This is a genomic window from Pseudomonas sp. GW822-FHT04C11 (assembly GCF_058800905.1).
In genome coordinates this window covers 114,873-164,423 of the sequence record NZ_JBXAMS010000017.1, presented here as the reverse complement: position 1 = coordinate 164,423, position 49,551 = coordinate 114,873, and the positions used below count along the sequence as shown (strand labels likewise).

Here is a 49,551-nt window from a genome sequence, read left to right as displayed (position 1 = left end):
TTTGAAATACAAAACGCCCGATGCGGTGCATCGGGCGTTGAAGTGAAACAGGTGTAAACCTATTTCAGGACTAGACACTGATTTTAGGGCTGCTTCGCAACCCAATGGGAGCAAGCTCCCTCGCCACAGGTCCAGCCTTGCCTCAGTGACGCTCCAGGGCGTTCACCAAGTCATGGAATGCTTCGCGGTTGGAGTCGTTCAGGCCCATGAGGATCTTGTGCGCTTCCAGCACCTTGATCCGCACCACTTCTTCGGACTGATCCTGGTCAGGCAGGTCAGTCAGGCATTCCGGGCATGGAATCGGCCGGTCAACGATGTTGAACACCTGCTCGAAGCCCATGGACTCCAGCAGCCGCGTGATGTCTTCGTGGGTGGTGACGACGGTCGGCAGCAGGCCGACCTTTTGCCGCGACATGATCGACAGCTTGGCCAGCAGGCCCAGGGTGGTGCTGTCGATACTGCGGGTTTCGGTCAGATCGATCACGATCGCGTTGAAATTCAACGCGCTGAAGATCCGCTCAATAGTCGCATCCAACGCCGAACACAGGGTCAGGCGAACTTCACCGACGAACTTCAGGACGAAGGTGCCGTCCTGCTCGGCGAACTGGATTCTACCGGTACTCATTAAAGATTCCTGCTCAACACCAACAGGGCGATATCATCCGGCATCTCCCCTAGCGTGGCCAATCCAAAAACCTGCCGCAAGCCATCCAGGCTGCCGCCCGCCGTTCTTACCCGTTCAGGTAAGGCAGCCTCTTTCTCTTTGAGTGTAGGTTCTGGCAAAAGGTCCAGAATGCCATCGGACATCAGCGTCAGGCTGAACGTCGGTGGCAGCTCGATAACGTGGTCTTCGTAGGTGGCTTCATTGAACAAGCCCACCGGCAGGCCGCGCCCTTCGAGATAACTCACACTGTCTGGCGTGTACAACACTGGCAACGGCAGGTGTCCGCCGATGCTATAGGTCAACAAACCCGTCTCCTCGTCGATGACTCCACCGACCATCGTGACATGTTTGCCCAGCTTACAGCTGATCAGCCCTCGGTTGATATGACCAAGGACCTCTGAAGGGGTGAATTCCGGCAAGGTGCCGTTGCGCTTGGATTCGAACAGCAAGCGCGTGGTCATGAATTTCAGCAGCACGGTCACGAATGCCGATGAAGCGCCATGGCCTGAAACGTCCGCCAGGTAGAAGGCTACCCGGCGCTCGTCGACCCGAAAGTAGTCAACGAAGTCGCCCGACAGGTACAGAGACGGGATGATCTGGTGCGCGAACTTGAACTCGTCGATCGCCCAGGGACTGACCGGCAACATGTTCATCTGCACCTGGCGCCCGGCGTTCTGGTCTTCCTGCAACAGGTTCAGGCTGGCTTCGAGCTCGCGGTTGGCGGTTTCGAGTTTTACCCGATAGCGCTGGTTTTCCAGCAGCAGGCGCGCACGATCCAGAGCCCGGCGCACGGAGTGCTCGAGTACGGCCAGATCTTCCAGCGGCTTGATCAGGTAGTCCGCGGCGCCCAGGCGCAAGGCCTCGACGGCGTCGTTCATCACACCGGCACCCGACACCACGATCACCGGCGTTTGCGGCGAAAGGTCGGTGACCTGACGAATGAGTTCAAGCCCGCCCATCTGCGGCATGCGCAGATCGCAGATCACCAGATCGGGTTGGTTTTTCTTGAAGACCTGAAGCCCCTGCTGGCCATTGCTGGCCTGAAGGACGCTGAACCCACTGTCTTCCAAATAGGCCGCGAGACTCGCGCGTACTACTTCGTCGTCATCGATTATCAGCAGCGTGGCACTGGTTTTTTGCATGTGGGCAAACGGCGCCAGAATTAGGTTGGCGTAGCTGGCAGGGCATTCGGCCCGGCACACACTACTGGATTCGCTTTCTAGCCTCTCTGTCGCACCGCTTTCGAGCATTTGCCCTACAAGCGTGTTCATCAGAGGTGCCCTTCTAAGGCGCAGACGGTACTCCCATCCGCGAGGCGTTTCAAGCTCACGCCGATGGTCATCAGGCGTCTTTACATCGCAAATCACCGGGAGTTATAAGAACAGCCAAAACCGCAACACAAAGGAAGGATCGAGCCCATGAGCCAAAGCGATCGTGACTACAGTGAAAAGCGCGACTACATCCGCATGCGGGTCGATGCGGATGTCACATTGATTCACGCTGGCGATTTGATTCCAGCCGTCTGTATCGACCTTTCCAGCAGCGGTATGCAGGTTCAGGCTGCCCGTTCGTTCCAGGTGGGCGACACGCTGAACGTACGCATCGATTCCGAGCATGCCGCGCTCAAGGGCCTGGAAGCCGAGACCGAAGTGGTCTGGGTGGCTCAACAGGACGCTGGCGGTCAGAAACTTGGGCTTACAATCCTGAAAATGAATTGAGCACGAACTCAAACAAAGAAGGCGGCCAAATGGCCGCCTTCTTGTTGTTGCGTGGGTGACGATTTAAAAATCGTCTTCCACCTTGCCGTCTTTGACCTTGAATTCGCGGTTCTGCAGGTAAGCGTTGCGAATGAAGATGTATTTGTCGCCGGTGATCAGCTTCTCGCTCGACAACAGGCTGGCACGGGTGTCGATCACGCTCATGCCAAGCGCCATATTGCGCGCCGGAATGTCGTTCATGTAGCGGTAGGGTTTGGCGTAGGTATCGACGTATATGGACGGTGCATCACGCACCGTGCTCGGGCCGAAGAACGGCAGCATCACGTAAGGACCGCTAGGCACGCCCCAGTGGCCAAGGGTCTGGCCAAAGTCTTCGTCATTACGTTGCAGGCCCATTTTGGTGCCCACATCGAAGAACCCGGCCAGGCCGATGGTGGTGTTCATCAGCACGCGAGCCGTATCGACGCCAGCGGCGCGTGGCTTGGCCTGCAGGATGTCGTTGGCCAGGTTGCCGACGTCACCGATGTTGCGGAACATGTTGTGAATGCCGTCCGAGAGAAACGTCGGCGTAATGAACTGATAGCCCTGAGCAATCGGCTTCAAAGCGTAGGTGTCCAGTACATCGTTGAACTTGTAGATCGGACGGTTAATGCTTTCCCAAGGGTCATCTTCCGACGCCGCCTGGGCAGCGAACGGAACCAGCAACACACTGGCACACATACATAGTCGAGCTAGACGATTGCTCCAGCGCATAGCAAAAAACTCCTTGGACCGTACTGGCGCGGGCCTCAATACCCGGGCGATAAGCGCGCTAGTATAAGGTGGATAAGTATTTTTAGGCAGTCACCCGTGAACCGGTCTTGGTGTGGCCGCTTCATCCCGATGTCACTCAACTGTCACGGGGCATCCCTAATCTCCGAGATTATTTCAGGGACGTAGAAATGCCCCACGCCCAATCCCTCCCCCAGAGCATTCCCAACCCGACCGCCGTGCTCTTCGGTCTCAGCGGCTGTCTGGTGGATTTCGGCGCCCGCAGCCGTCAGAACAACAACGACACCGCTGAACGAGCGCACCTGACACCGGGCGCCCTGGAAGCGCTGAACCGTCTGCAACTTCAAGGCATTCCGTGTGCCTGGCTCGACGAGTTGCCGCACGCGCAAAGTCTCGCGCTGGCCACTTCTCTGCCGGACTGGATCACCGCCAGCCCGCACACGCTGAACGTGGGGCAATGGCCGTCCCCCGATGCGTGCTGGCAAGCCTTGATGGCGCTGAACATCGATCGCCTGGACGGTTGCGTGCTGGTCAGCGGCGAACCGCGCTTGCTGCAATCAGGTCTCAACGCCGGGCTCTGGACCATCGGCCTGGCGTCCTGCGGCTCGCTTTGCGGGATGACACCCAGTGAGTGGCAAGCCTTGAGTCAGCAGGAACGCGAGCTCAAGCGCGGCAAGGCGACCGTGCAACTGTTCGGCCTTGGCGTACACTCGGTGATCGATCACCTGGGTGAACTCGACACCTGCCTGTCAGACATCGGCCTGCGCCGACACAAGGGTGAAAAGCCCTGATCGGCCGTTCTTGATCAAGATCATGCACTTCGCTCGCCAGTGGATTAATCTAAAGGCCAGATGCAGACCTTTGGCCCATCGCTGCGGTCTATGCCAGTGCCTATCGATAAAAGGAAGAACGCCATGCCTGCCCGCGAACTGCAAGAACAGCTCAACGCCCTGCGCGAGCAACTGGAGCAGAACCCACCGCTCACGCTGGAAGAACGTGAACACCTGCAAGAACTGATGCAGAAGATTGAGGCGCAGATCAAACTCGAAACCGCGACGCAGGACAGCAGCCTGGCGGACGGCGTCAACCTTGCCGTGGAGCGTTTTGAAGTGGACCACCCGGCGCTGGCCACCGTGTTGCGCAACATCGTGCAGACCCTGGGCAACATCGGAATCTGACCCTGCGAATGCAAAAAAGCCCCGCTAGCGATAGCGGGGCTTTTTCATTTGTGCGGACAAAACACCGAACTTAAAACTACTCACATTCCTTGTAGCAGCTGGCGAAGCCTGCGTTCGGCTGCGCAGCGGCCGTAAATCCAGCGTACTCGGTAGTTCTGAAAGATTACGGTGTTCAATTTCACGACTGCTTCGCAGCCGAACGCAGGCTTCGCCAGCTGCTACAGTCCGTGTCGAAGCCAAATATTGTTACTGACGCACCAACCGCAGGTTCGGCAGTTGCACTTCTTCAGTGCTGCGATACGGGTTGATATCCAGCCCGCCGCGACGCACGTAACGCGCATACACGGTCAGTTTTTCCGGTTTCAGCAAGCGTTGCAGGTCGAGGAAGATCCGTTCTACGCACTGCTCGTGGAAGTCCGAGTGCTGACGGAAACTCACCAGATAAGCCAGCAGACTGGCGTGATCCAGCGCCGCGCCACGGTACTCGACCGCGACACTGCCCCAGTCCGGCTGGCTGGTGACCGGGCAATTGGATTTGAGCAGATGGCTGTGCACGCTTTCTTCAACGATGCGCGAATCGTCGCAACGCAGCAGTTCCGGGCGCGGATGCTCGTAGTTGCTGACGCTGATATCCAGATCATCGATGCACACGCCAGGCAGCGCTACAACGCCTTCAGCCTCGACCTCGTTCAAGCTGCGAATACGCACGCCCACCGGCTTGCCCGCGGCGGCCGAAAGGTCATTCACCAGCGTGGCTTCAAGGCTTTGGGTATCGGCGAACGGTGTCTGGTTCAGCGAGTTCAGGTACAACTTGAACGACTTCGACTCGATGATGTTCGGCGAGTCCGCCGGGATACTGAATTCGCCAATGGCCACCACCGGCTTGCCCGATGGCAGCAGCCAGGACAGTTCAAAGCAGTTCCAGAAATCCACGCCCTTGTACGGCAGGGTTTGCGCCGTCAGGCCCAGCTCGGCCCATTTCGCGGTGCGCGGGATCGGGAACAGCAAGGACGGCGTGTACGTGGCGATGTATTCGCTGGATTTGCCCAGCGGCGAATGTTCGGCTGCGGGATGCATGGCGGAAACCTGACTAAAGAATCAGCGGATTCTACCAGCCTTTGCTCCCGCCTTTGAGTGCTTACTGACTGACAGTCAATTTGCCGACCATACCTGCCTGATAGTGGCCGGGAATATTGCAGGCGAACTCCAGATTGCTGGCTTTCTTGAAGGTCCAGGTCAATTCGGTGGTTTTGCCCGGTTCAATCAGCACGCTGTTCGGATCATCGTGCTTCATGCTTGCGCCGTGATCCATGTCTGGCATCGAGTTGTGATCCATGCCCGCCATCGAGCCGTGGTCCATGGAAGCGCTTTTCATCATGGTCGGGGTGAGCATGCCGCCCTGTTGCATTTTCAGCATTTCCTGTTGATGCGCAGCATGCATCGCCGCATCGCCCAGGTTGAACTCGTGCAGTAACTGGCCTTTATTGATCAGTACAAAGCGCACCGTCTCACCGGCTTTGATGTCCAGCGTCTTGGGCGTGAACGACATATCGCTCATGACGATTTCGACGCTGCGCGTAGCCTTCGCCGCCGGGGCCGGCGTGCCGAAGTTGTAGGTCTGTGCCGGCGACGCCCACACCGGAAAGCTCAACGCCAACAAGCAGCCGGCAAGTACCAATCGATGACGCAAAAACATGATCACACTCCAACAAGAGAAGGTTCAGCCGATGGGAAACTCTACTACTGCGCCACTGCCAGCCAGCTGACGGCCAGATTACAACTTTGTAAGGTTGCACTGCATCGCCGCCCGCCACGGTATAACGCACCTGTTCCATTGACCTCGAGCTACCCATGAAATTGCTGATCGTCGAAGACCAACCGAAAACCGGCCACTACTTGCGCCAAGGCCTGACCGAGGCCGGCTTCAACGTCGAACTGATGGCCGACGGCAACACCGGCCTGCACCTCGCGCTGACCGGAGATTACGCCTTGCTGATTCTCGACGTGATGCTCCCCGGCCGTGACGGCTGGCAGATTCTGCAAGCGGTACGTAACGCCGGCCTGGACATCCCGGTGCTGTTTCTCACCGCCCGCGATGCCGTGGAAGATCGGGTTCATGGCCTGGAACTGGGCGCCGACGATTATCTGGTCAAGCCTTTCGCCTTTTCCGAACTGCTGGCCCGCGTGCGTAGCCTGTTACGTCGTGGCAGCGCGGCACCGCAAGAAACCAGTCTGCAACTGGCCGACTTGCGGCTGGACCTGATTCGCCGCCGGGTCGAGCGCAGCGGCCAGCGCGTCGACCTGACTGCCAAGGAATTCGCCCTGCTGGAACTGCTCTTGCGCCGCCAGGGCGAAGTGCTGCCCAAATCGCTGATCGCTTCGCAGGTCTGGGACATGAATTTCGACAGTGACACTAATGTCATTGAAGTGGCGATCCGCCGCCTGCGCCTGAAGATCGACGACGACTTCCCGAACAAGTTGATTCATACCGTACGCGGCATGGGCTACGTGCTTGAAGAGCGTCCCGCCTGATGCGCCGCCTGTCCCTGAGCGGCCGTCTGGCCTTGCTGTTTGCCGCCTGTACGGCGGTGGTTTCATTGTTCGCTGGTGTGCTGTTCAGCCGCGCCAGCGAGACGCACTTCATTGAACTCGACCAGCAATTGCTCGACGGCAAGCTGATCGCCCTGCGCAGCGTCTTGGCCGGCGCCGACGACCCGCGGTTGTTCGCCGAACGAAAAGCCGGACTGCAGGATGAAATGAGTCATCAGCCGGACCTGGCATTGCGGGTGCGCGGCGCCGATGGTCACGTGTGGTTCGACAGTGCCGCAAACCTCCCCGACGACTTGCCAACCCGCTCCGGTCTTCACAGCTTGCACAGCGCCGACACGGCGTATCGGGTCTACAGCGCCGCGCTGGAGCCGGGCAAGACCGATTCCGCGCAGCTGATTCTGATGCTCGACATCACTCACCATCAGCACTTTTTGCAGCGCATGCAGCATTTGATCTGGCTGACCGTCGGCCTGTCGGCGCTGGCCACCGCGCTGCTCGGCGCGTGGGCGGCGCGCAGTGGTTTGCGGCCGTTGCGGCGCATGAGTGAAGTGGCCGCCGGGGTGTCCGCCAGCTCGCTGACCCAGCGCCTGCCCGAAGATCAAATGCCCGCCGAGCTCGCCAATCTGGCTCACACGTTTAACGCCATGCTCGGCCGTCTCGACGACTCGTTCCAGCGTCTGTCAGCCTTCTCCGCCGACATCGCCCACGAACTGCGCACGCCGTTGTCGAACCTGCTGACCCACACTCAGGTCACCCTCACCCGCCCGCGCGACCTGGAAGATTACCGCGAGGCGCTGCACAGCAACCTCGAAGAACTGCAATGGATGGCGCAGCTGGTCAACGACATGCTGTATCTGGCCAAGGCCGATCACGGCTTGCTGACGCCAAAACGCGAACCGCTGCAACTGGCCGAGGAAGTGGATCTGTTGCTGGAGTTTTACGCACCATTGGCCGAAGACGCACGAGTCAAGCTGACCCGTCTCGGCGACGCCAGCCTCAATGGCGACCGCAGCATGTTGCGCCGCGCCCTCTCCAATCTGCTGGACAACGCGCTGCGCTTCACCCCGCCAAACGGTGAGGTTCAAGTGCGGATTGTCGATGAACCAAAGGGCTTGAGCCTGAGTGTTGAAAACAGCGGAGAGGGGATTTCTGAAGAACTGTTGCCGCGATTGTTTGACCGGTTCTACCGCGCAGACCCGGCGCGCCATGAAGGCAGTAGCGAGCATGCAGGGTTGGGGCTGGCGATCACTCAGTCGATCATCCGCGCTCATGGCGGGACGATTCGTTGCGAATCAGGCCAGGGGTGGACACGGTTTTTGATGCAGTTGCCGAAGGGGGTTTGAGGCCAGCCGGAACCTGATCGTTCCCACGCGGGGGAACGATCAGGTGCGGTGTCTGGACTTACGAATAGCGCAACGCAGTCGCCGGTTCGATCTTCGCGGCGCGCCAGGCCGGGTATACCGTGGCCAGGAAGCTCATGATGAAGCCCGCCGAGCAGATCAGCAGCACGTCACCGCCCTGCAGTTCCGATGGCAAGTTGCTGACGAAGTACACGTCGGAGCTGAAGATATGCTGGCCAGTCACGCGCTCCAGCCAACCGACCATCTCACTCACGTTCAACGCCGCGATCACCCCGAGGACGCCGCCAATCAGCGTGCCGACGACACCGATCACCGTGCCCTGAACCATGAAGATCGCCATGATCTGCCGAGGTGTGGCGCCGATGGTCCGCAGGATCGCGATGTCCGCGCCTTTGTCGTTCACCACCATGATCAAGGTGGCGATGATGTTGAATGCAGCGACCGCCACGATCATCAGCAGCAACAGGCCGATCATGGTTTTTTCCATCTTCATGGCGCTGAACAGGCTGCCTTGAGTGTGGGTCCAGTCATCGGCCTTGAAGTCGACTCCCAGCCCGCCTGCAATGTCTGACGAGACCTTGGGGGCGGCGTACAGGTCTTTCACCGCCAGGCGCACGCTTTGCACCTGATTCGGTTGCCAATGCTGCATTTGCGCTGCATCGGCAACGTGGATCAGCGCCATCGAGCCGTCGAGTTCGGCACCGACCTTGAACACGCCAACCACGTTCAGCCGCTGCATGCGCGGGGTGATACCACCCGGTGCGGTGCTGACTTCCGGCACGATCAGGGTGATTTTGTCGCCGACGTTCAAGCGGAAGCGGCGTGCAGTGATTTCACCGACCACCACCCCGAACTCGCCCGGCTTCAAGTCGTCCAGACGTCCCTGCACGATGTGCTGGGCGACGATGGAGACTTTGCCTTCCTGTGCCGGATCAACGCCGCTGATCTGGATCGGCTGCATCGAGCCCTTGTACGACAGCATGCCTTCCATCTCGGTGAACGGCACGGCGGCCGTCACTTCAGGGTTTTTCATGGCTGCGGCCGCGACAGGCTGCCAATCATCGATCGGCTTGACGCCAACGATGGTCGCGTGGGGGACCATGCCGAGGATGCGCGAGCTCATTTCGCGCTGGAAGCCGTTCATCACCGACAACACCACGATCATCGCCAGCACGCCCAGGGCGAGGCCGATCATCGAGGTCATCGAGATAAACGAAACAAAGCGATTGCGGCGCTTGGCGCGGGTATAGCGCGTGCCGATAAAGATCGATAACGGTCTGAACATTCGCTGGGGCACCGTATAAAAATAAAAGACCCGACACGCTTTTCAGTCGTGCCGGGTTTCGGCCAATCAGATGGGAGTGAGGCGACCTTCCTGCAGGTGCAGGACGCGATCCATCTGGCGAGCCAGGTTCATGTCGTGAGTCACCACCAGGAACGCGGTGCGCATCGACGTGCTGAGTTCCAGCATCAAGTCCTGAATGCCCTGGGCGGTATGGGAGTCGAGGTTACCGGTTGGCTCATCGAGCATCACCAGCCCTGGCTTGTTCACCAACGCGCGGGCGATGGCCACGCGCTGACGCTCGCCACCAGACAGTTCGGCCGGTTTGTGCTCCAGACGATGGCCCAGCCCTACCCGCTCCAGCAAGGCCGTGGCGCGCTGACGGGCTTCCGGGATCGCGGTGCGGCCGATCAACAGCGGCATGCAGACGTTTTCCAGCGCGGTGAACTCGGGCAGCAAGTGGTGAAACTGGTAAACGAAGCCCAGCGAGCGGTTACGCAACAGGCCGCGGGCCTTTTCGTTGAGCGCCGACAGCTCTTCACCAGCCAGCCAGACACTGCCTTTGGTCGGCGTATCAAGGCCGCCAAGCAGGTTGAGCAAGGTACTTTTACCGGAACCGGAGGTGCCGACAATCGCCACGCGCTCACCCGGATGCAGCTCCAGCTGCAAACCGGACAACACCACCACCGATTCCGGGCCTTCCTCGTAGGCTTTACCCAGGTCGCGGCAACTCAAGACTGCTTTCGTACTCATACCCAAATCACTCATAACGTAGCGCCTCCGCAGGCTGGGTGCGCGCAGCACGCCAGGCTGGATAAAGGGTGGCGAGGAAACTCAGGACCAACGCCGCGCCGCAGACCATCAACACGTCTTCAGCCATCAGTTGCGACGGCAGGTAGTCGATGAAGTACACGTCGGCGTTAAGGAATTTGTGCCCGATCAGGCCTTCGAGGGCGGAAATCGCGGCGCTGACATTCAGTGCGGCGAACATGCCGACCACGGCGCCGATTGCCGTGCCGACCACACCGATCACCGTGCCCTGAACCATGAAGATCGCCATGATCTGGCCCGGCGTAGAACCAAGGGTCCGCAGGATCGCGATATCGCCCTTCTTGTCGTTCACCACCATCACCAGCGTCGAAATGATGTTGAACGCGGCCACCGCAACGATCAGCAGCAACAGCAGGCCGATCATGGCTTTTTCCATGCGGATCGCCTGATACAGGTTGCCGTGGGTGCGGGTCCAGTCACGGGCGTAGTAATGGTCTCCATCCAGGTTTTGCGCAATGTTCCAAGCGGTGCGAGGTGCCTGGAACAAATCGTCGAACTTCAGTCGCAAGCCCTGGACCTGATCCGGCTTCCAGCGATGCAGGCGTGCCAGGTCATCCAGATTGGTCAGCCCCAGGTAGCCGTCCAGCTCACCGGCGCCGACATGGAAAATGCCGACCACGGTGAAGCGCTTCATCCGCGGGAACATCCCGGCCGGGGTCACGGTGACTTCCGGGGCGACGAAGGTCAGCTTGTCGCCAAGACCCACGCCGAGCTTGGTCGCGGCCTTGTCACCGATCACGATGCCGAAGCTGCCCGGCGACAGGTCGTCGAGTTTGCCCTGCGTCATGAAGTTGTCGATGATCGAGACTTTGCGCTCCTGATCCGGGTCGACGGCATTGAGCAGGACTTTCTGCACCTGGCCGTTGTTGGTCAGCAAACCCTGCATCTGGGTGAACGGCGCAACCGCCACCACCTGCGGGTTCTGCTGGACCTTGGCGGCCAGGCTTTGCCAGTCGCTGATGGGCTCACCGGACTCGATGGTCGCGTGGGGCACCATGCCCAGCACGCGGGTGCGCATCTCATGATCGAAGCCGTTCATCACCGACAGCACCACGATCATCACGACCACGCCGAGGGCGAGTCCGATCATCGAAGTCAGGGAAATGAACGACACAAAATGATTGCGACGTTTTGCACGGGTATAACGCGTGCCGATAAATACGAAGAGAGGTCTGAACATGTCGGGGCTTGTTCGGAGGGAAAAGGAACGTCCTTGTGGCGGGGGTCGATAACCAGCTTTACACTCAGACCACCGCCGCTACCATGGGTTCGCCATGTCGACATTAGATGAAGAAGATCGCCGCGAATACTACCGTATCGAGGACACGATCGCACTGGAAATTCGGCCCCTGTCTGCCCTCGAAGCGGCAGGTCAGGAAGTGTTGCAGGATGCTTCCCCGCTGTTCAACCTGCTCAGCGAACTGCACCTGAGCGAATTCGAGTCGCAGCACTTGCTGCGCCAGATCAGTGAGCGGGATCGAAACACCGCCAACTATCTGAAGGTCATGAACAAGCGCATCGACCTGCTGAGCCAGGTCGTGGCACACACCGTGCTCGGCAAGTTCGGTGAGCCGCAGCACGTGGTGCTGTCGGAAGGCGGCATCGAGTTCGAGCACCACCTCGCCTACCCGACCGGCAGCCATCTGGCGATCAAGCTGTTGTTGATGCCGCAAGCACTGGGCCTGCTGTTGCGGGCCAAGGTTACTCACTGTGAACCGGAAAGCTTCGGCACCTTCGAGATTGGCACCGAATTCGAAGCCCTGACCGATGCGCAACGACAGCTGCTGGCCCGCTATATCTTGCAGAAACAGGCGCATGAGCGACGCCTGGCACGCGAGCAAAACGAATCAGGCAATTAATTAAGGAAGACCCGTGACCCTAATCTACGGCCACCGCGGCGCCAAAGGCGAAGCACCGGAAAACACCCTGAGCAGTTTCCAGGAATGCCTCAAGCACGGCGTACGCCGTTGCGAACTGGACCTGCACCTGTCCATGGACGGCGAGTTGATGGTCATCCACGACCCGACGCTCAAGCGCACCACCGAGCGTCGCGGCAAGGTGGTCGAGCATACGGCGGCAGAACTGGTGACCTACGATGCGCGCAAGGGTGGTCCGGGCTGGATCAAGCCATGCCCGATTCCACGGCTGGAAGAGCTGTTCGAAAAGTGCGATTTCGAGCACTGGCAGTTAGAGGTCAAGAGCGCGTCGCGTATGCGCGCGGCGACGACGGTGTTGGCGATCCGCGAAATGGCGCAACGCTTTGGCTTGCTGGACAAGGTCACCATCACCTCGAGTTCGCGCGAAGTGCTGAAGGCCGCAGTCGATCTGGTGCCGGATGTGTCGCGTGGACTGGTCGCCGAATACGCCTGGCTCGATCCGCTGAAGGTCGCGCAAAGTTATGGCTGTGAGATTCTGGCGCTGAACTGGACCCTGTGTACGCCGGAACGCCTGCAGAAGGCGCAGCGACAAGGTCTGCATGTGTCGGTATGGACAGTCAACGAACCTGCGCTGATGCGCAGGCTCGCTGATTTCGGCGTTGACAGCCTGATTACAGACTTTCCCGGTTTGGCCAGCGCCACGCTCGAGAATTGCTGAAATCGGTCTCCCCGGCCGGCTCAGGCCACCGGCCGGAGCCGCTCAAAAAAGCCGGTTGAGGCCGTCGTAGGCCGCTACCCGATAGGCTTCGGCCATGGTCGGGTAGTTGAACGTGGTGTTGACGAAGTACTTCAACGTGTTCTGTTCACCCGGCTGGTTCATGATCGCCTGACCGATGTGGACGATCTCCGATGCCTGGTAACCGAAGCAATGCACGCCGAGCACTTCCAGTGTCTCGCGGTGGAACAGGATCTTCAGCATGCCTTGCGGCTCGCCGGCAATCTGCGCACGCGCCATGCCCTTGAAGAACGCCTTGCCGACTTCGTACGGCACTTTGGCCTGGGTCAGCTCTTGCTCGTTCTTGCCGATCGAGCTGATCTCCGGAATGGTGTAGATCCCGGTCGGTACGTCGTTGACGAAACGCCAGCTGTTGTTATCAACGATGCTGCCAGCGGCCGAACGACCCTGGTCATGGGCGGCACTGGCCAGGCTCGGCCAGCCAATCACGTCGCCTGCGCCGTAGATGTTCTGGATGCAGGTGCGATAGTTCTGGTCAACTTCGATCTGGCCACGGCTGTTGACCTTCACGCCGATGTTTTCCAGACCCAACGCATCGGTATTACCGGTACGGCCGTTGCACCAGAGCAAGGCGTCGGCCTTGATCTTCTTGCCGGACTTGAGGTGCAGGATCACCCCGTTGTCCACGCCTTCAACGCGATCGTAATCTTCGTTATGACGCACGGTGATGTTGTTGTTGCTGAAGTGGTAGCTCAGCGCCTGGGAGATTTCCGAGTCGAGGAAACTCAGCAGCTGACCGCGGTTATCCACCAACTCGACCAGCACGCCCAGACCACTGAAGATCGAGGCGTATTCGCAACCAATCACGCCGGCGCCGTAAACGATGAGTTTACGCGGGGTGTGGCCGAGGCTGAGGATAGTGTCGCTATCGTAGATACGCGGGTGGTGAAAATCGATATCGGCCGGGCGATACGGACGCGAGCCGGTAGCGATGATGATGTGCTTGGCCACCAGTTTTTCGACCACGCCGTTGGCGCAGACCACTTCGATGGTTTGCTCGTCAGCGAAGCTGCCGGTGCCGAAGAACAGGTCGACCCGATTGCGCGCGTAGTAACCGGTGCGCGAGGCGACTTGTTTGGCAATGACTTTTTCGGCGCTTTTCAGTACGTCCGGAAACGAGAACCAGCGCGGCTCACCAATGGCCCGGAACATCGGGTTGGTGTTGAACTGCATGATCTGCCGGACCGAGTGACGCAAGGCCTTGGACGGGATAGTGCCAAGGTGGGTGCAGTTGCCGCCGACCTGGCGACGACTATCGACCATCGCCACTTTGCGCCCTGCTTTGGCGGCGTTCATTGCCGCGCCTTCTCCCGCCGGGCCGGAACCCAACACCACCACGTCGTAGTTGTAGACAGCCATGCGTACTCCTCAGAACAGGCCGCGGCGCCCCGTTGGCACCTGCGGCTAAATCATGCCGGTCTTGCGGCATGAAGGAACAATTTGGGGTCAGTCGAGAACCCGGACACAGTCTATAGAAGCGTCAACGCCGCGCACATTAACCCTTGGTCGCGTCGTAGGCTAGTTTTGCCTGCACTACAACGCCAACCGTGAGTGTCCATCACACCGTATTTACTTGGCTTTTTCGGCACTCAGGCGGTCAAAAGCCTGACTGGTTCGCGTGACAAAGCCTGTATCGGTTCGAATCACAAAAAATGCACCGATATCATGTTTTTCGGCGTAGTCCCAGCCGCGCTCGGGGCCAAGAATCAGCAACAGCGTCGATAAGCCATCGGCCATCAGCGTCGAAGGATTAATCACCGTGACGGACGCCAGGGTATGAGTGATCGGCGCGCCGGTTCGGGCATCGAACGTGTGGGAATAGCGCCGGCCATCCTGCATGAAGTAATTGCGGTAGTCGCCTGAGGTCGAAACACCGTTGCCGTCCAGCGCGATCACCCGCTCGACAACCTGCTGGTCATCGCGCGGTTCCTCCAGTGCAATCTTCCAGGGCGACCCGTCGAGTTTCTTGCCAACGGCCTTGAGTTCGCCAGTGGCATCGGCGATGAAGCTGTCGATACCCAGTTCCTGCAACTTCGCAGCGATCCTGTCGACGGCGTACCCGGCGCCAATGCTGCCGAAGTCCACCTCGACCGGCGCATCCTTGCATAGCTGATCGCCTTCAATCCGCAGATGCGTATAACCGACGCGTTGTCGGGCCAAAGCCAAGGCTTCGGCGCTTGGGACTTTTTCATCGCGCGATTGTGGGCCGAACCCCCAAAGGTTCAGCAGCGGCTCCACCGTCAGGTCGTAGGAACCGTCGCTCGTCTCTGACAGTTGCTCGCCCACCTTGACCAACTGCAAGACCGGCGCCGGCATTGGCTGACAGCTATTGGCCGGTAAACCATTGAATCGCTCGACGTCGGAATCACTGCGGTAGGTCGACAGCTGCCGGTCGATCTCGGCCAGAATCGACTCGACCTGTTTCTGCACCTCGACCGGCCCGGGAGTCCCCGGATGGCGGATGTATTTGACCGAATACGTGCTGCCCATGGTCGGGCCGCCAAAGCTTTCCAGGGTGTCGCTGTTACCGCAGCCTGACAAGGCGCCAACAAGCACCAAGAAAACACCCGATCGCCAGTTCAACAACGCGCACTCCTCCCCAAAGAGTTCCCCCCGACAGAACGCCAAGGCCCGCCATTATGCGATAGAACTGTGGGAGAGGGCTGGCTCATGGCTATAACGTTTAAGCAGCACGCTAACTATTGGTTGCCTACCGTTCCTCTTACACATATCGTTACAAAACTGTTCGAGGCACCGGCACAGACCAGACCCGTCAGTAAGGATGTTTCAAGACCAGGGATTTCTAATAAGACAGCCAAAGTGAGTAAGATCAAATGGCCTCGACTACGGGCAAGGGCAAAGCGATATTTCGCGTTGTCAGCGGCAACTTCCTAGAGATGTTCGACTTCATGGTCTACGGCTTCTATGCCACGGCCATCGCCAAAACCTTCTTCCCTGCCGACAGTGCTTTCGCTTCCCTGATGTTGTCACTGGCCACCTTCGGTGCCGGCTTCCTCATGCGCCCACTCGGTGCAATTTTTCTCGGCGCCTACATCGACCGTCACGGCCGTCGCAAAGGTTTGATCATCACCCTCGCGCTGATGGCTGCCGGCACCGTGCTGATTGCCTGTGTGCCGGGTTATGCGACCCTTGGTGTCGCTGCACCGCTGATCGTGCTGTTCGGCCGTTTGCTGCAAGGCTTCTCGGCCGGCGTGGAACTGGGCGGTGTGTCGGTTTACCTGGCAGAAATCTCGACACCTGGCCGTAAGGGCTTTTTCGTCAGTTGGCAGTCCGCCAGCCAACAAGCAGCGGTGGTGTTTGCCGGTTTGCTGGGTGTGGGCCTCAACCACTGGCTGAGCCCCGAGCAAATGGGTGATTGGGGATGGCGCGTGCCGTTCCTGGTCGGCTGCATGATCGTTCCGGCGATTTTCATCATTCGTCGTTCGCTGGAAGAAACCCCTGAATTCCAGGCGCGTAAACATCGCCCAAGTCTGAGAGACATCGTCCGCTCGATCAGTCAGAACTTCGGCATCGTGCTGGCCGGCATGGCGCTGGTGGTGATGACCACCGTGTCGTTCTACCTGATCACCGCCTACACCCCGACGTTCGGTAAAGCCGAGCTGCACCTGTCGGACTTCGACGCGTTGCTGGTCACCGTGTGCATCGGCCTGTCGAACTTCTTCTGGCTGCCGGTGATGGGTGCGCTGTCCGACAAGATCGGCCGTAAACCGCTGCTGCTGGCGGCGACCATTCTGGCGATCCTGACGGCTTACCCGGCGCTGTCCTGGCTGGTCGCCAACCCGAGCTTCAGCCATCTGCTGATCGTCGAGTTGTGGTTGTCGTTCCTCTATGGCTCGTACAACGGCGCCATGGTGGTGGCCCTGACCGAAATCATGCCGATTGAAGTCCGCACCACCGGTTTCTCCCTGGCTTACAGCCTGGCGACTGCAACCTTTGGCGGCTTCACCCCGGCGGCCTGTACTTACCTGATCCACGTGCTGGACAACAAGGCAGCACCGGGTATCTGGTTGAGCGGCGCAGCGGTACTTGGCTTGATCGCAACGCTGGTGCTGTTCCGTGGCAACCGGCATGAACTGCGCACCGCGCAGGCTGCTGTGGTCGGCGGCACCCGCTAAATCGCATCGCTGGCAAGCCATGCTCCTACAGGATTTCGGTCAGATTCTGAATCTGTGACCGACACAAAACCTGTAGGAGCAAGGCTTGCCCGCGAAGAGTCGCGCCAGAACACCACAGATTATCGGTTCGCCATTTTCACCGACTGACTCCAGCCCCCGCCCAGCGCCTTATACAAGTCCACCTGATTGATCTCCCGCGCCAGCTCCATTTGCGTCAACTTCTGCTGCGCGTCGAATAACGAACGCTGCGCGTCCATCGTCGAAAAGTAGCTGTCCATCCCCGCCTCGAAACGCAATCGAGATTGTCGGTAGGCTGCTTGATAATCCGCCACCAGACGCTTCTGATAGTCGACCTGGGTAAGCATCTCCTGGCGGGCGTTGAGGGCATTGGCGGCTTCGCGGAAAGCGTTCTGCACCGTGGCTTCATACGCCGCCGTCTGCCCATTGAACCGCGCATGGCTGGCGTCTACCTGCGCCTTTCGCGCACCGCCGTCGATCAGGGTCAACGACCCCGCCAGAGCCACCGACCAGAACTCGGCCGGCGCACTCAACAATCGCGAAAAGTCACCGGTCAGGCCGCCTACTGCCGAGGTCAGCGAAAAGGTCGGGAAATAAGCGCTGCGGGCTGCGCCGATGTCCGCATTGGTAGCTCGCAACAAGGCTTCGGCGGCCATGATGTCGGGCCGCCGCGCAACCAGTGACGACGGCAACCCGGCGGGCACATCGGCGGTTGCCAACTGCTCACCCAGCACGCCAGTGGGCAACAACCCAACCGGCACCGGCTGCCCGACCAACACCTGCAGCGCATTCATGTTCTGCGCCACCTGCATGCGGTACGTGTTGATCTGAACCGCCGCCGTGTTGGTTTGCGCATCCGCCTGGTGAACATCGATTTGAGCACTGGAGCCCAGGTTGTAGCTCTTGCGCAACAACTCACCGTAGTGGTCCTGGGACTTGTAGGTGTTTTGTGCGAGGTCGAGCAGATTCTGATTGGCCTTGAGGCTAAGCCAGGTGCTGGCCACTTCACCGATCAACGCCAGGCGAGCCGTCTGATAGTCCGCCTCGGTCGCCTCGAAGCGTGCGCCTGCGGCGTTTCGCTGACTGCGGATGCGCCCGAACAGGTCCAACTCGTAAGACGTGAAGCCACCGCTGGCCTGAAAGGTGTTGGACGTGCTGCCTGAACTGACGCCGCCTCCCTGCGTCCTGACCTGTGACGGAAACTTGCTGCGGCCGGCGTAGGTGTTGAGTCCGATGGAGGGAAACAGCCCGGACTCGGCACCGGCGTACCCTGCCCTCGCCTCCTCGACGCCCGCCTCGAACTGACGCAGGCTGCGATTGTTCTTCAAGGCCAGGTCGATCAGCTGGCGCAGTCGGTCATCGAGCACGAAGCCGTGCCAATCCTTGTCGAACGCCTGCTTGGCGCTGCAACAGTCACTGGCCGAACTGGCTGGCCATTGCTGATCGATCGGCGCCTCCGGTTTCTCGTATTTGGGTTCCAGAGAACAACCGCCGAGCAATAACAGCGACATGAAACATGAGGTGGATAAGCGTCTGTTCATGAGGCGCACCTACAAACGTTGGCCGAGCAAGGCTCGTAACGGAGTGAGAAGGAAAGCCCAAAGACCTGAGCGGGTGGTGCTGATTTGCGGCAGTGCTTGCTGACGCGAACGGAGGCTGATCGGGCGTAATCCAGGCAGTGAGCTGTAGGACGGCGCCTTGGCCGGCCGCCGCGAACGCGGTGCCGTGCGCTTCTCGCCGAGCAACGAACGCCGCAACAAGGTGCCGAAAGCCAAGCCTGGCTCAGCCTTGCCGACCACGTTGACCGGCGCCTCGCTGAACAGCCGCGCGATCAGCCGGCGTCGAAGCGTTTCGTCAAGGTCGATGAACTTCAAGCCCAAACGGTCCTCGCCGTGATGACGCATGACCTCGATATCCAGCCAGCCGAGCTTATTGATCCACACCTGCCCCCGCAGCCCGGGCTTGATCAATGACGCAACGGCACAGGAGATGGAGGCGCCGCTCAGCGATATATCCACCAGTTGGCCCGCCAGGGTTTTGCCGGCGAAGCGCAACCCACTGGGTTTATCGAAAGGAAAGCGTTCTTCGCCGTGCAGGCGCGGCCGGTCAACACACGCCACCAGGGTGGCCAGGTTGTAGATCAGCGCGACCACCGTCCAGCACAGGTTGAACAGCATATTGCCGTCGAACGCAGCCGCGTTGCTGATGGTGATGTAAGCGCCTATTTGCGAGAACAGTGTCAGCGCAAAAAAGAACCCGAACAACTTCCAGTGGACCGTTGTGCGTGAACGATCCAGGCCCTTTGCCGTGACCTTGAAGGGTCGCCCGAACGGCCGGACCATGGCGCTGAGGATCGTCGCCGTCACCGCCAGTGAGGCGACGATTTGGGTGACCTCGGTAAAAATCGGCAAGGTACGCCGGTCAGTGACCCACGTCCCGTAGCCCCAGAATGCAATCAACGCCGGCATGCCGAAGGCCATGAAATCCGCCGGATGGGCGTAGAACCCGGCAATACCGAAATACCAATACAACACCGGCGACACCAGCATCATCAGAATGAATGGCTTGGAGAACCAGTGCATCAAGCCATGCACGAAGTGCAGCCGTTCATTGAGTGAGTAGCCACGACCGCGCAAGGGGCCCTCTTTGAGCAGCGCGACCTGGATCGTCCCCAGGCACCAGCGCCCACGCTGATTGATGTACTCGGTCAACCCCTCGGCGGACAAACCGATCGACAGTCGTTCATTCAACCAGCGGGTGACGTAGCCTTTTTGCTGCAGACGGCAGCTGGTGTAGATGTCTTCGCAGACCGAACCCGTCGGAAAGCCACCCATTTCAGTGATCAGATCACGCCGTACAACAAACGAAGTGCCCACGCAAAACGCGGTATCCCAACCATCCTTGGCCGGCTGGTAGACGTCGAAGAACACTCGCTGCTCATCGACCCAGCAGCTGGATGAACCGAGGTTGTGCTGAATCGGATCGGGGTTGTAGTAGAACTGCGGCGTCTGCACCAGGCCGACCTTGGGATCGTCGAACAATCCCAGGGTGCGCATCAGGATCGGCTGCTGCGGGGCGAAGTCGGCGTCGAGCACCAGTATGTACGGCGCATTGCTGCTGGCCGCCGACAGACGCAGGCCGTTGTTCAGGTTACCGGCCTTGGCGTGGGAATTGTCGGGACGTCGGGCGTATTGCACACCGACCTCGGCGCAATAGTCGCGCAACCAGTCGCGGCGGGTATCGTCGAGCACCCAGATGGTCACGTTGGGGTAGTCGATCGCCTGGGCGGCGATGATGGTTTTTTCCAGGATCTCCAGGCCTTCGTTGTAGGTGGCGATAAACACATCCACCGCCGGCACCGAGCGGCCCTGGGCACGCAAGCGTTGCTCCCCGGCATCGGCACTGGCGTGGTGATCCGAGCGACAGAGCAGGACGATGATCGAAAACAGCGTGTAGCCGATCGCCAACATTTCGAAAAACAGGAACGCGTAAGCCCAGACCGAGGCAAATCCTGCATGTCCATCGGGCAAGGTGTCGCGAATCCGCCAGGCCACGTAATTGATCAACAACAGCGCGGTCATGGCTCCGAAAGCGGCGCGCGCCGCCCATTGATCACGGCGCGTCAGGCAGGTAAACAGAATCACCGCGACCACGGTCCAGAAATTGATTTGCACAAGTTGCAGCGTGTCCAGTGCCTGCATGTCAGTCAGCCTCTTGAAAACCGGTAAAGGGGTTGATGCCGGTAGCAGCGATCGCGGCCCATGCTGTAGCGCCCAAGTGAGGCAGGTGGTAATAGAAAAAGTCGTTGGTTGTTGAGTCCGGGCCGATCGCCAACCCGGTACTGATACGCGGTGCGGGCGTTGCAAACAGCCAGCCATTGCCGGCCTGTTGGGCCAGCAACACATTCCACAACGGCTGCGCCTTTTCCTTCATACCGCTCAAGCTCGCCACGGCGGCGGTTTGCGCGGTGCCTTCGGTCCATAAACCGTCCGGGTCGCGGTTGAAGCCATACCCGGCACCCGAGCGGTGCGCCTGATCGATAAACGTGAAGACGCGCCGCCAGTCCGCAGGAGGATCACTCAAGGCGATCAAGGGCCAGATCTGTGCGTCCAGTCCTGAACGCTGGCGGTCCGAGGTTCGACCATCCTTCCCGGTGCCAATCAGAAAGCGCCCTTCCCCGGCGTCCCACTGACTCGACACGAATTGCCGGGCAATCTGCGCCTGGTGCGCCGAGCCCGGGTCGGGCGCAGCCGTGTTGAGTGCCGACCAGGCTGCCGCCAGGTCGACGTTATGTTCGGTGGACTTCCAGGTCTGCTGGATCTGCTTGGGGAAATACCCGTAGTAACCGCCGCTGAAACCCGCGGGGGCCTGTCCGTCATAAGTGTTTTTCCCGGACCACTGCAACACTTTGCGAGCGGCCTCCAGGTAAGAGGAATCACCGCTCTGGCGCAACGCCTCCAACAACGCCAACGCGGCCCAGGCCTGATTGCCGGTGGCACTGCTGACCTGATAGGCGTCCTGATTCCAGGCATTGCGCTCTACGCTCCAATAACCCGGCAGACGCATCGACGACGAACCCACCGGGCCTGCCGCGTAGGCGTTGCGCAAGCGTCCATCCTGATATTCCGGGTCGTGGGTCGTGGCGAAGGCCAGCGCATCGGCAATCCGTCGCGCCGACTCGGCTTTACCACAGGCAAACAAGGCGATGCTGGCCAAGGCGTTGTCGTAGGTGAACGCAACCCCACGCAACGCCTGGATTGGCGCCGGCTGACCGTCCAGCGGCGGGTAACTGGCCAGCAACACCGGCCCCGCCGCTTGCGATTGCACCGCGTGATCCAGCGCTGCACACGTCATCGCCGCCAGTTGCGGCCTGGCTTGCGCTGCCAGCGCAGATCCGCCGCTGCTCATCAGCATCACCCCGATCAGGCCCGGCAGCCACGGCCATTGCACAACGTTGCGCGGACTCATCAGTGAGATACCTCGGCGCTGGCCCACAGCCCTGGATTGCAGGTCATGGCGCGCTGGCTGTCGGTGAGGTCATCGGCAAAAGTACCGACGACGTACACCGAGTTCTGCTCGGCATACGGGAAAGGAACGCTGTAGCTGTTAGGGCGAATATCCTTAGTGCTGGATAACAACTGCACGACATTGGCCTTGAGCGGTTCGTCCAGGCCATGGATTCTTACCGTCAGGACACTGTCGTGATCAATCTTGCTGGCCACGCGTTCCGGAAACACCGCGACGACATAGCTTTCTTTGCAGTTGGTAGCACGCAGCAAAGTCGACCCGGCTTGTACCACTGTCCCTTGAGGCGCCAACAGCTCTTGAACCGTGCCGGACGAATACGCCGTGACCTCATAGCCAGCCGTCAACTTGACCCGGTTCTGTTCGGTTTCGATCAGGTGGTTGAGATTGTCGAGTTCGCGTTGATAGGTTTCGCGGTTGCGGGCCTGATTTTCCAGGCTCAGTTTCAGGGTGGTCATCTGCGCGCTGAGGTCGAACATGCGCAACTGATCAGGGTCAAGGTAGACCTGCTTATTGGCGGCATTGACATCACCGTCATTGATTCGCAGCTGTGAACGGACGGACTCTGCCGCCCCCTCCAACGAGGCCAACTTGGCTTTCGAGGCGGCGACGACCGCGCCACTGACCGCCCCTTGAGTGAACAACTCGAGGTTGCGATCGAGGGTTTCCTGTGCGTCCGTCAAGCGGGCGCTGGCGGCAGTGCTCTCGGCCTTCAGCGCACGTTGTGCATAGAGCTGACGAGTATGAAACGCCGATTGATAGCGCTGGCTGGTTTTCTCCAACTCGTCGTAATACTGCTGGTCGTGCTCGGCCTGGCTGGCCGATGATGATAGCTCCTGCTCCAGGGTCAAACGCCGGGTTTGCAGGGTCAACAACGTCTCCTGGTTAGCCCGCGGGTTTTCAACCACCGCAATCTTCTGGCCCTGGGTAAAGGTCGAGCCGGGTTTGACCTCAAGCGAATTCACCACCCCCTCGATGGGTGTCGTCAGCAGAATGACCGGTGCATTCAAAATTGCCCGTGTCGCCGATGTCGACAGCAGCGGCATCAGCAACGTCGAGAGCAACAGCCAGATGATAAATACCAGGACACCCAAGCCCACCAGACGCGGCAACAGGGACCATGAAAAAAACCTTGAGCGTTCTTCTGCCATGTTTAATTCTCTCAATAAGCCATGAACACACACGGCTATATGTCAGCACTGCGCAGCCGTCATGCTCGATTAGAACGCAACCGCGAAACACATTAAGCAGGATCAACGAAAGCGGATCATCAACTCCCCGGACAGCAATAAAGCCCGCACGGTTTATTTAGATTCAGTGTGATGTGAGCAGGAATAAGTTCCCTGTCTTTTTGGAGTATTAGTTGCCATCATGACGCACATTAAAACGCCATTACTTTTAAAGCAGCACTGCCAAAGTTGTGAAAGTTACCGTGAATATTTTCCCGATAGTACAGGCAATTTGCTGTCACCCAACCCCGGCCGGTGCCGGAGCTGTCAGGGGGAGACACTAAGTTCCGCTCCCGTCGCTGTCAAGCATCGAACCATTCAATAAAATGGCGTCAATTATTCAACGCAACCTGTATTGGATCCATGTAAAGCAAGTAGCAACACCTTCCAACTGCAACTGCTTATTTTATTTGAGGATTTTTTTATTATTGAATTTTTATAGCGATAACCTGTCGATCTTTACAGCGTTCTGATTTGGCACACATCAAGAATAAAACGATATAACTACACTGCACTGACCGGACATAGCAAATGATGCATAAACACTTCCAATTTAATAGATGATGTCTAATGGCTCCTTATAATGAACCGCTGCACATGAAAACGCCCCGACAAGTCGGGGCGTTTTCATGTGCAGTCAGGGCTTAGCGCGGCAACGCTGGAGAGTTCACATCGGCCGCCACTCAATCCTCCGTCAGCGAAGATTAATCCAGTTCACTCAGGATCCGATGCGCCAGGCGCACCCGGGGTTCGTTGGGGTAGCTCTTGTTGGCCAACACCACAATGCCAAACTTCTTCTCTGGGACGAAGGCCACATAAGCAGAGAACCCGCCGGTCGCCCCCGTCTTGTTGACCCAGACCGCCTCCTGTGGAGCCAGTGGCGGATTCAGTGCCGTGACGACATGACTGTCGTAAATCATCTTGTCGGCATTGCCTTCAACCAGCGCACTCAGTTGCACCGGGTAATCGTACTGTTCCCAGATCAGGTCTTGAGTCATTGGACCTAGCTGGAAATAGCCCGTGTGCGTCTCCATCAGTGCGCGACCGAGTTTTGCTTCGACCTTCGCAACGCCCAGATTGGCCTCGACAAAGCGAATCAGGTCCGTGGAGCTGGTTTTTACCGAGTAGGCCTCGTCACCCAGCACACCGGAATTCAACCTGACCGGGACATCCTGCTTGTTGTAACCCTGAGCATAGAGCGACAGCTTGCTCGCCGGGATGTTGATGAAGCTGTTAGGCATTCCGAGCGCCGGGAAGAGTCGCTGTTCCAGCGCCACCGCGAACGGCATCTTCATGCTGATTGCGGTGATCATGCCCAGCGCCCCGATGCTGGGGTTGGCATAGGTTCTTTGAGCACCCGGCGCATACGTCGGTTGCCACGCCTTGAAGTAGTCCATCAGCTGTTGGTTGTTCTGTACCTGATCAGGCACCTGCAAGGGGAAGCCGCCTGCAGTATGGGTCGCCAGATTGATCAGCGTCGTTTTATCGAACGGGCTACCCGCGAGCTCAGGCAGGTACTTGCCGGGGTGGTCAGTGAGAGAAAGCTGACCGTTGGCCTCAGCGTAGGTCGCCAGGGTGACCGTGAAGGTTTTACTGATGGAGCCGATTTCAAACAGCGTATCGCTCGTGACCTTCTGTTGTGTTTCCTTTGAGGCCACGCCGAAGTTGTAGAACTGCTGCTTGCCATTAGCAGTCACCGCAATGGCCAGGCCGGGAATGTTGTACTGCTGCATGACCGCTTGGGCGGCATCTTGCACGATGCTGTCGATATCCGACCGCTGGGCATTCGCCATGGCGAGGTTGCCGAAAGAGACGGTGCTGGCCAGCAATAGCAATGCTGCGCAAGGCTTTGCGATAAAACGCATACAAGTGGTCCTCAGGTCTTTTTGATCGCGGGCAAACCTATCACTTTGATGCGACGGCTCCGGAAGCGATTTATCACAAAATATTTCGCCGACTCCGTAGGCCAGCCAGGCAAGCCACACAAACAAAAACGCCCCGACAAGTCGGGGCGTTTTCAGGTGCGGCTAAGGCTTAGCGCGGGAATGCTGGCGGGTTTACACCGGCCATGTCTTCCATCACGCGAACCACCTGGCAGCTGTAACCGAATTCGTTGTCGTACCAAACGTACAGAACAACGCGGTTGTCTTGGCTGATGGTTGCTTCAGCGTCCACAACACCTGCGTGGCGCGAGCCAACGAAGTCGGTCGAAACCACTTCCTGCGAGTTGACGAAGTCGATTTGCTTATGCAGATCGGAGTGCAGCGCCATGTAGCGCAGGTACTCGTTCATCTCTTCACGGGTGGCGGCTTTCTCAAGGTTCAGGTTGAGGATTGCCATCGACACGTTCGGCGTTGGAACACGGATCGCGTTACCGGTCAGCTTGCCGGCCAGCTCAGGCAGGGCCTTGGCAGCAGCAGTGGCAGCACCGGTCTCGGTGATTACCATGTTCAGCGCGGCGCTACGACCACGGCGATCGCCTTTGTGGAAGTTGTCGATCAGGTTCTGGTCGTTGGTGTACGAGTGAACCGTTTCAACGTGACCGTTGATGATGCCGAACTTGTCGTTCACAGCCTTGAGCACCGGCACGATGGCGTTGGTGGTGCAGGAGGCGGCGGAAACGATCTTGTCGTCAGCGGTGATTTCACCGTGGTTGATGCCGTGAACGATGTTCTTCAGCTTGCCTTTGCCAGGCGCGGTCAGAACAACGCGGTCGATGCCCGGGCAAGCCAGGTGCTGGCCCAGGCCCTCGGCGTCACGCCATACACCGGTGTTGTCCACCAACAGAGCGTCTTTGATGCCGTACTGGGTGTAGTCCACTTCAGTCGGGTTCTTCGCGTAGATAACCTGGATCAGGTTGCCGTTGGCGGTGATGGTGTTGTTGGCTTCGTCGATGGTGATGGTGCCGTTGAACGGACCATGAACCGAATCGCGACGCAGCAGGCTGGCGCGTTTGATCAGGTCGTTTTCAGCGCCTTTGCGCACAACGATGGCACGCAGACGCAGGCCGTCGCCACCGCCGGTTTTTTCAATCAGGATGCGCGCCAGCAGACGGCCGATACGACCGAAGCCGTACAGTACAACGTCAGTGCCTTTGCGTGCGGAAGCGTTCTGCTGGCCTACAACGTCGGCCAGTTCTTCACGGACGAACTGCTCGGCCGTGCGACCTTTGCCTTCGGCCTTGAACTTGACTGCCAGCTTGCCCAGGTCTACCGAAGCGGCGCCGAGCTTGAGCTCGCTCATCGCTTTGAGCAGCGGGAATGTTTCGTGAACGGACAGTTCGGCGTCATCGGACTGACGATGGCGAGCAAAGCGGTGAGCTTTGAGAATCGCGATGACAGACTGGTTGATCAGGCTGCGGCCATAGATCGAGCTCACCACGTTGTTATTGCGGTAAAGCTGACCGATAAGCGGAATCATCGCTTCTGCGAGTGCTTCACGGTCGATCCATTCACCAAGACACTGGTCGGGCTTCTGAGTCACGGGAACCTTCCACATGTAGGGGCTGAAAAAAGGGGCTACATTATGCCGCCGAGTCGTCTGCGGAGCAATGCACGCCTATCGCAACATGCTTTTCCTTTCGTCGGCGGTAGTCTGCAACTGACAGCCGGCACCTTCGCCCGCTACAATTACCGACTTTGTCGCAACGCTGGAGCTCAACCTTCCGTGCCCGTCCTGCGTCTACCGCTTCTCCCTGCCGCGGCAGGTAAACAGCACTGGGGCAACCTGCCCGGTGCCGCCCTGAGCCTGGCCATTGCCGAGGCCGCCAGCGCTGCCAAGCGCTTTACCCTGCTACTGACCGCCGACAGCCAAAGTGCCGAACGGCTGGAACAGGAGCTGAGTTTCTTCGCCCCCGAATTGCCGGTGCTGCATTTCCCGGACTGGGAAACCCTGCCTTACGACCTGTTCTCGCCGCACCAGGACATTATATCCCAGCGCATCGCCAGCCTGTATCGGCTGCCCGAGCTGAGCCATGGCGTTTTGGTAGTGCCGATCACCACCGCCCTACATCGCCTGGCTCCCACCAAGTTCCTGCTCGGCAGCAGCCTGGTGCTGGACATCGGCCAGAAGCTCGACGTCGAGCAAATGCGCACGCGGCTGGAGGCCAGCGGTTACCGCTGCGTCGATACAGTTTATGAGCACGGCGAATTCGCGGTACGTGGCGCGCTGATCGACCTGTTCCCGATGGGCAGCAAACTGCCCTACCGCATCGACCTGTTCGATGACGAAATCGAGACCCTGCGTACCTTCGACCCGGAAAACCAGCGCTCCATCGACAAGGTCGAATCGGTCCGACTGCTGCCCGCCAAAGAATTTCCGCTGCAAAAAGAAGCCGTGACCCGCTTCAAGGCACGCTTTCGCGAGCGCTTCGATGTCGATTTCCGCCGCTGCCCGATCTTCCAGGACCTGAGCAGCGGGATTACACCGGCCGGTATCGAGTACTACCTGCCGCTGTTCTTCGATGAAACCTCGACGCTGTTCGACTACCTGCCGCAGGACACCCAGGTGTTCTCCCTGCCGGGCATCGAACAGGCGGCGGAGAATTTCTGGAACGACGTGCGCAACCGCTACGAAGAGCGCCGCGTCGATCCATCCCGGCCATTGTTGCCGCCGGCCGAGCTGTTCCTGCCGGTGGAAGACTGCTTCGCACGTCTCAAGAACTGGCCGCGCGTGGTTGCCAGCCAGCAAGACGTCGAAACCGGTGTCGGCCGCGAACGTTTTCCCGCTACACCGTTGCCGAACCTGGCCATCGAAGCCAAGGCCAACCAGCCGCTGCAAGCGCTGTCGAATTTCCTTGATGGGTTTTCCGGGCGCGTGCTGTTTACCGCCGAGTCGGCCGGTCGCCGCGAAGTACTGCTGGAACTGCTGGAACGCCTGAAGCTGCGGCCGAAAACCGTCGACAGCTGGCCGGATTTCGTCGCTAGCAAAGAGCGCCTGGCGATCACCATCGCACCGCTGGACGAAGGCCTGGTGCTGGACAATCCAGCCCTGGCATTGATTGCTGAAAGTCCGTTGTTCGGTCAGCGAGTGATGCAGCGCCGTCGTCGCGAGAAACGCGCCGATGCCAATAACGATGCAGTGATCAAAAACCTCACCGAGTTGCGCGAAGGCGCGCCGGTGGTGCATATCGATCATGGCGTTGGCCGTTATCTGGGCCTCGCGACCCTGGAAATCGAAAACCAGGCCGCCGAGTTCCTGACCCTCGAATACGCCGAGGGCGCCAAGCTTTATGTGCCGGTGGCCAACCTGCATTTGATCGCTCGCTACACCGGCAGCGACGACGCACTGGCGCCGCTGCATCGCCTCGGCTCCGAGACCTGGCAAAAAGCCAAACGCAAAGCCGCTGAACAGGTGCGTGACGTCGCCGCTGAACTGCTCGACATCTATGCTCGCCGCGCGGCTCGCGAAGGTTATGCCTTTGCCGATCCGAAAGCCGATTACGCAACCTTCAGCGCCGGCTTCCCGTTCGAAGAAACCCCGGACCAGCAAACCACCATCGACGCGGTACGCGAAGACATGCTCGCGCCGAGACCAATGGACCGACTGGTCTGCGGCGACGTCGGTTTCGGCAAGACCGAAGTGGCGATGCGTGCGGCATTCATTGCCGTGCACGGCGGCCGTCAGGTCGCGATTCTGGTGCCGACCACCCTGCTCGCCCAGCAACACTACAACAGCTTCCGCGACCGCTTCGCCGACTGGCCAGTGACCGTGGAAGTGATGAGCCGCTTCAAGTCGACCAAGGAAGTGAATGCCGCCGTTGCCGACCTCGCCGAAGGCAAGATCGACATCGTCATCGGCACGCACAAGCTGCTGCAAGACGACGTAAAGATCAAAAACCTCGGGCTGGTGATCATCGACGAAGAACACCGCTTTGGTGTGCGTCAGAAGGAACAGCTCAAGGCCCTGCGCAGCGAAGTCGACATCCTGACCCTGACCGCCACGCCGATTCCGCGCACGCTGAACATGGCGGTGTCGGGCATGCGTGATCTGTCGATCATCGCCACGCCACCAGCGCGACGTTTGTCGGTGCGCACCTTTGTCATGGAACAGAACAAGAGCACGGTCAAAGAGGCCCTGCTCCGTGAGTTGCTGCGTGGCGGCCAGGTCTATTACCTGCACAACGATGTGAAAACCATCGAGAAATGTGCCGCCGATCTCGCCGAGCTGGTGCCGGAAGCACGGATCGGCATCGGTCATGGGCAGATGCGCGAGCGCGAACTCGAACAGGTGATGAGCGACTTCTATCACAAGCGCTTCAATGTGCTGATCGCCTCGACCATCATCGAGACCGGCATTGACGTGCCGAGCGCCAACACCATCATCATCGAGCGTGCCGACAAGTTCGGCCTGGCGCAGCTGCATCAATTGCGTGGCCGCGTCGGTCGCAGTCACCACCAGGCTTACGCCTACCTGCTGACACCGCCGCGTCAACAGATCACGCCAGACGCGGAAAAACGCCTGGAAGCGATCGCCAACACCCAGGACCTTGGTGCAGGCTTCGTGCTGGCCACCAACGACCTGGAAATCCGTGGCGCCGGCGAACTGCTGGGCGACGGTCAGAGCGGGCAGATCCAGGCCGTCGGTTTCACCCTGTACATGGAAATGCTCGAACGCGCGGTTAAATCCATCCGCAAGGGCGAGCAGCCAAACCTTGATCAACCGCTGGGTGGCGGTCCGGAAATCAACCTACGCTTGCCAGCGTTGATCCCGGAAGACTACCTGCCGGACGTCCACGCACGACTGATCCTCTACAAACGCATCGCGTCGGCAACCGACGAGGATGGCCTCAAGGACCTGCAAGTGGAGATGATCGACCGCTTCGGCCTGCTGCCGGAACCGACCAAGAACCTGGTGCGCATGACCTTGCTGAAACTGCAGGCCGAGCAACTGGGGATCAAGAAAGTCGACGGCGGCCCGCAAGGCGGTCGTATCGAGTTCGGCGCACAAACGCCGGTCGATCCGCTGGTGCTGATCAAGCTGATCCAGGGTCAACCCAAACGCTACAAATTCGAAGGCGCCACGATGTTCAAATTCATGGTGCCGATGGAGCGCCCGGAAGAGCGCTTTAATACAGTGGAGGCGCTGTTTGAGCACCTCACTCCAAAATCTGCTTGAAGGACGCCGCATGCGCCTGTTTCGCTCATTGACCCTGTTGTTGACCCTCGTTGCCCCGACGGCGTTTGCCGACAGCTTGTATCAGGTTGAAATGATCCTGTTCCGCCAGAACGCCGTGCCGGCCATTACCAGCCGCACCGCACCGGAAGACTGGGCTGCCGGTGCACGGCCGATCAGTGCCGACAGCCTGCGTACCCCAAGCCTGAATGCCGAGGCTGAAAAACTGCGCGCCAGCGGCGATTACACGGTGTTGCTACACAAGGCCTGGCAACAGAGTCTTGGCGAGGACGCGAGAAAAATCTCGATCAGCGACGGCAAGGAGCAATTCGGCCAGTTTCCGATCGAAGGCTCGCTGAACCTGAAGCTCGGGCGCTTCACCGATGTCGACGCGAACTTCTGGGTCAACCAGTTCGATGCCTATGGCCGGGTTACCGCCAGCGAACGCCTGAAGCAGCAAAGCCACACCAAAAACGGTCAGCTCAACTACCTCGACAACGGCCACCTGGCGCTGCTGATCAAAATCACTTCGCTCACTGCACCTGCGCGTCCGCCAGTCCCTGACGTTCTCCCGGACTGATTGAAGTCCCCATGCCCCCGAACCTGAGCAAACCCCTGGCCCCTTCCTGGGTCAGCCGATTCAAGGAACAAAGCCTGGAGCGTGGCCGCCGCTACGCACTGGAAAATCGCGCCAGGATCGTCGAGGCCGGCGACAGCACCATCACCGCCAGTTGCGAAGGCTCTGGCGGCAATGTTTACCGCCAGACCATTACGCTGCGCGAATCCACCAAAGGCACTCTGTTACTGGTCGATGCAACGTGCAGTTGCCCGGTGCGCGTCAACTGCAAGCATTGCGCTGCAGTGTTGCTCAAAGTCCAGGAAACCCTTGAGTACCCGGCCGCCGCCAAAGATGCCGAGCTGCTGGAAAAACTGCAGGCGGTCCTCGAAAACCGTACGCCCGCACCTTTACCACAACTGCTGGTGGACAACGTGCAACCGGTGCCGCGTCTGTGGCTGGCGAGCATCGAGTTCAGCGCCTTCGAACCGCGCAACGGCAAAATGCAGCGCTACATCCAGCACCGTGCCGCGCTGTCGTTCAACTATCTGGATGAATACGTCAGCGGACAGAAAAATGCCGACATCCTGATCCGACAGGAACAGCAAACGCTACGAATCAAACGCCAGCCGGACGTCGAAAAAGCCTACCGGGAACAGCTGCGAATCCTTGGATTCAGAGTGGCGACCCGCCAAAGCAAAGCCTTGCCGGAAAGCGCCGGCGAACTGTATGAGATGGTCAACGACAGCGCCTGGCTGACGTTCACTCTCAATGAGCTGCCCAAGTTACGCACCCAGGGCTGGGAGCTGCAGATTGACGAAGACTTCGGCTTTGACCTGACGGCGGTCGATGACTGGTACGCCACGGTCGAAGAGGCGCCGGAGCGCGACTGGTTTGATCTGGAGCTGGGGATTATCGTCAATGGCGAGCGCCTGAGCCTGCTGCCGATCCTGCTGAACCTGATGCGCTCGCACACCGAGATTCTCAACCCGGAACGCCTGGCCAGACGCCGCGACGATGAACTGATTCTGGTGAACATCCCGCACCGTCCGAACGCCGAATCCGGCCCTTTGCAGGTCGCGCTGCCGCTCGGTCGTTTAAAGCCTGTGCTGGCGACCCTTGGCGAGTTTTACCTGCAAGAGCCCGGCGAAACCAAGTTGCGCCTGAGCAGCGCCGACGCCACTCGCCTGAATCCGCTGGAAGACATGCCTCTGCTTTGGGAAGGTGGCGAGCACATCCGCACCTTCGCCCAGCGCCTGCGTGACATCAAGGATTACACGACCGAAGCGCCCGAAGGACTGAACGCCACATTACGGCCTTACCAGCTTGAAGGCTTGAGCTGGATGCAGTCGCTGCGGCAACTGGAAGTCGGCGGCATCCTTGCGGACGACATGGGCCTGGGCAAAACCCTACAGACCCTGGCGCATGTGCTGACCGAGAAAAACGCCGGCCGCCTGGACCGGCCGTGCATGGTGGTAATGCCCACCAGCCTGATTCCCAACTGGCTCGACGAAGCGGCGCACTTTGCCCCACAACTCAAAGTGCTGGCGCTGTATGGCACTGGACGTAAAAAGCATTTTGAGCATTTGGCCGAATACGACCTGATCCTCACCACGTATGCGCTGCTGCCCAAGGATGTCGAACGCTTGGCAACGCAGCCATTGCATGTGCTAGTGCTCGACGAAGCGCAATACATCAAGAACCCCAACAGCAAGGCCGCTCATGCGGCTCGAGAGCTCAATGCCCGCCAGCGCCTATGCCTGAGCGGCACACCACTGGAAAATCACCTGGGCGAGCTGTGGTCGCTGTTTCACTTCCTGCTGCCCGGCTGGTTGGGCGACGTGAAAAGCTTCAATCGCGATTACCGCGTACCCATCGAAAAACGCGCCAGCGATGTACGACTGCAACACCTGAACGGTCGGATCAAGCCGTTCCTGTTGCGTCGAACCAAGGAACAGGTCGCCACCGAACTGCCACCGAAAACCGAGATCGTCCATTGGGTCGAGCTCAACGAGGCGCAGCGCGACGTTTACGAAACCATGCGCCTGGCCATGGACAAGAAAGTCCGCGACGAGATCACCCGCAAAGGTGTGGCGCGCAGTCAGATCATCATTCTTGAAGCGCTGCTCAAGCTGCGGCAGGTGTGCTGCGACCTGCGGCTGGTCAATGAGGCCGCCCTGCCCACGCGCGGCAGCACCTCGGGCAAGCTCGACAGCCTGATGGAGATGCTTGAGGAACTGTTCGAAGAAGGCCGCAAGATCCTGCTGTTTTCACAGTTCACCTCGATGCTCTCGCTGATCGAAGACGAACTGGATAAACGCGGCATCGCTTACGCGCTGCTGACCGGGCAAACCCGCGATCGACGTACTCCGGTGAAAGACTTCCAGAGCGGCAAGCGTCAGATTTTCCTGATCAGCCTGAAAGCAGGCGGCGTTGGCCTGAACCTGACAGAAGCCGACACGGTGATTCACTATGATCCATGGTGGAACCCGGCAACGGAAAACCAGGCCACCGACCGCGCTTACCGGATCGGCCAGGAGAAGCCGGTGTTCGTCTACAAGATGATTGCCCGCGGCACCGTCGAAGAAAAAATCCAGCACCTGCAAAAGGAAAAGTCCGACCTCGCGGCCGGCGTACTGGATGGGCGTTCGACCGGGGACTGGAAGCTGCAGAGCGACGATATCGAAGCGTTGTTTGCGCCGTTGCCGGACAAATCGAAGATTTAGCGGTGACTGCAAGATCGCCATCGCGGGCAAGCCTTGCTCCTACGGTTTTTGAGTCGATCGCGATATTTGCGGTCAACATGGATCTGTAGGAGCAAGGCTTGCCCGCGATGGGGTCAACTCGGTGTAACGAATGCTTAACCTTTAAGCACCCGCGCCAACGTCGACTTCACTTTGCCCATTCCGTCATGCAGCGCTTGCTCGATCTCGGCCATGGTAATCACCGCCGTCGATTTGCCCGCCGCCGGGTTCACCACCAGCGCCAGACACGCGTAATCCAGCTCCAGCTCGCGAGCCAATGCCGCTTCCGGCATACCGGTCATGCCGACGATGTCGCAGCCATCACGCTCCAGGCGGGCGATCTCGGCAACGGTTTCCAGCCGCGGGCCCTGGGTGCAGGCATACACACCGTGACTGCTGTAGGCACAGCCTTCAGCCGCCAACGCGGCAATCAACTGCTCGCGTAATGGTTCGCTGTAGGGATAGCTGAAATCGATGTGGGTGACCTGCTCCAGGTCATCGGCAAAATAGGTGTGCTGGCGACCGCTGGTGTAATCGATCAATTGATGAGGCACGCAGAAATGCCCGGTGCCCATGGCGGCATGAATCCCACCGACCGCATTGACCGCCAGAATCGCCTGCGCGCCTGCCTGCTTCAATGCCCACAGGTTGGCCCGATAATTCACCTGATGCGGCGGAAAACGGTGCGGATGGCCGTGACGAGCGAGAAACAGCACTTCCCGCCCAGCGTATTCACCGACCTGGATCTCGGCCGATGGTGCGCCGTACGGCGTGTCCAGAGCCAATGACTGGCGAATGCTCAAGCCTTCGAGCTGGGTCAGGCCGGTGCCACCGATAATCGCGTAAACCGTCATTGCAAAAAGTCCTTAATCAATCAGTTGGGCATCTTTGAGCGCGCCAAGAGCGGTAAGCCAGCGCGGATCCTGCCGGTAATCGGTGCTGGCGAACGACTGGCTGCGCATCCGCGCGATGCGTGCAGACGGCTTGACCTTCAGGCGTTGAGCCGCGCTCAGCGCCAGTTCTGCGGCCGCACGGTCATTGCACACCAGGCCCATATCGCAACCCGCAGACAGCGCCGCTTCGATCCGGCTGGCAGCGTCGCCGACAACATGAGCACCGGCCATCGACAGATCGTCACTGAAGATCACCCCATCAAACTGTAATTCTCCACGCAGGATGTCCTGCAGCCAGCGGCGCGAGAAGCCGGCGGGCTGTGAGTCGACCTGCGGGTAGATCACGTGAGCAGGCATCACTGCCGCCAGCTGCTTGCTCAAGCGTGCGAACGGCACGAGGTCCTTGGCGCGGATTTCCTCGAGACTGCGCTCGTCATTCGGAATCGCGACGTGCGAATCGGCCTCCGCCCAGCCGTGGCCAGGGAAGTGCTTGCCGGTCGCCGCCATGCCGGCGTTGTTCATGCCGCGAATGAACGCCCCCGCCAGCAAGGCCGCACGTTCCGGATCACCTTCAAACGAACGGGTACCGACCACGGCACTGCGCTGGTAGTCGAGGTCCAGCACCGGGGCAAAGCTCAAGTCGAGGCCGACAGCCAGCACTTCGGTCGCCATGATCCAGCCACACTGCTCGGCCAGGTATTCGGCGTTCGGGTTGTCAGCAATCGCCCGCATGGCAGGCAGACGCACGAAACCCTGACGCAGGCGCTGCACCCGACCGCCCTCCTGGTCCACCGCCAACAGCAGGTCAGGACGCACCGCACGAATCGACGCACTCAACTCTCGGACCTGGCGTGGATGCTCGATATTGCGCGCAAAAATGATCAGTCCACCCACTTCGGGCTGACGCAACAGTTGGCGATCTTCGGCCGTCAGCCAGGTACCGGCGACGTCCACCATCAACGAGCCTTGCAGGCCAGCAGTCATAAAAATTCCTTGATAACGAAAAGCGCGCGCGGCGCATCTTTGAAGAGCCCGGCCCGATGCAGACACACGACTTCGCCACCAAGGGTAATACCCGGCGGAACGTGGTCGGTAAAAGAAAAATCGAGCGGGTCTGAAACGAGAGTCGGCATGGGCGGCTAGCTTAGCGGATGTAAGCTGCCGCGCCCACCCGTGAACTGTTAAACCTTGGCGGCGACGGGTGCCGATTTGCTGCGAGGACGCAACTGGGCCGATGCCATGGCCTCGTCGGTGACGCCGGTTTCTGCGCGCATGCCAGCAGCCAGGAACGGCACCATCAGACGCATCACCTGCTCGATCGAGGTGTTCACCCCGAAATCGGTCTCGGCGATAGCGCGCAAGGCCTTGATCCCCGACATGCTGAACGCCGCTGCGCCGAGCATGAAGTGCACGCGCCAGAACAGTTCGATAGGCGGAATACGCGGCGCGGCTTCATTGACCAGCAGCATGTAACGACGGAATACCTTGCCGTACATGTCTTCCAGGTAACGCCGCAAATGCCCCTGGCTCTGACTGAATGCCAGCCCCAACAGGCGCATGAAGATAGACAAATCGTTGCCGCTGCGTGGCTGCACCACAAGGGCTTGTTCGACGAGAATTTCCAGCAGCTCTTCAAGGCTCGGCTTGCTGTCCGGCTTGGCCTGACGGCGCTCCAGCTCACGATCGAGACTGATGCAGAAAGGCCCGAGAAAACGCGAGAAAACTGCCTGAATCAAGGCCTTCTTTGAGCCGAAATGATAATTCACTGCCGCCAGATTGACCCCAGCCTTGCTGGTGATCAGCCGCAATGAAGTTTCGGCAAAACCTTTTTCCGCGAACAACTGCTCGGCAGCATCGAGAATGCGTTCAACGGTTTCCGACTGGGCCATGGCTACTCCGCCTGACAAACACTTGTTTGAAACATACGTTTCAGCCTGAGCATTGTCAAGCCTGCCTGTTCGTTTTGCGAACGGTCGGTCAGCTATTTAACCATACAAGTCGGGAGCTGTAGCCAGTCCTACAAGCAGCAAGCTGACGATCTGTAAACCTACCGTCCAGCGGTCAGATAAAAAAGGAGGATTGCCAAGACCACTCCACTGTATATAATCCCAGTCACTGTATAAAAAGACAGAGCGATCGACATGATAAAACTGACGCCACGCCAAGCTGAGATTCTGGCTTTTATCAAACGCTGCCTCGAAGACAACGGCTATCCGCCGACCCGTGCAGAAATCGCCCTGGAGCTTGGCTTCAAGTCGCCCAATGCTGCGGAAGAACACCTCAAGGCACTGGCGCGCAAGGGTGCAATCGAAATGACGCCCGGCGCTTCACGCGGCATTCGCATCCCGGGCTTCGAAGCCAAGGCCGACGAGTCCACCTTGCCGATCATTGGCCGAGTTGCTGCCGGCGCCCCGATTCTCGCTCAACAACACATCGAAGAATCCTGCAACATCAATCCTTCCTTCTTCCATCCACGCGCCGACTATTTGTTGCGCGTTCACGGCATGAGCATGAAGGACGTGGGGATTTTCGACGGCGACCTGCTCGCCGTGCACACCACTCGCGAGGCCCGTAACGGCCAGATCGTGGTTGCGCGGATCGGCGACGAGGTGACCGTCAAGCGTTTCAAGCGCGACGGCAGCAAGGTCTGGCTGATTGCCGAAAACCCCGAGTTTGCCCCGATCGAAGTGAACCTGAAAGATCAGGACCTGGTGATCGAAGGCTTGAGTGTCGGCGTCATTCGCCGCTAAAGGAGGCGTTATGCAGTTCCCTCACACACCACAGCACACCCAACTTCCGCTGTTCGAAGCGTTCATGGCGCAGCCGTTGGCGCCGACTCTCAAAGACGTGGTCGAGTCACCCTGGAGCGCCGAACCCGAAGTGTTCAGTGAGCTGTCATTGCGTGGTGCGGCTGGGAGCTGCCTGAACCTTCTGGCCCCCATCCTCAGAGAGTTGAGCCAGGACAAGGACGCTCGCTGGCTGACACTGATCGCGCCACCCGCCAGCCTGACTCAAGCCTGGCTGCGAGATGCCGGCCTGAACCGCGAACGCATTCTGTTGCTACAACCTCGGGGAACACAAAGCGCCCAGCAACTGGCGTGCGAAGCCTTGCGCCTGGGCCGCAGTCACACCGTTGTAAGCTGGCTGAACCCGTTGAGTTCCAGCGCGCGCCAACAGCTGATCAGCGCCGCCCGTACCGGGGATGCTCAAAGTCTGAATATTCGGCTGGGCTAAGTGACACTCACTGTGCACTTGAAAGGCGCAGGGCTTCTCCAGGACAGAGAAGCCAATCTGTAACATCAACGTGAAATGATGCCCTGCGAAAAGCCGACGAACGGAATCAATGAAGAATCCGCGGCCCTTCTTCTTTGTCGAATTCGCCTTCAACCAAGCGTCCAGCCATCTGCACACCCACGCTCAACATCGCCTTGGCGACTTCAACGTGCTGGCCCTGCAGGAACGCTTTGGCGTCTTCAGAGAAGTTCAAAGTCACCAGAGAACCCTCGTCCTCAGCTCTGCGCAGCTCAATACGGCCGTCTGGCAGTTCGACAATTTCTAGAAAGGACGTTGGCATAAAAGTCTGTTCTCCACGAAAGGCGGGGATTATATAGCCATCAGCGCGGCTTCGCTCGGGATCTTGACCGGCTGCACGTCACCGAAACCCATGCTGAAGATCATCCCTGATCCATGGCCATCACTGAACACTCAGCATTCCGTGCGCAGATTCAGCACTCATTCAACCCTTCGCGAAACCGAATCGCCAAGTCCTTTAGGTTCTGACGCCAGCTTTCCAGCTCTTCTCGACTCAACTCTTGAGGCGCCTCTTCTTCATCGAGGTTAACCGCCATGATCAGCGGTTGGGTCACGTCACCCTTGGGCTTGTGCGGCACGCGTGGCGGTTGAAACAGCGCGGCATGGGCAGCCAAAAGCTTTGCCAGCCAGGTTTCAGGGTTATTCGCCAACTCGACCATCTCCGCCATTTCCGGAATAGCGATGGTCTCGAGCACTTCACGAGTCAGCAACAATTCTGCTCGCGGTGCATTGGCCTGAGGCAAACGGTAAAAACCGGCAATCTCATGACACAAGCCCAGCAGTGCGCCGTACAAGTGAAACAACGCTGACTCACGCCCGGCCTGGATCAGCGCCAGGGAATTCATTGCCCGTCCCTCTTCCGCCCGGGCCAGCGCCTCAAGCGACAGACCGGCAAAGTAAATTTTCTGATTGGTACGGGTATAGAGCTCAAAGGCCATGACGGCAGTCTCCACAACGAAATAAGACGCGTAATGCAGGTCTGACAGTGTCATGGATCAGACAAGCCGACCGCAAGCACAAAACAAAAGGCCGCATGAAAACCCGAGGGTTCGCATGCGGCCTTTGGCGTCGCATTGCCCGATTATTTGGCTACGCGCTTGTCTTCAACCACCCACTTGCCACCGTCGTAGAATGCCTTCCAACCGGTAGGCTTGCCTTCGACTTCGGTCTGCACGTACTGCTCCTTGGTCTTGCGGCTGTAACGGATCACTGCCGGGAGACCATCCGGGTCCTTCTTCGGCGCCGCGCAGAGGAAGTGGTACTTCGGATCGATCTCATCCTTGTGCGGCACGATCTCGATCACCAGCGGAGCACGGGTCTCGCGGTTTTTCGGGAACTGGCTCGCCGCCAGGAACAGGCCGGAAGCACCGTCACGCAGAATGTAGGTGTCGTTGACCTTCTCGCACTTGAGCTCGGGCATCTTCACCGGATCCATCTTCGGCGGTGCCGCGTCACCGCTCTTCAGCAGTTTGCGGGTGTTCTTGCAGGTCGCGTTGGTGCAACCGAAGAACTTGCCGAAACGACCAGTCTTCAACTGCATTTCGCTGCCGCACTTATCGCACTCCAGGCTCGGACCTTCGTAGCCCTTGATGCGATAGCTGCCTTCTTCGATCTCGTAACCTGCACAATCCGGGTTGTTACCGCAGATGTGCAGCTTGCGCTTCTCATCCAGCAGGTAAGCATCCATCGCGGTACTGCAGATCGGGCAGCGATGCTTGCCACGCAGCACCAAAGACTCCGACTCACCCTCGTCGTCCGCAGCGATTTCATCGCCCGGTACCAGGTTGACAGTGGCTTTGCAGCGCTCTTTTGGTGGCAGGCTGTAGCCCGAGCAACCAAGGAACACACCGGTCGATGCTGTACGAATCTGCATCGGACGACCGCAGGTGAGGCACGGAATGTCGGTCATGACCGGCTGATTGGCACGCATGCCGTTTTCCGCGCTCTCGGCTACTTCGAGTTTCTTCTTGAAGTCGCCGTAGAACTCGTCCAGCACGTTTTTCCAGTCGCGCTCACCCTGGGCGACGTCATCGAGGTTCTCTTCCATGCCGGCAGTGAAGCCGTAGTCCATCAGGTTCGAGAAGCTTTCGGACAGACGCTCGGTGACGATGTCACCCATCTTTTCCGAGTAGAAACGACGGTTGTGCAGCGCGACGTAACCGCGGTCCTGGATAGTCGAAATGATCGCCGCGTAGGTCGAAGGACGACCGATACCGCGTTTTTCCATTTCTTTAACCAGGCTCGCTTCCGAGTAACGTGCCGGTGGCTTGGTGAAGTGCTGGCTTGGATCAAGCTTGATCAGCTTCAGCACATCGCCTTGAGCCATGTCCGGCAGCACATCGTCGTCGCCAGGCTTGGCCATTTGCGGCATGACGCGGGTGTAACCGTCGAACTTCAGGATGCGGCCCTTGGCACGCAGCTCGAAGCCGCTAGCTGCGACGCTGACGGTGGTCGACAGGTATTTCGCCGGCAGCATCTGGCACGCGACGAATTGGCGCCAGATCAGCTCGTAGAGACGCTCAGCATCACGCTCCATGCCCGACAGCTTGCTTGGATCGGTATTCACGTCAGAAGGACGAATCGCTTCGTGAGCTTCTTGCGCGCCTTCCTTGCTGCTGTAGACGTTCGGTGTTTCCGGCAGGTACTTGCTACCGAACTCACCTTCAATATAAGTACGCGCCATCGCCACGGCATCAACCGAGAGGTTGGTCGAGTCGGTACGCATGTAAGTGATGTAGCCAGCTTCGTACAGACGCTGGGCCATCATCATGGTTTTCTTCACGCCGAAGCCCAGGCGGTTACTGGCAGCCTGTTGCAGTGTGGACGTGATGAACGGTGCCGACGGCTTGCTGCTGGTCGGTTTGTCTTCGCGCTTGGCGATGGTGTAGCTGGAAGCCTTGAGCTTCTCCAGCGCAGCCATGGCCTGGGCTTCGTTGAACGGCTTGAAGGCTTCGCCGTTTTCACGGGCCACTTCAAAACGCACATTGGCGCCCTTGGCAGTGCCAAGGTCAGCGTGAACTTCCCAGTACTCTTCCGGGTTGAACGCGCGAATCTCGCGCTCACGCTCCACCACCAGCTTCACGGCTACCGATTGCACACGGCCGGCAGACAGACCGCGAGCGATCTTGGCCCACAGCAGCGGCGAAACCATGTAACCCACCACGCGGTCGAGGAAGCGACGCGCCTGCTGGGCATTGACCCGATCGATGTCCAGCTCGCCCGGCTGGGAGAAGGCTTCCTGAATCGCCTTCTTGGTGATTTCGTTGAACACCACGCGCTTGTAGCGGCTGTCATCACCACCGATGGCTTCGCGCAGGTGCCAGGCAATGGCTTCCCCCTCGCGATCCAAGTCGGTTGCGAGATAGATGGTGTCAGCATCTTTGGCGAGCCGGCGCAGCTCTTCGATGACCTTTTCCTTGCCCGGGAGGATCTCGTACTTGGCTTTCCAGCCATGATCGGGATCGACACCCATGCGCGAGACCAGCTGCTTGCGCGCCTTTTCTTTAGGCGACAGCGCCGGCACTTCACCAGCAGCAGCCTTGCCGCGCTTGGCAGCAGGCTCTTTGCTGGCGCTAGCCGAACCGCTGGTGGGCAGGTCTCGGATATGGCCGATACTCGACTTCACCACGTATTGGTTACCCAGATACTTGTTGATGGTCTTGGCCTTAGCCGGGGATTCCACAATGACCAGCGATTTGCCCATGGATCAGAAAATTCCTGAATTCTAGAAGTGAAAGGCGGTTGGCGCCTGACGCGGCACCGCTATATATAGTGGCAACAAGGTGAGGTCAAGCGCAGGGTTCTGCGCGCTCTCAGCTTATGGCCTTGAAAAAAGGCTTGGTTCGGCCTGCACCAAAGCAAAGCGTGGGACCTGTTCGCCGTCAACTTCGACCGACTCCAGGAACATGCTCAAGGGACGCACCCAAAAGCCGTAATCGCCATACAGGGCTTGGTAGAAGACCACTTCTTCTTCGGTCTCGGAATGCCGCGCAACACTGAATACGCGGTACTGCGGACCTTTGTAATGCTGGTAGAGCCCTGGTTGTATCGGCATGGTCTGGCCCTCACTCAAATCACTTGAAATAAAAAACAAAAAAAATCTTCAGAAAAACAAAAACCGGGGCACTTGGCCCCGGCTTCCGTCGACGAATCGCTTAAACGCGTTCGAAAACGGTGGCAATGCCCTGGCCGAGGCCAATGCACATGGTCGATACACCGAAGGTGCCGCCATTCTGCTTCATTACATTGAGCAGCGTGCCGGAGATACGTGCACCGGAGCAACCGAATGGGTGGCCCAGGGCGATCGCGCCGCCGTGCAGGTTAACCTTCTCGTTCATCTTGTCGAGCACTTTCAAATCTTTCAGCACTGGCAGGGCCTGTGCAGCGAAAGCTTCGTTGAGTTCGAAGAAGTCGATATCGGCAATACCCAGACCTGCACGCTTCAGTGCTTTCTGTGTCGCCGGTACTGGACCATAGCCCATGATCGCCGGATCCACACCTGCCACTGCCATCGAGCGGATCACCGCCATCGGCTGGATGCCCAGGTCCTGTGCACGCTGCGCCGACATCACGATCATGCACGAAGCACCATCGGTGATCTGCGACGAAGTACCGGCTGTCACGGTGCCACCCTTTGGATTGAACGCCGGCTTCAACGCCGCCAGGCTTTCCAGGGTAGTTTCCGGACGGATGGTTTCGTCGTAGTCGAACAGTTTCAGGAAACCGTTCTCGTCGTAACCCTGCATCGGGATGATTTCGTCTTTGAACTTGCCTTCCACCGTCGCTTTATGGGCGAGTTGGTGGGAGCGCACGCCGAAGGCATCTTGCTGCTCACGGGTAATGCCGTGCATTTTGCCGAGCATTTCAGCGGTCAGGCCCATCATGCCCGAGGCTTTCGCCGCGTACAGCGACATGTGCGGGTTCGGATCGACACCGTGCATCATGCTCACGTGACCCATATGCTCGACGCCGCCAACCACGAACACGTCACCATTACCGGTCATGATCGCTTGCGCTGCGGTGTGCAATGCACTCATCGACGAGCCACACAGGCGGCTGACGGTCTGGCCGGCAGCCGTGTGCGGGATCTGAGTCATCAAGGACGCCATGCGGGCGATGTTCCAGCCCTGCTCCAGGGTCTGGTTCACGCAGCCCCAGATCACGTCTTCGACTTCGCTCGGGTCGACCTTGACGTTGCGTTCCAGCAACTTGCTGATCAGGTGTGCCGACATGTCTTCGGCGCGGGTGTTGCGGTGCATGCCGCCCTTGGAGCGGCCCATCGGAGTACGACCGAAGTCGACAATCACGACGTCTCTAGGATTCAAGCTCATATAATTTCACTCTCGCTCTAGTGTGGGCGCTTAACCGAAGAAGCTCTGGCCGTTTTTGGCCATCTCGCGCAGCTTCTCGGTCGGGTGGTACAGCGCGCCCAAATCAGCGTACTGGTCAGCCAGGGCAACGAACTCTGCAACACCGATTGCGTCGATGTAGCGCAGTGCACCGCCACGGAATGGAGGGAAACCAATACCGTAGACCAGACCCATGTCGGCTTCGGCAGCGGTTTCGACGATGCCGTCTTCCAGGCAACGCACGGTTTCCAGGCACAGCGGGATCATCATCCAGTTGATGATGTCTTCGTCGGTCACTTCACGCTGTTCGAAGACGATTGGCTTGAGCACTTCGAGTACCGACGGATCGGCTACTTTCTTCTGCTTGCCGCGCTTGTCGGTCTCGTAGGCGTAGAAGCCCTTGCCGTTCTTCTGGCCCAGGCGCTTGGCTTCATAGAGCACGTCAACGGCCGAACGACGGTCGTCTTTCATGCGGTCCGGGAAGCCTTCAGCCATCACGTCACGACCGTGGTGACCGGTGTCGATACCGACCACGTCCATCAGGTACGCCGGGCCCATTGGCCAGCCGAATTTTTCCATGATCTTGTCGATGCGGACGAAGTCCACACCGGCGCTGACCAACTTGGCGAAACCGCCGAAGTACGGGAACAGTACGCGGTTGACCAGGAAGCCCGGGCAGTCGTTGACGACGATCGGGTTCTTGCCCATTTTCTTGGCGTAGGCAACGGTGGTGGCAACGGCCAGCTCGCTGGACTTCTCGCCACGAATGACTTCAACCAGCGGCATCATGTGCACCGGGTTGAAGAAGTGCATGCCGACGAAGTTTTCCGGACGCTTGAGGGCCTTGGCCAACAGGCTGATGGAAATGGTCGAGGTGTTCGACGCGAGGATGGTGTCCTCTTTGACCTTGTCTTCGACTTCGGCCAATACCGCTTGCTTGACCTTAGGGTTCTCGACAACGGCTTCGACCACCAGGTCGACGTGACCGAAATCACCGTAGGACAAAGTTGGACGGATGCCGTTGAGCACTTCGGCCATTTTGGCTGCGGTCATGCGGCCTTTATCAACGCGGCCAACCAGCAGTTTCGCGGCTTCGGCCAGCCCCTGCTCGATACCGTGCTCGTTGATGTCCTTCATCAGGATCGGCGTGCCTTTGGACGCCGACTGATAAGCGATACCGCCCCCCATGATACCGGCGCCGAGTACGGCAGCCTGTTTCACGTCTTTGGCGATTTCGTCGTAGGCCTTGGCTTTTTTCTTCAGCTCCTGATCGTTCAGGAACAGACCGATCAAGCTCTGCGCAGCAGAGGTCTTGGCCAGTTTGACGAAGCCGGCAGCTTCAACTTCCAGAGCTTTGTCGCGACCGAAGTTCGCGGCTTTCTGGATAGTCTTGATTGCTTCAACCGGCGCAGGGTAGTTCGGGCCAGCCTGACCGGCCACGAAACCTTTGGCGGTTTCGAAAGCCATCATTTGCTCGATGGCGTTCAGCTTGAGCTTTTCCAGCTTCGGCTGACGCTTGGCCTTGTAATCGAACTCACCGGAAATGGCGCGCTTGATCAGTTCCAGGGCCGCTTCCTGCAGCTTCTCTGGAGCGACCACCGCATCGACTGCGCCGACTTTCAGCGCATCTTCCGGACGGTTTTCCTTACCAGCGGCAATCCACTCGATGGCGTTGTCGGCACCGATGATGCGCGGCAGGCGAACGGTACCGCCGAAGCCTGGGTAGATGCCCAGTTTGACTTCCGGCAGACCGATCTTGGCCGTGGTGGACATGACGCGGTAATCCGCCGCCAGGCACATTTCCAGACCGCCACCCAAAGCGATGCCGTTGATCGCGGCCACGGTTGGTACATTGAGGTCTTCGAAATCGCTGAAAATCTTGTTGGCTTCGAGGTTGCCAGCAACCAGCTCTGCATCCGGCAGCTTGAAGTTGTCGACGAATTCGGTGATGTCGGCACCGACGATGAATACGTCCTTGCCACTGCTGACGATCACACCCTTGACCGACGCATCTGCCTTGATGGCGTCTACGGCCGAACGTAGTTCGTTCAGGGTTAGACGGTTGAACTTGTTGACGGACTCACCCTTGAGGTCGAATTTCAATTCGACGATGCCACTTTCAAGAGCCTTAACCGTGATGGCTTTACCTTCGTAAATCATCAACTGATCTCCACGATATGGAAGCTGAACAGTACACGTCGGACGCTGACGTTCTGGCTCGGCATGGACGTTACCGTCGATGCTAACGCCATCCCACCAGGCACACCCGCCAACGCGATAGTCGGGATTCTGTAGGAGCCGTCTGTAATACAAACGCTCAATTCATACGCCCGTTTGATTTGGGTACGCCACCTTCACGGAATTTCCGACAATTGTCAATCGCCCAAAAGACGGGTTATCACTCGACTTTGCGGTCATATCCGTACCACGAAGACCTGCAACACGCGGATGCATGTTCAACTATTCATAGAATCAATATTTAGAAACGTCGCCCTAATTAGCTGCGCAACTCGAAATACAAGCTACGCTGGCCGGGGACGATAAACGAAAAAACAGAGGCGCTTATGGCGAACGCCAAGCGCAAGATCAACGCCACGCCTTGGGCAGCGTGACGATTCAGCGAATTACCGGCCTGCCTGGCCACTCCAGCCCGATGACGATGTCGGGCTTTTTATTGCCTGTGTGTAGGCGCTGCGTTTCAGGCTAATGCCTTCAGCACGGCATCGATCTCATTCAATACACTGGCCTCGCCCCGCTCCCCCCAATACAAGGTGATCATTTGCTTGTCGGCCTCAACCTTGTAGACGTTGGCCGGCAACTTCCGGAAATGAATCAGCAACGACTCATCCTGACAAACCTCTCGCCATTGATTGACCCACACGCCTGGCGCACTTTGCCAATAAATCCAGCACGCCGGCTGACTGCCCCGTCGCGGCCGATGGTATTGCGCACACGGGCTGGGCGGCGCTGGCTCCAGCCAATGCGGCCACTCCTGCGGCGCCAGCTGCATGGCCAGGCCAATACGCCGCGCCTCCATGCGCAAGGCCATCTGCCCCCCCTGTTTACGCGAAGGCCGCAGCCATGCCAGCGGGCTCAGCACCACTGCGAGGATTGACACCACTATCCAGACCGTCATATCTGTACTCCCGATTCTTGATGGGCGGATTGACCCCAGTCAGAACCAATCCGCTTGAAACCAGCCATACTTACCGTTATCGCAATCCTCAGGAGGAGCACCTCATGCCCTACCACCATATTCTGGTCGCCGTAGATCTAACCGAAGAGTGCGATCCTGTGATTCACCGTGCTCGCGAGTTATCGGTCAGCAACGGTGCCAAATTGTCCCTGGTTCATATTGTCGAACCGATGGCCATGGCCTTTGGTGGTGACGTGCCGATGGACCTGTCGCAATTGCAGCAACAGCAATTCGACCAGGCCAAGGAGCGCCTCGAGCGCCTGATCAACAAATATCCTGAACTTTCCAAAGAATACAGCCACTTGACCTATGGCCAGCCACGCCAGGAAATCCATCATATGGCCAAGGAACAGGAATGCGACCTGATCGTCGTCGGCAGTCATGGCCGCCACGGCCTCGCACTGCTGCTGGGTTCCACCGCCAATGACGTGCTGCACGGTGCACCTTGCGATGTGCTGGCGGTGCGCCTGATCAAAAGCTGAATACGTCCAAATGGAGATCCAGTGTAGGAGCCGGGCTTGCCCGCGATGGGACCATTACAGGCAATGCAAAGACCGAGGTGACGCCATCGCAGGCAAGCCAGCTCCCACATAAAATCGCATTCCATATGAAAAGCCCGGCGCTCATTACTGAACGCCGGGCTTTTTCATAACAGGATCAATCAGGCATCCAGCTCGGCCCAGCGCTCGACCAGTGCATCGAGTTCCGCTTGCAGTTGCTCAAGCTGCGCGATGACCTTGGCGGTTTCGGCAGCAGGACGCTGATAGAAACCCGCATCGGCCATTTCGGCTTGCACCTTGGCGATCTGCTGTTCCTTGGCATCGATATCGCCCGGCAACGCTTCCAGCTCGCGTTGCAGCTTGTAGCTGAGCTTTTTCTTGGCCACTGGCGCTTCTTGAGCCACCACGGGTGCAGGCGCTGCGGTGACGACCGCAGAGTTCAGGTCGGCCTTGCCGGATTTGCTCTCGGTCACGCCCAGCAGGCGCGGCGAGCCACCCTGACGCAGCCAGTCCTGATAACCACCGACGTATTCACGAACCTTGCCTTCACCTTCGAAGACCAGGGTACTGGTGACCACGTTGTCGAGGAATGCCCGGTCGTGACTGACCATCAGCACGGTGCCGTTGAAGGTCAGCAAGACCTCTTCGAGCAGCTCGAGGGTTTCCACGTCGAGGTCGTTGGTCGGTTCGTCGAGTACCAGCAGGTTAGCCGGTTTGCTGAACAACTTGGCCAGCAACAGACGCGCACGCTCACCACCCGACAACGCCTTGACCGGCGTGCGGGCACGCTGCGGGCTGAACAGGAAGTCGCCGAGGTAACTCAGTACGTGACGGCTCTGACCATCGATATCGATAAAGTCGCGACCTTCGGCGACGTTGTCGATCACGGTCTTTTCCAGATCCAGCTGATGGCGCAGCTGGTCGAAATAGGCCACATCGATGCGAGTGCCCTCTTCAACCGTACCGCTGGTCGGCTGCAAACCGCTGAGCATCAACTTCAACAAAGTGGTTTTGCCGGTACCGTTGGCGCCCAGCAGACCGATACGGTCGCCGCGCTGCAGGACCATGGAGAAATCCTTGATCAGGAACGGGCCATCCGGGTGGGCAAAGCTGACGTTCTCGAGGACCATCACCTGCTTCCCGGACTTGTCAGCGGTATCCAGCTGAATATTGGCCTTGCCGGTCCGCTCACGACGCTCGCTACGCTCGACGCGCAGCGCCTTGAGGGCGCGAACTCGACCTTCGTTACGGGTGCGACGAGCCTTGATGCCCTGGCGGATCCAGACTTCTTCCTGGGCCAGCTTCTTGTCGAACAACGCGTTGGCAGTCTCTTCAGCGGCCAGCGTGGCTTCCTTGTGCACGAGGAAGCTGGCGTAGTCGCCGTTCCAGTCGATCAGGCCGCCGCGATCCAGTTCCAGGATGCGAGTTGCCAGGTTTTGCAGGAAAGAACGGTCGTGCGTAATGAACAGCACGGCGCCCTGGAAATCCTTCAACGCCTCTTCGAGCCAGGCGATGGCACCGATGTCCAGGTGGTTGGTCGGTTCGTCGAGCAGCAGCAGATCCGGTTCGGAAACCAGGGCCTGCGCGAGCAGGACGCGACGACGCCAGCCGCCGGACAATTCGGCGAGGGTTTTGTCAGCCGGCAATTGCAGCCGGCTCAGGGTGCTGTCGACCAATTGCTGCAAACGCCAGCCATCGCGAGCTTCGAGGTCGTGCTGGACGTGCATCAGTTTGTCCAGATCAGCGTCGGTGACGATGTTCTGGCTCAGGTGATGATACTGCGCGAGCAGCTCGCCCACACCGTCCAGGCCTTCGGCAACCACGTCGAACACTGTCCGCTCGTCGGCCACCGGCAGTTCTTGCGGTAATTCGCCGATCTTGAGGCCTGGTGCGCGCCAGACGGAGCCGTCATCAGGCTTCTGATCGCCCTTGACCAGCTTCATCATGCTGGATTTGCCAGTGCCGTTGCGGCCGATGATGCACACCCGCTCACCACGGGCGATCTGCCAGGACACCTTGTCCAACAACGGCATAGCGCCGAAAGCAAGGGACACATCGCTGAATTTGAGCAGGGTCATGAGCTTCTCCAAAAACCGGGCGCGCATTCTACCTGACTTGCGACGTCAGAAGGCCGGCATTTTCAATGTCGAAGCACTCTGCACAACATTTGTTGCGATCTTGTACCGACGAGCCGGCAAAGCTTTCGCCGGTTGCTGGCAAAAGGCTAAGCTATAAATAATCAGTGCTCGCATTTGCAGGCACTTGTCGTGTTTTTTCTGCCCGGATGTCTCATGCGCAGTCGCCTTTTCAGTTTTTTATCCTGTTTGCTTCTTTCTGCCGCTGCCGTTCAATCCGCCCAGGCGGTGGACTTGTCTACCCAACGCCAGTATTACGACGAAGCCAAGCGCGCCTTGGCCAAAGGCGATACAGGTCCGTATTTTCGCTACAGCCAG

General features: G+C 59.0%; 43 protein-coding genes (1 of these 43 cut by a window edge). 15 read left to right on the top strand and 28 right to left on the bottom strand.

What is annotated here, in order from left to right; all coding sequences use genetic code 11:
- Positions 1-142 precede the first annotated feature (142 nt).
- Both rssC and rssB read right to left on the bottom strand, forming a co-directional pair.
- Positions 143-625 (bottom strand): anti-sigma factor antagonist RssC, encoded by a 483-nt coding sequence (gene rssC / locus AC1RJ3_RS24200; protein ID WP_054593158.1) that lies wholly within the window; start codon positions 623-625, stop codon positions 143-145.
- Complete coding sequence (rssB, locus tag AC1RJ3_RS24195) at positions 625-1,806, bottom strand: two-component system response regulator RssB (RefSeq protein WP_347930013.1); 1,182 nt, start codon at positions 1,804-1,806, stop codon at positions 625-627. The genes rssC and rssB overlap by 1 nt, the downstream gene beginning before the upstream one ends.
- 276 nt (positions 1,807-2,082) lie before the next feature.
- On the opposite strand from rssB, the gene AC1RJ3_RS24190 reads away from it, so the two are divergent.
- Entirely contained in the window at positions 2,083-2,382 is a 300-nt protein-coding gene (locus AC1RJ3_RS24190; protein WP_103315314.1) for a PilZ domain-containing protein, read from the top strand.
- 63 nt (positions 2,383-2,445) lie between these two features.
- Here the strand turns inward: AC1RJ3_RS24190 and AC1RJ3_RS24185 are convergent, their stop codons facing one another.
- On the bottom strand, positions 2,446-3,135 hold the full coding sequence (locus tag AC1RJ3_RS24185) for an MlaA family lipoprotein (protein WP_054593161.1): 690 nt from the start codon (positions 3,133-3,135) through the stop codon (positions 2,446-2,448).
- A gap of 188 nt (positions 3,136-3,323) precedes the next feature.
- Between AC1RJ3_RS24185 and pcrP the strand changes: the two genes are divergently transcribed.
- A complete protein-coding gene (pcrP, locus tag AC1RJ3_RS24180; protein ID WP_493080899.1) occupies positions 3,324-3,944 on the top strand; it encodes an HAD superfamily inactivated hydrolase PcrP in 621 nt (206 codons plus the stop codon).
- Positions 3,945-4,067: 123 nt separating this feature from the next.
- Positions 4,068-4,331 carry a DUF4404 family protein gene (locus tag AC1RJ3_RS24175; RefSeq protein WP_054593163.1) on the top strand — a complete coding sequence of 88 codons (264 nt, stop codon included), beginning with the start codon at positions 4,068-4,070 and terminating at the stop codon, positions 4,329-4,331.
- Between the two features lie 246 nt (positions 4,332-4,577).
- Here AC1RJ3_RS24175 and queF read toward each other — a convergent pair whose 3' ends face one another.
- Positions 4,578-5,408 carry an NADPH-dependent 7-cyano-7-deazaguanine reductase QueF gene (gene queF, locus AC1RJ3_RS24170; RefSeq protein WP_493080897.1) on the bottom strand — a complete coding sequence of 277 codons (831 nt, stop codon included), beginning with the start codon at positions 5,406-5,408 and terminating at the stop codon, positions 4,578-4,580.
- A gap of 61 nt (positions 5,409-5,469) precedes the next feature.
- On the bottom strand, positions 5,470-6,027 hold the full coding sequence (gene copI / locus AC1RJ3_RS24165) for a copper-resistant cuproprotein CopI (protein WP_493080895.1): 558 nt from the start codon (positions 6,025-6,027) through the stop codon (positions 5,470-5,472).
- A 155-nt stretch (positions 6,028-6,182) separates the two neighbouring features.
- Here copI and AC1RJ3_RS24160 point away from each other — a divergent pair, with 155 nt between their 5' ends.
- Both AC1RJ3_RS24160 and AC1RJ3_RS24155 read left to right on the top strand, forming a co-directional pair.
- On the top strand, positions 6,183-6,863 hold the full coding sequence (locus AC1RJ3_RS24160; RefSeq protein ID WP_493080893.1) for a heavy metal response regulator transcription factor: 681 nt from the start codon (positions 6,183-6,185) through the stop codon (positions 6,861-6,863).
- A complete protein-coding gene (locus AC1RJ3_RS24155) occupies positions 6,863-8,224 on the top strand; it encodes a heavy metal sensor histidine kinase (RefSeq protein ID WP_347929460.1) in 1,362 nt (453 codons plus the stop codon). Before AC1RJ3_RS24160 ends, AC1RJ3_RS24155 begins: the two co-directional genes overlap by 1 nt.
- A gap of 58 nt (positions 8,225-8,282) precedes the next feature.
- On the opposite strand, the gene AC1RJ3_RS24150 is transcribed toward AC1RJ3_RS24155, so the two are convergent.
- The 3 genes from AC1RJ3_RS24150 to AC1RJ3_RS24140 all read right to left on the bottom strand — a co-directional run bounded on the left by AC1RJ3_RS24150 (position 8,283) and on the right by AC1RJ3_RS24140 (position 11,535).
- Positions 8,283-9,527 (bottom strand): lipoprotein-releasing ABC transporter permease subunit, encoded by a 1,245-nt coding sequence (locus AC1RJ3_RS24150; protein ID WP_493080891.1) that lies wholly within the window; start codon positions 9,525-9,527, stop codon positions 8,283-8,285.
- 66 nt (positions 9,528-9,593) lie between these two features.
- The gene (lolD, locus tag AC1RJ3_RS24145) at positions 9,594-10,277 is read right to left on the bottom strand and encodes a lipoprotein-releasing ABC transporter ATP-binding protein LolD (protein WP_173859959.1); all 684 of its coding nucleotides are present in this window, start codon (positions 10,275-10,277) and stop codon (positions 9,594-9,596) included.
- Positions 10,278-10,284: 7 nt separating this feature from the next.
- Positions 10,285-11,535, bottom strand: coding sequence for a lipoprotein-releasing ABC transporter permease subunit (locus AC1RJ3_RS24140; protein WP_054593170.1), 1,251 nt, complete (start codon positions 11,533-11,535; stop codon positions 10,285-10,287).
- A gap of 94 nt (positions 11,536-11,629) precedes the next feature.
- On the opposite strand from AC1RJ3_RS24140, the gene AC1RJ3_RS24135 reads away from it, so the two are divergent.
- Positions 11,630-12,214 (top strand): PilZ domain-containing protein, encoded by a 585-nt coding sequence (locus AC1RJ3_RS24135; RefSeq protein WP_054593171.1) that lies wholly within the window; start codon positions 11,630-11,632, stop codon positions 12,212-12,214.
- A 13-nt stretch (positions 12,215-12,227) separates the two neighbouring features.
- Complete coding sequence (locus AC1RJ3_RS24130; protein ID WP_054593172.1) at positions 12,228-12,950, top strand: glycerophosphodiester phosphodiesterase; 723 nt, start codon at positions 12,228-12,230, stop codon at positions 12,948-12,950.
- Between the two features lie 42 nt (positions 12,951-12,992).
- Here AC1RJ3_RS24130 and sthA read toward each other — a convergent pair whose 3' ends face one another.
- Both sthA and AC1RJ3_RS24120 read right to left on the bottom strand, forming a co-directional pair.
- A complete protein-coding gene (gene sthA / locus AC1RJ3_RS24125) occupies positions 12,993-14,387 on the bottom strand; it encodes a Si-specific NAD(P)(+) transhydrogenase (protein ID WP_054593173.1) in 1,395 nt (464 codons plus the stop codon).
- 210 nt (positions 14,388-14,597) lie between these two features.
- On the bottom strand, positions 14,598-15,584 hold the full coding sequence (locus tag AC1RJ3_RS24120; RefSeq protein ID WP_493080905.1) for an FAD:protein FMN transferase: 987 nt from the start codon (positions 15,582-15,584) through the stop codon (positions 14,598-14,600).
- Between the two features lie 278 nt (positions 15,585-15,862).
- Here AC1RJ3_RS24120 and AC1RJ3_RS24115 point away from each other — a divergent pair, with 278 nt between their 5' ends.
- On the top strand, positions 15,863-17,164 hold the full coding sequence (locus AC1RJ3_RS24115; protein WP_054593174.1) for an MFS transporter: 1,302 nt from the start codon (positions 15,863-15,865) through the stop codon (positions 17,162-17,164).
- A gap of 119 nt (positions 17,165-17,283) precedes the next feature.
- On the opposite strand, the gene AC1RJ3_RS24110 is transcribed toward AC1RJ3_RS24115, so the two are convergent.
- From AC1RJ3_RS24110 to AC1RJ3_RS24085, 6 genes are all read right to left on the bottom strand, one after another.
- Positions 17,284-18,723, bottom strand: coding sequence for an efflux transporter outer membrane subunit (locus tag AC1RJ3_RS24110; RefSeq protein WP_347929458.1), 1,440 nt, complete (start codon positions 18,721-18,723; stop codon positions 17,284-17,286).
- A gap of 9 nt (positions 18,724-18,732) precedes the next feature.
- Positions 18,733-20,883 carry a glycosyltransferase family 2 protein gene (locus AC1RJ3_RS24105; RefSeq protein WP_493080887.1) on the bottom strand — a complete coding sequence of 717 codons (2,151 nt, stop codon included), beginning with the start codon at positions 20,881-20,883 and terminating at the stop codon, positions 18,733-18,735.
- A gap of 1 nt (position 20,884) precedes the next feature.
- Entirely contained in the window at positions 20,885-22,150 is a 1,266-nt protein-coding gene (locus tag AC1RJ3_RS24100) for a hypothetical protein (RefSeq protein WP_493080885.1), read from the bottom strand.
- The gene (locus AC1RJ3_RS24095; RefSeq protein WP_347929455.1) at positions 22,150-23,358 is read right to left on the bottom strand and encodes an HlyD family secretion protein; all 1,209 of its coding nucleotides are present in this window, start codon (positions 23,356-23,358) and stop codon (positions 22,150-22,152) included. The genes AC1RJ3_RS24100 and AC1RJ3_RS24095 overlap by 1 nt, the downstream gene beginning before the upstream one ends.
- Before the next feature lie 782 nt (positions 23,359-24,140).
- Positions 24,141-25,301, bottom strand: a complete 1,161-nt coding sequence (gene ampC, locus AC1RJ3_RS24090; RefSeq protein ID WP_347929454.1) for a class C beta-lactamase — start codon at positions 25,299-25,301, stop codon at positions 24,141-24,143.
- A 169-nt stretch (positions 25,302-25,470) separates the two neighbouring features.
- A complete protein-coding gene (locus AC1RJ3_RS24085) occupies positions 25,471-26,934 on the bottom strand; it encodes a glyceraldehyde-3-phosphate dehydrogenase (RefSeq protein WP_054593180.1) in 1,464 nt (487 codons plus the stop codon).
- 168 nt (positions 26,935-27,102) lie between these two features.
- Here AC1RJ3_RS24085 and mfd point away from each other — a divergent pair, with 168 nt between their 5' ends.
- From mfd to AC1RJ3_RS24070, 3 genes are read left to right on the top strand one after another with little or no spacing between them, the layout of a single operon-like run.
- Positions 27,103-30,552 carry a transcription-repair coupling factor gene (gene mfd / locus AC1RJ3_RS24080; RefSeq protein ID WP_493080882.1) on the top strand — a complete coding sequence of 1,150 codons (3,450 nt, stop codon included), beginning with the start codon at positions 27,103-27,105 and terminating at the stop codon, positions 30,550-30,552.
- 10 nt (positions 30,553-30,562) lie between these two features.
- Positions 30,563-31,129 (top strand): CsiV family protein, encoded by a 567-nt coding sequence (locus AC1RJ3_RS24075; protein ID WP_054593182.1) that lies wholly within the window; start codon positions 30,563-30,565, stop codon positions 31,127-31,129.
- 11 nt (positions 31,130-31,140) lie between these two features.
- A complete protein-coding gene (locus tag AC1RJ3_RS24070; protein WP_493080880.1) occupies positions 31,141-33,831 on the top strand; it encodes a DEAD/DEAH box helicase in 2,691 nt (896 codons plus the stop codon).
- Positions 33,832-33,965: 134 nt separating this feature from the next.
- On the opposite strand, the gene AC1RJ3_RS24065 is transcribed toward AC1RJ3_RS24070, so the two are convergent.
- The 4 genes from AC1RJ3_RS24065 to AC1RJ3_RS24050 are packed head-to-tail and all read right to left on the bottom strand — an operon-like array spanning position 33,966 to position 36,631.
- Positions 33,966-34,703, bottom strand: coding sequence for an S-methyl-5'-thioinosine phosphorylase (locus AC1RJ3_RS24065; RefSeq protein WP_103315332.1), 738 nt, complete (start codon positions 34,701-34,703; stop codon positions 33,966-33,968).
- Positions 34,704-34,715: 12 nt separating this feature from the next.
- On the bottom strand, positions 34,716-35,714 hold the full coding sequence (gene nagZ / locus AC1RJ3_RS24060) for a beta-N-acetylhexosaminidase (RefSeq protein ID WP_493080903.1): 999 nt from the start codon (positions 35,712-35,714) through the stop codon (positions 34,716-34,718).
- A gap of 8 nt (positions 35,715-35,722) precedes the next feature.
- Positions 35,723-35,875 carry a hypothetical protein gene (locus tag AC1RJ3_RS24055; RefSeq protein ID WP_158248910.1) on the bottom strand — a complete coding sequence of 51 codons (153 nt, stop codon included), beginning with the start codon at positions 35,873-35,875 and terminating at the stop codon, positions 35,723-35,725.
- Positions 35,876-35,923: 48 nt separating this feature from the next.
- Positions 35,924-36,631, bottom strand: a complete 708-nt coding sequence (locus tag AC1RJ3_RS24050; RefSeq protein ID WP_054593186.1) for a TetR/AcrR family transcriptional regulator — start codon at positions 36,629-36,631, stop codon at positions 35,924-35,926.
- Between the two features lie 252 nt (positions 36,632-36,883).
- On the opposite strand from AC1RJ3_RS24050, the gene lexA reads away from it, so the two are divergent.
- Both lexA and sulA read left to right on the top strand, forming a co-directional pair.
- Positions 36,884-37,492, top strand: coding sequence for a transcriptional repressor LexA (gene lexA / locus AC1RJ3_RS24045; RefSeq protein ID WP_054593187.1), 609 nt, complete (start codon positions 36,884-36,886; stop codon positions 37,490-37,492).
- Positions 37,493-37,502: 10 nt separating this feature from the next.
- Positions 37,503-37,976, top strand: a complete 474-nt coding sequence (gene sulA, locus AC1RJ3_RS24040) for an SOS-induced cell division inhibitor SulA (protein WP_103315334.1) — start codon at positions 37,503-37,505, stop codon at positions 37,974-37,976.
- A gap of 106 nt (positions 37,977-38,082) precedes the next feature.
- Here sulA and AC1RJ3_RS24035 read toward each other — a convergent pair whose 3' ends face one another.
- The 7 genes from AC1RJ3_RS24035 to AC1RJ3_RS24005 all read right to left on the bottom strand — a co-directional run bounded on the left by AC1RJ3_RS24035 (position 38,083) and on the right by AC1RJ3_RS24005 (position 46,538).
- Positions 38,083-38,316 carry a hypothetical protein gene (locus AC1RJ3_RS24035; protein WP_019692745.1) on the bottom strand — a complete coding sequence of 78 codons (234 nt, stop codon included), beginning with the start codon at positions 38,314-38,316 and terminating at the stop codon, positions 38,083-38,085.
- Positions 38,317-38,467: 151 nt separating this feature from the next.
- On the bottom strand, positions 38,468-38,992 hold the full coding sequence (locus AC1RJ3_RS24030; RefSeq protein WP_054593191.1) for a DUF6586 family protein: 525 nt from the start codon (positions 38,990-38,992) through the stop codon (positions 38,468-38,470).
- Between the two features lie 143 nt (positions 38,993-39,135).
- Complete coding sequence (gene topA, locus AC1RJ3_RS24025) at positions 39,136-41,757, bottom strand: type I DNA topoisomerase (RefSeq protein WP_493080875.1); 2,622 nt, start codon at positions 41,755-41,757, stop codon at positions 39,136-39,138.
- A gap of 114 nt (positions 41,758-41,871) precedes the next feature.
- The gene (locus tag AC1RJ3_RS24020) at positions 41,872-42,108 is read right to left on the bottom strand and encodes a DUF1653 domain-containing protein (protein ID WP_019692748.1); all 237 of its coding nucleotides are present in this window, start codon (positions 42,106-42,108) and stop codon (positions 41,872-41,874) included.
- Positions 42,109-42,208: 100 nt separating this feature from the next.
- Positions 42,209-43,384 carry an acetyl-CoA C-acyltransferase FadA gene (gene fadA, locus AC1RJ3_RS24015; RefSeq protein ID WP_019692749.1) on the bottom strand — a complete coding sequence of 392 codons (1,176 nt, stop codon included), beginning with the start codon at positions 43,382-43,384 and terminating at the stop codon, positions 42,209-42,211.
- A gap of 30 nt (positions 43,385-43,414) precedes the next feature.
- Entirely contained in the window at positions 43,415-45,562 is a 2,148-nt protein-coding gene (gene fadB, locus AC1RJ3_RS24010) for a fatty acid oxidation complex subunit alpha FadB (RefSeq protein WP_103315335.1), read from the bottom strand.
- 538 nt (positions 45,563-46,100) lie between these two features.
- Entirely contained in the window at positions 46,101-46,538 is a 438-nt protein-coding gene (locus tag AC1RJ3_RS24005) for a hypothetical protein (RefSeq protein WP_493080872.1), read from the bottom strand.
- A 104-nt stretch (positions 46,539-46,642) separates the two neighbouring features.
- Between AC1RJ3_RS24005 and AC1RJ3_RS24000 the strand changes: the two genes are divergently transcribed.
- On the top strand, positions 46,643-47,080 hold the full coding sequence (locus tag AC1RJ3_RS24000) for a universal stress protein (RefSeq protein WP_019689573.1): 438 nt from the start codon (positions 46,643-46,645) through the stop codon (positions 47,078-47,080).
- A 179-nt stretch (positions 47,081-47,259) separates the two neighbouring features.
- Here the strand turns inward: AC1RJ3_RS24000 and AC1RJ3_RS23995 are convergent, their stop codons facing one another.
- Positions 47,260-49,176 (bottom strand): ATP-binding cassette domain-containing protein, encoded by a 1,917-nt coding sequence (locus tag AC1RJ3_RS23995; protein WP_216744814.1) that lies wholly within the window; start codon positions 49,174-49,176, stop codon positions 47,260-47,262.
- 213 nt (positions 49,177-49,389) lie between these two features.
- Here AC1RJ3_RS23995 and AC1RJ3_RS23990 point away from each other — a divergent pair, with 213 nt between their 5' ends.
- Positions 49,390-49,551, top strand: the 5' portion of a protein-coding gene (locus AC1RJ3_RS23990) for a transglycosylase SLT domain-containing protein (RefSeq protein WP_054593196.1). 1,767 nt of this gene lie beyond the right edge of the window; only the first 162 of its 1,929 coding nucleotides appear in the window; it begins with the start codon at positions 49,390-49,392; its stop codon lies off the right edge, out of view.

Excerpts from the sequence above, each read along its gene's own strand:
- queF (WP_493080897.1), bottom strand. The coding sequence starts at position 5,408 with ATGCATCCCGCAGCCGAACATTCGCCGCTGGGCAAATCCAGCGAATAC.
- copI (WP_493080895.1), bottom strand. The coding sequence starts at position 6,027 with ATGTTTTTGCGTCATCGATTGGTACTTGCCGGCTGCTTGTTGGCGTTG.
- fadA (WP_019692749.1), bottom strand. The coding sequence starts at position 43,384 with ATGAGCTTGAATCCTAGAGACGTCGTGATTGTCGACTTCGGTCGTACT.
- rssC (WP_054593158.1), bottom strand. The coding sequence starts at position 625 with ATGAGTACCGGTAGAATCCAGTTCGCCGAGCAGGACGGCACCTTCGTC.
- AC1RJ3_RS24110 (WP_347929458.1), bottom strand. The coding sequence starts at position 18,723 with ATGAACAGACGCTTATCCACCTCATGTTTCATGTCGCTGTTATTGCTC.
- AC1RJ3_RS24075 (WP_054593182.1), top strand. The coding sequence starts at position 30,563 with ATGCGCCTGTTTCGCTCATTGACCCTGTTGTTGACCCTCGTTGCCCCG.
- sthA (WP_054593173.1), bottom strand. The coding sequence starts at position 14,387 with ATGGCTGTCTACAACTACGACGTGGTGGTGTTGGGTTCCGGCCCGGCG.
- AC1RJ3_RS24185 (WP_054593161.1), bottom strand. The coding sequence starts at position 3,135 with ATGCGCTGGAGCAATCGTCTAGCTCGACTATGTATGTGTGCCAGTGTG.
- AC1RJ3_RS24065 (WP_103315332.1), bottom strand. The coding sequence starts at position 34,703 with ATGACGGTTTACGCGATTATCGGTGGCACCGGCCTGACCCAGCTCGAA.
- AC1RJ3_RS24155 (WP_347929460.1), top strand. The coding sequence starts at position 6,863 with ATGCGCCGCCTGTCCCTGAGCGGCCGTCTGGCCTTGCTGTTTGCCGCC.
- AC1RJ3_RS24190 (WP_103315314.1), top strand. The coding sequence starts at position 2,083 with ATGAGCCAAAGCGATCGTGACTACAGTGAAAAGCGCGACTACATCCGC.
- rssB (WP_347930013.1), bottom strand. The coding sequence starts at position 1,806 with ATGCAAAAAACCAGTGCCACGCTGCTGATAATCGATGACGACGAAGTA.
- AC1RJ3_RS24000 (WP_019689573.1), top strand. The coding sequence starts at position 46,643 with ATGCCCTACCACCATATTCTGGTCGCCGTAGATCTAACCGAAGAGTGC.
- AC1RJ3_RS24005 (WP_493080872.1), bottom strand. The coding sequence starts at position 46,538 with ATGACGGTCTGGATAGTGGTGTCAATCCTCGCAGTGGTGCTGAGCCCG.
- sulA (WP_103315334.1), top strand. The coding sequence starts at position 37,503 with ATGCAGTTCCCTCACACACCACAGCACACCCAACTTCCGCTGTTCGAA.
- lolD (WP_173859959.1), bottom strand. The coding sequence starts at position 10,277 with ATGAGTACGAAAGCAGTCTTGAGTTGCCGCGACCTGGGTAAAGCCTAC.
- AC1RJ3_RS24140 (WP_054593170.1), bottom strand. The coding sequence starts at position 11,535 with ATGTTCAGACCTCTCTTCGTATTTATCGGCACGCGTTATACCCGTGCA.
- AC1RJ3_RS24035 (WP_019692745.1), bottom strand. The coding sequence starts at position 38,316 with ATGCCAACGTCCTTTCTAGAAATTGTCGAACTGCCAGACGGCCGTATT.
- AC1RJ3_RS24105 (WP_493080887.1), bottom strand. The coding sequence starts at position 20,883 with ATGCAGGCACTGGACACGCTGCAACTTGTGCAAATCAATTTCTGGACC.
- AC1RJ3_RS23995 (WP_216744814.1), bottom strand. The coding sequence starts at position 49,176 with ATGACCCTGCTCAAATTCAGCGATGTGTCCCTTGCTTTCGGCGCTATG.
- AC1RJ3_RS24135 (WP_054593171.1), top strand. The coding sequence starts at position 11,630 with ATGTCGACATTAGATGAAGAAGATCGCCGCGAATACTACCGTATCGAG.
- AC1RJ3_RS24030 (WP_054593191.1), bottom strand. The coding sequence starts at position 38,992 with ATGGCCTTTGAGCTCTATACCCGTACCAATCAGAAAATTTACTTTGCC.
- fadB (WP_103315335.1), bottom strand. The coding sequence starts at position 45,562 with ATGATTTACGAAGGTAAAGCCATCACGGTTAAGGCTCTTGAAAGTGGC.
- AC1RJ3_RS24085 (WP_054593180.1), bottom strand. The coding sequence starts at position 26,934 with ATGTGGAAGGTTCCCGTGACTCAGAAGCCCGACCAGTGTCTTGGTGAA.
- ampC (WP_347929454.1), bottom strand. The coding sequence starts at position 25,301 with ATGCGTTTTATCGCAAAGCCTTGCGCAGCATTGCTATTGCTGGCCAGC.
- pcrP (WP_493080899.1), top strand. The coding sequence starts at position 3,324 with ATGCCCCACGCCCAATCCCTCCCCCAGAGCATTCCCAACCCGACCGCC.
- AC1RJ3_RS24070 (WP_493080880.1), top strand. The coding sequence starts at position 31,141 with ATGCCCCCGAACCTGAGCAAACCCCTGGCCCCTTCCTGGGTCAGCCGA.
- topA (WP_493080875.1), bottom strand. The coding sequence starts at position 41,757 with ATGGGCAAATCGCTGGTCATTGTGGAATCCCCGGCTAAGGCCAAGACC.
- AC1RJ3_RS24115 (WP_054593174.1), top strand. The coding sequence starts at position 15,863 with ATGGCCTCGACTACGGGCAAGGGCAAAGCGATATTTCGCGTTGTCAGC.
- AC1RJ3_RS24050 (WP_054593186.1), bottom strand. The coding sequence starts at position 36,631 with ATGGCCCAGTCGGAAACCGTTGAACGCATTCTCGATGCTGCCGAGCAG.
- AC1RJ3_RS24160 (WP_493080893.1), top strand. The coding sequence starts at position 6,183 with ATGAAATTGCTGATCGTCGAAGACCAACCGAAAACCGGCCACTACTTG.
- AC1RJ3_RS24100 (WP_493080885.1), bottom strand. The coding sequence starts at position 22,150 with ATGAGTCCGCGCAACGTTGTGCAATGGCCGTGGCTGCCGGGCCTGATC.
- AC1RJ3_RS24150 (WP_493080891.1), bottom strand. The coding sequence starts at position 9,527 with ATGTTCAGACCGTTATCGATCTTTATCGGCACGCGCTATACCCGCGCC.
- AC1RJ3_RS24095 (WP_347929455.1), bottom strand. The coding sequence starts at position 23,358 with ATGGCAGAAGAACGCTCAAGGTTTTTTTCATGGTCCCTGTTGCCGCGT.
- lexA (WP_054593187.1), top strand. The coding sequence starts at position 36,884 with ATGATAAAACTGACGCCACGCCAAGCTGAGATTCTGGCTTTTATCAAA.
- AC1RJ3_RS24175 (WP_054593163.1), top strand. The coding sequence starts at position 4,068 with ATGCCTGCCCGCGAACTGCAAGAACAGCTCAACGCCCTGCGCGAGCAA.
- AC1RJ3_RS24055 (WP_158248910.1), bottom strand. The coding sequence starts at position 35,875 with ATGCCGACTCTCGTTTCAGACCCGCTCGATTTTTCTTTTACCGACCAC.
- AC1RJ3_RS24020 (WP_019692748.1), bottom strand. The coding sequence starts at position 42,108 with ATGCCGATACAACCAGGGCTCTACCAGCATTACAAAGGTCCGCAGTAC.